The sequence below is a fragment of the Sphingomonas brevis genome (assembly GCF_023516505.1).
Taxonomy (GTDB): Bacteria; Pseudomonadota; Alphaproteobacteria; order Sphingomonadales; family Sphingomonadaceae; genus Sphingomicrobium; species Sphingomicrobium breve.
The window spans coordinates 2,269,396-2,324,537 of the sequence record NZ_JAMGBB010000001.1 but is presented as its reverse complement, the minus strand read 5'-3'; the positions used below and the strand labels follow the sequence as shown (position 1 = coordinate 2,324,537).

Here is a 55,142-nt window from a genome sequence, read left to right as displayed (position 1 = left end):
GCGCCCACGGTCCTGACGTTGCGGCTGTTGCAGGCATAGGCGAAGGCCGTGTCGGCCAGCGCATAGACCATCCCGCCATGCGCCTTGCCGTGGCCGTTCAGCATGTCGGCGGTAAGCTTCATGCGAATGCGCGAATAGCCTTCGCGCGCTTCCTCGATCTGGATGCCCCAGGCCTTGCCGGTGCCTTCAGCCGCCAGCATGGCGAAGGCCACGCGCTCGGCCAGCGCGTCGGCGCCAGTCTCGCTCATTCGGCTGGTCTCGCAGTCGGTCCGCGTCGCGTCGTCTCTCGCTCAAGCCGCACTCGCTTTGCTCCGCTTGGCTTGGCCTCGGCGACGCTCAAACCACCCCGCGGCGGATCTGGTCGAGCTCGATGCTCTCGAACAGCGCCTTGAAATTGCCCTCGCCGAAACCCTCGTTGCCCTTGCGCTGGATGATCTCGAAGAAGATCGGTCCGATCACATTCTGAGTGAAGATCTGAAGCAGCAGGCCCTGGCCCTCGGTCGGGGCTCCGTCGACCAGGATGCGGCGCTTTTCCAGCTCGGCAGTGGGTTCGCCATGGTCCTTCACCCGCTCGTCGACCAGCTCATAATAAGTGTCTGGCGTGTCCTGGAACGGAATTCCGCGCGATCGAAGGATGTCGACCGTCTGGTAGATGTCGTCCGACCCAAGCGCGATATGCTGGATGCCTTCGCCCTTATATTCGCGCAAAAACTCCTCGATCTGACTCTTGTCGTCCTGGCTCTCGTTCAGGGGAATGCGGATCTTTCCGCAGGGGCTGGTCATCGCCTTGGAGAACAGGCCGGTGACCTTTCCTTCAATGTCGAAATAGCGGATCTCGCGGAAGTTGAAGAGCCGCTCGTAAAATTCGGCCCAATGGTTCATCCGGCCGCGATTCACATTGTGGGTCAGGTGATCGAGATAGGTGAGGTGGGAAGCATGGCTCGCTTCCTGCTGGGCCGCGTCGGGTAAATAGTCGAAGTCGACGTCGTAGATGGTGCCGGTGCGGCCGTAACGGTCGACGAAGTAGAGCCGCGACCCGCCGATCCCCTCGATGCACGGTATGTCCAGCTCGCCCTCGGCGACGTCGCTTTTGACGTCGGTCGCGCCGAGGCTGAGCGCGCGGGCATGGGCGGCCCTGGCGTCCTTGACCCGGAACGCCATCGCGCAGGCGCAGGGGCCATGATCGACCGCGAACTGCTCGGCAAAACTATTGGCTTCCGCGTTGATGATGAAATTAATGTCGCCCTGCCGGTGCAGCGTCACATTCTTGCGCTTGTGCCGGGCGACGGCCGGAAAGCCCATCTTGGCGAACAGCGAGCGCAGAAGCTCGGGATCCGGTGCGGCATATTCGACGAACTCGAAGCCGTCAGTGCCCATCGGGTTCTCCAGTCCCAGCGGGCCGAGCTCGACGGAAGTGGCGGTGGCCATGATATTTTCTCCAGTCTTCGCGCCGCGAAACGTCACAAAGTTCACACTAGCAACGCGTGCGCGCACGAGTCACGCCCGTGAAACGGGCCCTTGCGACGGCTTGAGCGGCAAGCAAGTCATGTCGGCGCTCCCCTAGCTCCCGTATCGTCTGTAGGACAGGAAATAATTGGATGGCGGTGATAAGGGGTGCCGATGGATATTCCCCAAGGCTGGACACTGAGCGATGACGGCAAGGCCCTGGAGCGGAGCTTTCGCTTCAAGGATTTTTCGGAGGCATTCGGCCTGATTGCCCGCGTCGCGATGTACGCCGAGAAGGTCGATCATCACCCGGAATTCACCAACGTCTGGAACCGGGTCGACTTTCGCCTGACGACTCATGACACGGGCGGCGTGACCGACCGCGACATCGATCTGGCGAAGGCCATCAACGGGCTGGCCGGTGGCTGATCCTGCCGCGGTGGAGGTATCGCGCGGGTCGAAGGCGATCGCTGCCTTCTCTACCATCGTCGAATGGTATGATTTTACCCTCTATCTCTACTTCGCGACGGTCCTTTCCCGCGTGTTCTTCGGCGGCGGCCATGATTCGCTGCTCATTACCCTGGCCGGTTTCGCCATCGCCTATCTGATGCGTCCCCTCGGGGCCCTGTTCTTCGGCCATATCGGCGACCGGTTCGGCCGGCGTCAAACCTTGCTGTTGTCGGTCGCATTGATGACCGCAGCGATGCTGGCGATCGCCTTGCTGCCCACGCGCGCGGCAATCGGCCCCGCGGCCGGATGGGCGCTGATACTGCTGCGCTGCGTGATGGGCTTCGCGGTCGGCGGCGAATATACGGGAGTCGTTGCCTATCTGCTGGAAGGAGCAAGGGACGAGCGGCGCGGACTCGTCACTTCCTTCGCCGCGGCGGCCAGTGAAGTCGGCGCCCTGCTCGCGGTCGGCATTTCGGCTGTCACCGTCAGCCTGTTGAGCGGGCCCGACCTCGACAGCTGGGGCTGGCGGATACCCTTCCTGTTCGGCGCATTGCTGGCAGGAAGCGTTTGGATCGCCCGCCATGCAATGGCCGAATCTCCCGACTTCGAGCGGCAGCGAGTGGAAGGGACGGTGCCGGACAATCCGATCCGTCACACCCTGACCCGGCACCGAGGCGGCATCTTGCGGGCTTTTGCTATCTCCTCGCTGGGTTCGATCACCTATTATGTCGGCATTACCTATGTACCGGCGTTCCTGACCACGGCAGGCGCGATGGCCGAAGCGGATTCGTTGTGGCTGTCGACCCTGGCGGCGGTGATGGTGATCGCCGTGACGCCGCTCGTGGGCCTGCTGTCGGACCGCCATGGCCGCAAGCCGGTGCTCGCCGCCCTGTGCCTTGCCAGCGCCATCCTGCCGGCGACGATGTTCTCGCTGATGGCGGGCGCCAGCCAGGCCGGAGTGCTGCTCGGCGCCGTCGTCCTGGCTATGGTTGCGGGCGGAATCAGCGCGGTCGGCGCGGTCGCCACCGCCGAGCAGTTCGGGGGCGAGGGACGGCTCAGCGGGCTGGCGCTTGGCGCGACTTTCGCGACTGCACTCTTCGGTGGGCTGACGCCCTATGTCGCGCAGCGACTGCTGGAAACCACCGGCTGGCCGAGTGTGCCGGGCGTCATGATCGCGGTGGTCGCCCTAGCGGTGCTGCCGCTGTTCCTGACGATGGACGAAACCGCGCCGCGACGGGATCGTAACCGGCCATCTTCCGTTCAGGGTGATGATGCGATAAGGCGTCCCTGATGACCGCAACCGCCGTCCTTTTCCTTGTTGCGCCGACCGTGTGTCAGGCCGCGGCCCTCTATTATCTTGACGCGGTGGAGACCGGCTGAGGCGGGACGCGCCCAGCCCGGAACCACCGCCCCGCCAAGCCTCGCTTCGGCGGGGTTTTTTTGTTGCCTTCACGACCCAGGAGTCTTCGAATGTTCCAGCCCGATTTCGCCGAGATTGAGAAACCCCAGCCTGCGCGCTGGCAGGACTATCTCGCTGCGCAGGACTGGCATCATTTCACCGCCGAAGAGCACGGCGTGTGGGACACGCTGTTCGCGCGGCAACTGCCCTACCTCGGGTCGCGGATCGTCACGCCGTTTCTCGAAGGCATTCCCAAGCTGAGCCTCGACCGGCCGGGCATTCCCGAGTTGGGGCGCCTCAATGAACGGTTGGAGACGCTGACGGGCTGGCGCTGCGTTTCTGTTCCGGGGCTGGTTCCGGACGATGCCTTTTTCGCCATGCTGGCGGAGCGGCGCTTCCCGATCGGCAATTTCATCCGCTCGGCCGACAATCTCGACTATCTCGAGGAACCCGATTGCTTCCATGACATTTTCGGTCATGTGCCGCTGCTGGCGCATGAGCCGGTCGCGCGGCTGATGGAGGCAATGGGGCGCCTTGGCGTGGAGGCAGTCGCAAGCGGACAGGGTGAAACGATTTCGCGGCTCTACTGGCACACCGTCGAGTTTGGTCTTGCCCGCGAGCGCGGCGAGGTGAAGATCCTCGGCGCCGGCCTGGCGTCGAGCTTCGGCGAGGCGCATTTCGCCATCGAGGCTGACGTGCCGCGCCCCCGCTTCACGCTGCACGATGCTGCCAATGCCGCCTACCGCAGCGACGCCTTCCAACCACTCTATTTCGTGTCGGATTCGCTGGACTGCGCGGCCCATGCGCTGGAAGCGCTCCATCTCGACGGGTTGAAGCGACTGTCCCGATAGCCCCTCTCCCAACCCTCTCCCGTTGGGACAGGGCTTTGGCGGCGTGACATTGGCAGGCGGGGGCCGCTATGGCGGCGATGATGACCGACGCCCCCGTCACCAGAGAGTATCGAACCGGTTCGGATCCGCGTACCCTGCGTGACGCGCTCGGCTGTTTCGCGACCGGCGTTACGGTGGTTACCTGCCTGGATTCGGCAGGGGTTCCGATCGGTCTTACCGCCAATAGCTTTACCTCGCTCAGCCTCGACCCGCCGCTCCTCCTGGTCTGTGTCGCCAAGATGGCGGCCAGCGCCGAGCCGCTGAGCAAGGCCCGAAACTTCGCGGTCAATGTACTGCAGACCGAGCAGCAGCCGGCCTCGATCACCTTCTCAACCCGAGTTGAGGACCGGTTCGGCTGCACCGCCTGGAGCATGGGCGAGCATGGGGTCCCGGTACTGCTCGACTCGCTGTCGGTCTTCGAATGCGCGCGCCACGCAATCCATGATGGTGGCGACCATTTCATCCTGGTCGGCGAGGTTAAGAAGGCGACCTTCGAGCCAGGATTGGACCCCTTGCTCTATTTCCGCGGCAGCTATCGTCGGCTGCATTTCGATTAATCCAGGTTAAGGCAGACTTATCCACAGAAGAGATGACTTCGCAGGAGAATCGAGTCAGCTTGGCGCCATGGCGGGCCGGGGGAAAGCTGATTCGCCTGCGGGCGGCATCGCGGAAGTAGCGCGAGACTTGGCGGCGGCTGAAACCGCTGGCCGTGGCGCCATGCCCGATTTCGCGACAACCATTGATTTCGCCCAAATTCTCGCCGTCGCCGACGCATTGCCGATCATGATCGCGTTCATCGGCCGAGACGAGCGCTACAGTTTCGTCAATCGGGCGCTGGCCGACTGGTTCGAGCGGCCGCGCAAGGACATTCTCGGCCGCCGGATGTCGGACATGCTGGGCGAGGAGGATTACCGGGCGCGAAAACCTTTGTTCGACGCGGCGCTGGCGGGCGAACGCCAGTTCTTCGCGGCCGACTTCCACCATCCGACACGCGGACTGCTTGCGGTCCAGGCCGATTATGTCCCGCAGCGCGACGCCGAGGGAAATGTCATCGGCATGATCATCCTGGTGCAGGACATCACCGAGCAACGTGCCGCCGAGCGAGCTCTTAAGGAAAGCGAAGCACGTTTTCGGCGGATTGCGAATTCCGCTCCGGCGATGATGTGGGTTACCCACCTCGATCGGACCCGCGATTTCGTCAATGACGCTTATGCTGAGTTTGCCGGCATGTCGCGCGAGGAGGCCAGGGTCCTGGATTGGCGCGAGCGGATCCATCCCGACGATCAGGCTCGTCTGGTAGCGGAAAGCGTTGCCGGGGAAGCCAGCGGCAAGCCATTTACCCTGGAAGCGCGCTACAGGCGGCATGACGGCGAATGGCGTTGGCTCCGCTCGGTTTCACAGCCGCGGTTCGGCCCCGACGGCGAGCTGTCCGGCTTCATCGGCGCGGCCAGCGACATTAGCGAGGCCAAGGCGGCCGAGACAGAGCTGCAGCGGCAGGTCGCGGACCGCACCGCCGAGCTGGTCGAGGCGCAGGACCAGCTCCGCCAGGCGCAAAAGATGGAGGCGCTGGGGCAGCTGACTGGAGGCATCGCTCACGACTTCAACAATCTGCTCACTGTCGTCGTCGGCGGGCTCGACCTGATCGCCAAGCAGGTAACGGACGAGCGGCTCAATCGCTATGCCACCAATGCGCTGGCGGCGGCCGAGCGCGGCGCCCGACTGACCGCCCAGCTGCTCGCGTTCAGTCGCGTGCAGCGGCTGGAGGTCAAGCCGACCTATGTCGCTCCGCTGATCGAGGAAATGCGGCCCTTGCTCCGCAATGTGCTGGGGCCGGGTATCGAGAAAGTGTTCGACCTCGATCCGCATTTGACGCCGGTGCTGGCCGACCCGACCCAGCTGGAAGTCGCCGTGCTTAACCTGGCGATCAACGCCCGCGACGCAATGCCGGACGGAGGGACACTGACCTTAAGCACGCGCAAGCTGCGGATCGGCGACGATGCCGAGCTCGAACCTGGCACCTATGTTGAATTGTCGATCGCCGACACCGGCAGCGGGATGGACGCGGACACCCTTGCTCGGGCGTTCGAGCCATTTTTCACGACCAAGGAAGTTGGCAAGGGCACTGGCCTCGGGCTGTCGATGGTCTATGGCATGGCGCGTCAGTCGGGCGGCGCGGTCAAGATCGATAGCACGCCCGGCATCGGGACGACGGTCCGGCTGTTCTTCCGCCGGGCCGACCGCGACGCCGAGGTCCCGGCCAGCGGCGGCCGGACCGGCGACGAACTCCGGCGCGGCCGGGGTCAGGCGACGGTGCTGGTGATCGATGACGACGAAGAGGTGCGCCACTTCATTACCGCAAGCCTCGAGGAATATGGCCATGACGTGATCGAGGCCGCAGACGGCGTCGACGGGATCGAGCGGTTCGGCTCAAGCCGGCCCGATCTGGTAATCATCGACTATGTCATGCCTGGCCTGTCGGGCGCGGAAGTCGCGGCTCACATCATCGCCACCAACCCCGACCAGGCAATCCTGTTCGTGTCCGGCTACAGCGAGACCGATGAAATCCGCAAAGCGGCACCGAATGCCAATGTCCTGTTCAAGCCATTCCGTGCGGCAGCGCTGGAAGAAGCAGTCCGGGCGGCGCTGGAGCCGGCCTAGAAGTCGATCGACAAGGTGGCGTTGGCGCGGCGCGGAAAGGTACGCCGCAATGCTCCGCTGCCGGTCACATTCCACGCATAGTCGTTGAGCAGGTTGTTGACCTGCAGCCGCAAGGTCGCCGGCAGCTTGGCGAGCTCAAAGCGATAACGGCCGCCGACATTGACCTGCGTCCGGCCGGGAATGGTCAGCGTATTTTCGGTGTTGCCTTCTCGCATGCTGAGATGCTGGATGCCGAGATTGAGCGACAACCGCTCCTCCCAAGGCATTCGATAGTCGAGGTACAGGCTGGCGGTGCGTTCCGCGATTCCGACCGGCTTGTCGCCGATCAGCCCAAGCTCGACAGCTTCGCCTGACACTCGCGGCTTCATCAATATGGCTCCGGCGACGACGTTCAGCCCCTTGATCGGTTCACCGGCCAGCGAGATTTCGATGCCGCGATGCCGGACAGTTCCAAGCTGCTTGTAAACCAGGCCCGGATCCAGGTTGAAATAGGGCTTCCGAACATCGAATGCGCCAAGGACCAGCCGCATCGGGCCAAAGGCATAACGGATGCCGAAGTCGCGCTGATTGGTCAGTAGCGCCGGCGGCGCCTCGCTTCGGTTGACCGCGATTTCGGGAGCGATGCCGCTATCTTCGAGGCCCTTGGTATAGCCGGCGTAAGCGACCAGGCCCTTGGCCAGGTTGATCGCCAGCGTCGCGTTCCACAGCCATGGCTGGGCGCGGGTTACGATCGGCTCCTCTTCCGGCGCGTCGATGGACTTGCGGTATTTGACCTTTTGGATCCCGATGCTGAATTCGCCGACATCCTGCCAACGGCCGTGATAGGCCAACCCCACGCCCAGCTGGCGCGCCTTGTCGATCGTCTCTTCGCCAAATGTCACGTCGGGTTCCGGAAATTCCGGGGGACCTTCGCTTATGTTGATTTCGCCAAGGTCGACCACGGCTTCGCCGCCGAAGTCTCCTCGCCGGGTGCCGCCTCGGACATTGAGGTGAATGACGTGGCGCCGCGGCCCCTCTTCGAAGGATCGCGACAGCCGTACTTCCCCGGCGTTGGACTCGGTGGTTCGGGGCGGATGGATATTTACCAGGAAGTCGGCGGTGCCGTCCGCCTGCGTGTTGACGAACAACGTATTGAAGCTGCGCTTGCTGTCGATGATGTGGTGGAACAGGCCGCCGCTAAGCCGCCAATCGCCGAAGGTCGAGTGGCCGAACAGCCCCATGGTGCGGAAGTGGTTCTTCCATGCCGCCCATTTCTGGCCATGCAGATGATTGGGAAGGTGCGGCGGAAGCTCGGTCCCGTCGACGAAAGTGAATGGCGTGCTGACATCCTTGGGCGCGATCTGGATGCCGTAATAAGCCCGGACTTCGGTCCCTTCGCGAGGGCGCCAGGCCGGCGCAATTCCGAAATCGAAATAATTGCCGACATCGCCGCCGGGAAAATCCCTTAAACTGTTGAAGGCAATGCCGCCGGCGAAGCTTAGCGTGTCGCTGACCGGCATTTGCCCATCGAGATCGAAGCCGATCTGGCTTTGTCCGCCGTACAGGACGCCGGACAGGGCCGGCTCATCACCTGCCGGCCGCAGCGACAGCTCGACGATGCCGGTCGGCGCCGGAAAGGCATAGCCCTGCGCGGACAGGCCGACGCGAACGTCCGACCCCGACTGGATCCGCTGATTGCCGATGACAATCCCGCCCAAATAAAGTCCGTCGATGCGGATGTTGCCCGCCGCCGCGGGACTGAAGCCGCGCACCTCTTCGGTGCTGTAGAGCCCGATGGATTCGTTGCCGACGCTGGTGCCGAAGGCATCGTCGGCGGACGTCACCGCATTCTCGCCGGTTCGCTGAGCGATGGCCGGGGTCGCGAAGGCGCTGGCGGCGATCGACAGGGCGGCAAGGCGAGCTGGCAGGTGGCGGCTCAAGAAGTTCCCCTGGAAAGCGCCGGGTGGATATGCCCACAAGCGCCAGCCTTCATTGCCAGAAAGAGAACGAATGGGGAACCTTCGGCGGCACCCGCCGTCGCCAAAATTTGGCTGTTGGTAGAAAAGCTGGCCTTATGGCCGGCGGTGGATCAGCCGGCCATGCGCTTGGCGCCGAGGCCGAGCACCATCTGGTTGGCACGCTCATAGGAAAGGGGCCGGCCGAACAAATAGCCCTGGATGGTGTCGCAGCCGAGGTCGCGCATCCGCTCGAAGTCCTCGGCGGTCTCGACGCCCTCGGCGGTGACCGACATGCGGAAGCTCTTGGCCAGCTGGACGATCGACTGGATGATCGCGACATTCTCCTGGCGGGACCCGGCTTCGCGGACAAAGCTGCCGTCGATCTTGAGCTTGTGGAATACGGCTTTGTTCAAATAACCGATCGAAGAATAGCCCGTTCCGAAATCGTCGAGCGCGATGCCGACGCCGAGCGCACGCAGGCGCTTAAGCACGTCCAGGGTTGCACTCTCGCCGCCCAGGAACACGCCTTCGGTGACTTCGAGCTCCAGCCGGTTGGCCGGCAACTTGTAGCGGCCAAGGGCCTGGCTGACGACGTTGGGCAGCGACGGAAGGATTATCTGCTTGGGGCTGACGTTGAGCGCGACCGTAATCGGCTCGGGCCAGGTTGCCGCGGAGCGGACCGCTTCTTCGATGACCCATTCGCCGATCACCGGCATCAGGCCGCTCTCTTCCGCGACCGGGATGAACACGTTGGGCGGGACGAAGCCGCGCTGCGGATGGTTCCAGCGGATCAGCGCTTCGAAGCCGACCAGCTTCTGGGTCTTGGCATTGACCAGCGGCTGGTAGACCAGGTGGAATTGCTTGGCGGCAATGGCGCCGCGCAAGTCGTTCTCCAGCCGCACCCGGTCATCCTGTTCGGTTTGCAGCTCCGACGAGAAATATTTGGCGATGCCGCGTCCGGCGCCCTTGGCCTCGTACAGCGCAAGGTCGGCCTTCAGGATCAAATCGTCGACGGTGGCGCCATCGATCGGGCCGAAGGCGCAGCCGATCGAAACGCCGATGCGGATCTCGGTCTGGTCGATCATATATGGTTCTTTGATCGCACCGATGATGCCGTCGGCCATCTGCTCGATCTTCTTGCGCGACTGGGCATCGGTGATGACGATGGCGAATTCGTCGCCGCCCATCCGGCCAACATGGCCGTCGGGGCCGACCTGGTCGCACAGCCGCTTGGCGACGGCCTGCAACACAGCATCGCCCTTCGGATGCCCGAAGGTGTCGTTGACCGGCTTGAACCCGTCGAGGTCGAGGAACATGATCGCGCAAGGCACATTGCCGGCTGTCGCCATCCGCAGCGCCTCGCCGAGAAGCTGGCGAACCCGCCCGCGATTGGGGAGGCCCGACAGCACGTCCATATTGGCCAGGTGGGTCAGCCGTTCCTGGGTGTGGCGGATCTCGGTGATGTCGCTGCCCACTCCGCGGAACCCCTCGAAACGTCCGGCGGTATCCACGATCGGGTCGCCAGCGATCGAAATCCAGCGCGGGCCGCGCGCGGTCTGCAGCTCCATCTCCAGATTGCTGAACGGCTGCTTCTCCAGCAGCACCCGGCCGAGCTCGGCATGGCCGCCAAGCAAGGATGGCATGGAATGGCCGAGCAGCGCGCTGGCCGGGCGGCCGAGCAAGGCAGTCATTCGCGAGGAAATATAGGTGATGCGATTTTCGCCATCGACCTGCCACAGCCAGCCGACGCCGCGCTGCTCATATTCCTGCAGCAACAGGCTGGCGCTTTCCGACTGGGATCCGAAATCGGCATTGGTCTTCAACTGGCCGAATGCCCAGCGGGCCACGGTCAACACGCCGACCGTGGCGACGCCAAGCGTGAACAGGATCGCCATCATATTGTCGAGCGGAATGCTGTGCCGGCCGACCAGCAGCGAATAGCTGAGGCCGGCGGTGAAAATCGCCATCCAGGCGGTGACGCAGGTCGGGACGACGACCAGGCCCAGCGCGGCAATGCCAAGCCCGGCGATCAGGGTCGCGGCAACCATCTGGCTTTGCGCACCAAGCATCGAGAAGGACAATACCGGCAGCGACAGCCACAGCAGGGCGCGCATCACAATATCGCCGACCATTGCCAGCCTGGGCAATTTGCGCCCCGATCGGCCGACATGGGTGACGGCCTGGGTGCGGGCGAATTGCATGGTGATGAGGTTGACGCTGCCGACCGCGACGACCCAGCCGCCAAGGTAGGAGGCGGGCACATGACCGTAGAGCAGCATCGCCATCAGGACCGCGGCGATACTGTTGGCGGCGGCGAAGAAGGGAGCGAACTGGCCGCGGGCGATCAGCTGTGCATCGCGCAGCGGGCTGCTGCCGCCGTCGGTTTCGCGCGAGGTAACGCCCAGCGATTCGCCGTCCGGGAGGCGCGCTGAAATCATACGCTTGTAACGGTCTGGTGCCTCGTACATCCGGTCATCCGCGTGGCTTGGGGGCCAAGGGATAGGCCAAATTGGGTTACTTCGCGGTTAAAGAAGCCCATTATTTGGTCGCGATCAGCCGGCGATTTCCGACCATTTGTGCAAGGATATTCGTGGCCATTCGGCCCGCACAGACGGCGTTCGTCGCAACCCAACTGTAGTGCGGACGAGGGGAAGCGTAATGGCCTCGCATGGAGGCGAATTTCGCGATGAACATGGGCACGGCCGAGGGCAGTATGGCGCGCTATATCGGGGCATTCATCATTGCCGTGCTTGCATCCGGGTTGGCCGCCACCGCCGTCGGCAGCTTCTGGATCATTCGTGAAGGTGCGTTTCGCGCCAACCAGTTGTTCGGGCTCTGGTTCATGGTCACCTGTGTTGCCGCCTTTTGCGCGACGGCATTCGGCATTCCCATATTTTGTGGCCTGGCAGCGCTGAAGCGGGAGTTTGCGCTTGGCTATATCGTCGCCGGCTTCGCCGTCGGCCTGATACCCGGTTACGTGATGATCGGAAGGGAGCAGGGGACCGAGGCCCTGTTCATCTGCCTGTCCGGCGGGATTCCCGGCGCCGTATGCGGCCTTGTCTGGTGGCTGCTGGCACGGCGCCACACCGGCGCATGATCCCGAGTTGTTACCGGCGGGAAGAGAGGCCGCTTCCCAGGACGGCCGCTCCTTCAACGCGGGTCACCAGCCCATTCGAAATCCCACTTTCCCACCGGCCTTGCCGCTTTTCGGCGCGATGCCGACCCCGACCGACATGGATGCATGATCGGTGACGCGAAAACCCATCGCCGCCGCACCGGCAACGCGATCGTTCCAATAGCCAAGGCCTCCTGTCACCGCGATCCGCTCGCCTGGCAGCAGGACCGGGGTGTCCATTGCCATCGCCATCGCCACGCCTTCGTTGGCACGGCGAATACCCTTGTCCTGCTGCAGGTTGCGAAGCTCGATGCTGTCGAGACGCCCGCCAAGCAGGTCGAAACTGGATCCAAGCTGTTCGAGGGCGCTGATCCGGCTTTCATGGTCGCCGGTGACCGTCTGCAGCGTTGAAATTTGCCTGTCCTGGGTAGCAATCGCGCTCTTGTTGGCTGCAAGCTGGGCGGTATTCGACGCAATTTGCGATCCCTGTGCCGCCATCGCCTGGGTGGCGGTCTTGAGTTGGGACATGTTCACGGCATCGGTATCCGCGGTGCCGGCCGCGACGTTGACGATCCTGCGCTCACCGCCAACAGAACCGACGGAAACGGTGTTCGCCTGATCGGCGATCGAATCTGCACCCAATGCCACGCTACCTTGCGCATAGGCATCCGCATTTCTGCCGATCGCAATAGAATCGTCGGCAGAGACGTTGGCAAAAAGCCCGATTGCAACGCCAGCGTATCCGCCGCCCTTCGTTTCCATTGGATTGACGTTGGCGCGTAAACCAATTGCCACGCCGGAGTTATAGGCATGGCTGTATGCGCCCACCGCCGTCGAACTTCTAATTGCATCCGCCTTGGAGCCCACTGCGGTGGAAGCGAAATTGAGAGCATAAGCCGCATAGCCAAGCGCCGTGGAATCTTCCCCGGTTGTATGGGAAAAGGAACCGCACTCCAAAACGCCAACAGCTAGGGCATTAGTACAATCCACCGTCGGTCCGGCCAAGGCTGGCACCGAGTTGATGCCAAGAATGCCCGCCGAACAGGTCAGCGCAATTCTGCAAAAGCCAATCGCCATGTGCGACCTCCCACAAAGGAAGTCAAAGTCGTCCACATCCTGCGCGCGCACCAGTAAGGTTGCGTCGACTATCTCTGCCCCGCGATTAGTGGCGCGATACAGAGGCGAGTGGCAGAAATATTTGGATGAACGGGCGCGTTACTGCTTGCCGAGCTGCAATTTATCGAGGTCGCGGGTCGTCACCGGATGGTAGGAAGCCCGGGTCTTGGCGTAGATCCGCGCCGCGATCGGCCTTCCCCACTGCTCATCCTCGGCCAGGCCCACGATCAGCGGCTTCACAAATTTGCGCCGCCCTTGCACGGTCAGAAAGTCTTCCAGCGCTGGAACGGCAGGATCGAACCGGTTTTTGACCGCCAGGTCGAGGAAGGCGAAACGGATTTCGCTGTTTCCGGAGCGCGACAGGTTGAACGCCTGGTCGAGCGCGGACATTCGATCCGCCGATTGCTTCTTGTCGATCCGGTTGAGGAACCGCAGCCGCTCGTCGGTGGTCCAGCGGGCCCAGGCGTCCGCGGCAGGCTGATTACCCGCCTTGAACGCCGTCACCGCGGCGTCGACCTCGGCGAAGGCTTTCGGATCGGCGGGCGCGATATTGCCGGGTACACCGGGATCGCCCACCCATTTGTCGAGCTGCAGTCTGGCCTCCAGCGCCTGGTCGCCCTTGATCAAATGCTCGCGGATGTCCGCCAGGAACATGCTCGACGTCACCGGCTGGAACTTGTGGCGCTCGAACCAGCCCTTGAGCCACTCGTCGAACCGATCGCGCCCGACCGCGACCTCGATGGTGCGGAGGAAGGCTGCGCCCTTTTCATAGGCGATGTCGGTCAGGCCGTCGTCGGGGTGGCGCCCTTTGAGGTCGATGTGCAGGCGCGTGTCGGGTCCGGTCGGGCCGCCGTTCTCGGCGACCGCCTTGTTCATCGCATCGAGCCCGAGCGACACCTGCTGCGCGGCGACCTTCGGCCCGTAGACGGCTTCGACGATCCGCCGCTCGGCATAGGTGGTCATCCCCTCGTTGAGCCAGAAGTCGGCCCAGGTGGCGTTGGTGGCGAGGTTGCCGGACCAGCTGTGCGCCAGTTCGTGGGCGATCAGGCTGGTGAGGCTCTTGTCGCCGGCGATGAAAGTCGGCGTGAGGAAGGTCAGTGTCGGGTTTTCCATGCCGCCGAACGGAAAGCTGGGCGGCAGGACCAGCATGTCATAGCGGCCCCATTGGTAAGGTCCGTAAAGCTTCTCGGCGGCATCGACCATCTTCTCCGTGTCGCCGAGTTCGGCGGCGGCTCGGTCGAGCATCGCCGGCTCGGTCCACACCCCCGTGCGCCTGCCAAGGTCGCGGAACACGAGGTCGCCGGCGCCGATGGCGATCAGATAGGGCGCGACCGGATGGTCCATCCTGAAGCTGAAGGTTCGCGCATTGCCGGATTCGGTCGGGTCAGCGGCGCGTGGCGCGGACATCACCACAGTCAGCGGCTTGTCGACGCTGACCTTCGCTTCCCAGCTCTGGCGGATGCCCGGCGAATCCTGGGTCGGAATCCAGCTGCGGTTGAGGATCGATTCGCCCTGGCTGAACAGGAACGGATGTTTCTTGCCGGCGGTTTGCTCCGGCGTCAGCCACTGCAGCGCATCGGCATTGGCCGCCGACTTGTAATGGACCACAATCTGCTTCGTGTCCGGGCCGATCGCGATCGATAGCGGAGCGCCGAGGTTGGGATCGTTCGCGCCGACCTTCCAGGCCAGCGGCTTGCCGGCGCCATCGGCGACGCTTTCGATTTCCAGGCCCTTGTCATCGAGGATGATTTCCTTGGCGTCCGGCTTTGCCTGGATGTCGAGGGTTGCGGTGCCGCCAACCCGCTTGCTGTCAAAATCAACCGCCAGGTCGAGCGCCAAATGAGTCACCCGGGCCTCGAGCGGCCTGGCATAGCTGTGGATGTCGACCGCGTCGGGGGTGTCCAGCACCGGCGCCACCTCCGCCGCCCCGGCGGAGGGAGCGGCTTCATGGGCCTGGCAGGAAGCAAGCAGCAGGGCCGCGGCAGCGGCAGTCAGCGCACGAAACACTCAGATTCTCCGGAAAATGGACTCAGGCGGTTTCGCCGACGGACCGGTAAATTGTGTTGAGCGGACGCTCGAATACCCGCCGCACCATCGGCTCGAAAAATTCGAGCGGAGCGCTGTCATATGCGGGATCGAACGCGCTTTGGTCGTACAGCTCGCAGAAGCGGGCCGTGTCCTCGAAATGCTCATGACCACGAAACGCCTCGCGCATGTCGCGGTTCATTCCAAGGTAGTGGAAGAAATAATATCCCTGAAACACGCCATGATGTTCGGCGATCCAGTGCAGCTTTTCGTCGACGAACGGCTTCAGGATCGCGGCGGCGATTTCCGGATGATTGTAGGACCCAAGCGTGTCGCCGATGTCGTGGAGAAGCGCCATGACCACATAAGGCTCGCTCTCCCCGCCGCGATGCGCCCGGGTCGCGGTCTGCAAGCTGTGCTGCAGCCGGTCGATCGGAAAGCCGCCATAGTCGCCGTCGAGCAGCCTCAGATGCGCCAGCACGCGATCGGGAAGCGCCTGGGCGAACGGAAAGAAATGCGACCCGATGATCGCCCAATCCTCTTGCGTGCCCTCGTCCATCGACCGGAAGCCGGCGCGCTGCGCTTGCTCGTTCATCGTGCCTCTCCTAGTCGGGTCCCATCAAAGTAGTACTTTGATGGGGTCCCTTGGCTCATCTGCTCTCTAGACCGGTCGGGTTGCCGACGCCAAGCCTAGGCGGTTGCGAACCTCCGGCCTATATCGCCCTTATGGATCGCGTTGCGACGAACCAGGCGGAGATGGCCGGCGACAGTGTAAGAGCGCTGGCCGAGGCCGCCGCGCAAGATCATATCGTCCGTCCCCGGGGCAAGGGGCCCGCTCGGCCATTTTTGGCCGGGGTCGGTCTCGACCGGCCGTTTTTCGACGACAAGAATCGCGCCTTCTGGGTGCTCCAGTCGATCGGCTGGAGCGGCTATTTCATTCTCCGTTCGCTGTCCGGCCTCGCCAATTCGATGGGCGCGATGTTCGTCGTCCACACGCTGCTGCTGACTGCGACCGGTTATTCGCTGACCCTGCTGATGGCATCGCTTTACCGCCGGCTGATCGTCATGCGGGCGATCTGGACGGTGATCATCAGCCTGGCCACGGTGATCCTCGCGTCGGCCGCCTTCTCGTTCATCGAAACCTGGAGCTATGCCACCTTCCTCCGGCCCGACGCCAAGCCGGCCGGGGTCGAATATCTCGGCGCGATCATTCTCGATTTCTCGATCCTCGCCGCCTGGTCGGCGCTTTATTATGGGATCAACTATTATCTGCTGCTGGAAGAGGAAATCGATCAGCGCGCCCAGCTTGAGAGCCAGGCTTCGACCGCCCAGCTGGCAATGCTCCGCTACCAGTTAAATCCGCATTTCCTGTTCAACACGCTGAACAGCATTTCGACGCTGGTGCTGCTGAAACAGACCGAGCGCGCCAATGCGATGCTGTCGCGCCTGTCCTCATTCCTCCGCTACACGCTGGTCAATGAGCCGACCGCCAAGGTGACGCTGGTACAAGAGGTGGAGACGTTGAAGCTCTACCTCGAGATCGAAAAGATGCGGTTCGAGGATCGGTTGCGGCCGCATTTCAAGATCGATGGCGATACGATCGGGGCGAGGCTGCCGTCATTGCTGCTGCAGCCGCTGATCGAAAATGCGATCAAATATGCCGTGACCTCGTCCGAGCATGGCGCCGATATCTGGATCAATGCGCGGCGCGAAGGGCGCGCGGTCAGGATCGAGGTGGCCGATAGCGGGCCGGGGCCGGGAGGCGCTCCGATCGACGCCGAGGGAACCGGCGTCGGCCTGGCGAATATCCAGGACCGGCTGGCGCAGGCTTATGGCGCGGCACATGGTTATTCCACGCGAACGAACGAACATGGGGGGTTCAGCGTTATCATCGAAATTCCGCTCGAAACCGACCAGAAGGATCATTCATGACCATTCGTACCATCCTCGTTGACGATGAGCCTCTGGCGACGCAGGGACTGCGCCTGCGCCTGGAAGCTCATGACGATGTTGAAATCGTCGCCACCGCCGCCAACGGGCGAGAAGCGATCCGGGCGATCAAGACCCACAAGCCCGACCTGGTCTTCCTCGACATCCAGATGCCCGGGTTCGACGGATTTTCGGTGATTTCCGGGATGATGGAGGTCGAACCGCCGCTGTTCGTGATGGTCACCGCCTATAACGAACATGCCCTGCGCGCCTTCGAGGCCCAGGCAGTCGACTATCTGATGAAGCCGGTCGAGGAAGATCGGCTGGCGGCAACGCTGGACCGGGTCCGGCAGCGGCTTGCCGAGAAGCGCGGCGCCGAAGAAGCCGAGCGCCTCAAGGAGGCATTGGCCGAACATGCGCCGGAGGCAGCCGAGGAACTGGCCGACGCGATGCCCGAAGGTCCCGCTTCCTCACGGTTCGAAAAGATGATCAACATCCGCGACCAGGGGCAGATTTTCCGGGTCGATGTCGACACGATCGAGCGGATCGATGCCGCCGGCGACTATATGTGCATCCAGACCGGCGACAATACTCTGATCCTGCGCGAGACGATGAAGGATCTGGAAAAGCGGCTCGACCCGCGCCGCTTCCAGCGGGTGCACCGCTCGACGATCGTCAATCTCGACCTTGTCCGGCAGGTAAAGCCGCACACCAATGGCGAATGTTTCCTGGTGCTCGACAGCGGTGCCCAGGTGAAGGTGTCACGAAGCTATCGCGACGTGGTGGCAAGGTTCGTGCACTAGCGGAAATCGCGGCCTGTACAGGTGCAGGAGAGCATGACGATCAAGAAAGGGGGGCTCGATGGCGCGAATTACCGGCTTGGGCGGTGTTTTTCTCAAGATCGCCGATCAGGAAGCGACGAGTGCCTGGTACAAGGAAATCCTTGGCATCGGCGGAGATTGGGGCGCCATGTTCCCGTTCAAGAACGACGACCCGGAAGGCTTTTCCCTGCTTTCGGCGTTCAAGCCGGAGACGGACTATTTCGAACCAAGCAAAAGGGAATTCATGATCAACCTTCGGGTTGACGACCTCGACGGATTCATTGCCGAGCTTGAATCCAAGGGTGTCGAAATCCTTGGCCGCCAGGACGAGGATTACGGGCGCTTCGCCTGGATCGTCGACCTCAACGATGTGAAGATCGAGCTGTGGCAGCAGCTCGGCCCCGCCCCGGAATGATGGAGAAAGATCGACCGCTATGAGCAAGTTTGAAACCTTCGCCGCGCTCCACGTCCCGGGGAACCCGGTCATTCTCTATAATATCTGGGATGTCGGCAGTGCCTTGGCGGTGGTCACGGCGGGCGCCAGGGCACTCGCCACCGGTAGCCATCCGGTCGGCGACGCCAGCGGCTTTGGCGACGCCCACCAAGTTCCCCTGGACTATGTCTTCGCCAACGCGGCACGGATCGTCGAGGCGGTCGACCCGCTGCCGCTGACCGTCGACTTCGAAGGCGCCTATTCGACCGACCCGGAAGAAGGCGGACGCAATGTTGCGGACCTCAAGCGCTCCGGCGCTGTCGGCTGCAATTTCGAGGATCAAATCGTCGGCGGGGACGGTATCCACCCGATCGACGAACAAGTCCGGCGCATTGCCGCGATTCGCGCCGCCGTCGGCAGCGACTTTTTCATCAATGCCCGGACCGACCTGTTCATCAAGAACGATCAACGCGATGATTCCCTGGTCGACCAGGTGATCGAGCGCGGCAAGGCGTTCGCGGATGCCGGGGCGAGCGGCTTCTTTGTGCCGCGGCTGGCCGATTCAGGGCAGATTGAGCGGATCGTCCGCGAAGTGCCTCTGCCGCTCAATGTGATTGCTTTCCCTGGCGCTCCGCCCAAGGCCGAATGGGCCGCGGCCGGCGTCGCCCGCATCAGCCATGGGCCCTTCCCGCATCGCGCCCTTATGGCCCAGCTTACCCAGATGGCGAGCGCGGCCATCAATTAGGATCGCCGCCCAAATTTGTTGACCGCAAGATTTGGGTTGCCCAGTTCGATTGCGGACGGCATGACGAGAACTAAAGGAGAACATCGTCATGTCGAACTTCGCCCGATTTGCCGAGCTTCATGTGCCCGGCAATCCGCTCATCCTGTTCAATGTATGGGATGCCGGCAGCGCCCAGGCCGTAGCGAAGGCAGGCGCTTCGGCAATTGCCACCGGTAGCGCGTCGGTCGCCATGGCAAATGGCTTTGGCGACGGTCAGCAGGTGCCGCTGGAATTTGCGCTGGGGAATGCAAAGCGCATCGTCGGTTCAGTCGACCTGCCGGTCACGGTCGATTTCGAAGGGGCCTATTCGGATGATCCGCACGAAGGCGCGCGCAATATCGTGCGCCTGGCCGACACCGGCGCGGTCGGCTGCAATTTCGAGGATCAGATCGTCGGCGGCGAAGGGCTTCATCCGATCGACGTGCAGGCCGAACGGATTGCGGCCGCCCGTGCCGCGGTCGGCCCCGATTTCTTCATCAACGTTCGCACCGATCTGTTCCTCCAGGCGAAGCAGGAAACGCATGACGAGGCGATGCTGAGTGAGGCAGTCGATCGGGCCCATGCTTATGCCGAGGCCGGGGCGAGCGGCTATTTCGTGCCGATGCTCGGCAACCTCGATTATCTGCGGCGGCTATGCGACCAATCGCCAGTGCCGGTGAACTTCATGACCTATCCCGGTTGCCCGTCAAACGCCGAGGTGGCGGCCAACGGCGTAGCGCGGATCAGCCATGGCCCGTTCCCCTACATGTCGCTGATGAGCCAGCTGGAGGAGGCCGCCGGGCAGGCGCTGGCCTAGGCGGGCTTGCGCTGCCACCATCGGCGGCTGCTCTTGCCGGACTTGAGCACGCTGCGGCGGAATATGGCGGCAGCAAACTTAAGGATCAGCGCGACCCAGAGCGCCTGCCAGGCTACGGCGACCAAATGAGGCCATAGGGCCGGCAGTTCGGCCGCGCGCGCGATCATCGCAAAGGGCGACGACAGCGGGAAAATTGCGGCAGCGATTGCGGGTCCGCCCATCGGTGCGCCCACGCCGGCAGCTGCAAACCCGAACAGCAGCAATTGCCCCATCGTCACCGGCATCGAAAGAATCTGCACTTCGCGCGCGGTCGAAGCCTGGGCGCCGATTCCCAGGAGGGTCGCCCCGATCAGCAAGTAGCTCATCGAGAAATAGAGGAGTGCAAGGCCGAGGAAAGCGGGCCAGCCAACCGCGGGGGTAGCAAGGGCGGCCAGGCCGCCTTCGTTGACCAGGTCGATCAGGCTTGCCGCCGTAACCGACCAAAAGGCGATGCCGACCAGGGACGTGGCCAGCATGGCAAACAGCTTGCCCAGGAATATCGCATTGACCGGGACGGCCGCCGCCAGCACCTCGATCACCTTGCTCGATTTTTCCTCGATCAACTGGCTCAGTACCATGCCGGCCAACATGATCGTCAGCACGAACAGCAGGATCTGGCCGAAGCGGGCCGTCAGATTGCGGGTGAATGCCTTCAGTCCCGACGTGCTGGTGGTCGGCGTCAGGAGCAGCGGCGAGCCCAGGGCCGGCCGCTCGGTAGACATTCGTCGCGCCTCCTCGACGTACATGCGGACCTGTCGCGTCGTCCGCCCGCTGCTTGTCACCGCGCCGGTCAGGTGCGGGAAGATAAGGCCTCCATCGAGCACCGCGATGACCGGCTCACCATTGTCCGCGAGCAATTTCATTCGCTGCGCTGCCACGTTCGGCTCGGGAGCAACATGACGAAGCTCGACGGGCGCCATATCGCTCAAGGGCGCAAGCCGCTCTCGGGCGGCGGCAAGGCGCTCGAAATCCTGTTGCGACCCGATGACCGCGACTGGGGGCAGTTTGGAATTGCGGTCCACCTGCGCTCCGATCCCGACAAAGCCGAAGCCGATCGCCAGCGGGAACAGCGGGCCGATGAGGAAGAAGAGGAACGTCTTGCTGAGGACCGTCGCCGCGAAGTCGCGCCGGGCGATGACGAAGGCTGCGCGGATCGTTTCGGGAAGCTTCACGCAGCTTCCTCCGAAACCGGGACGTGACCCATTTGGCGCGCCGCCGCTTCACCGGCGATGGCAATGAAGGCGTCGTGCAGACCGGCGCGCTCAATGCTCAATGTCTCAATACCCGCGCTCCCCTCGATCAAGGCCTTGAGCAGCGGCTCGGGACCGCTCGCAGGAAGCTCGAACCGCCACTCGCCGCCCACCAGGCTGGCCGATCGCGGAAGCGCGTCGCGCCACGGGCCATCCTTGGCCCGGGTGCGTAGATGGACAATCGGCCGAAGGCGGCCGCGCGCCTCGTCGACATCTCCCTCGAACACGGCCTTGCCCTCGGCGATGATCGCGATGCGCTCGCACAGGCGTTCAGCATGAGCGATGACATGGGTCGAAAAGATTACCGTCACGCCCGCCGCGGCCTGGTCGCGGATCAGCTGCTCCAGCTTTTGCTGGTTGATCGCATCCAGTCCGGCAAATGGCTCGTCGAGCACGATCAGCCTAGGCTCGTGAATGATGGTGCCGAGCAGCTGGACCGTTTGCGCCATGCCCTTGCTCAGCGTTCGAATCGGCCGCTTCGCCCAATCGGCATGACCGCTTTGCTCAAGCAGCTTCAACGCCCGGCTCCGGCCCTCTTTCAGCGGCAACCCCCTGAGCGCGCCCATGAAGGCCAGCGCTTCCACCGTCGGCATCGCCGGGTAGAGCCCGCGTTCCTCCGGCAGATAGCCGATTTCATGCGCGATCTCGATCGGCCTGTCATGGCCGAGCAGCGAGCGGGTACCGGAGCTCGGATCGATGATTCCAAGCATTATCCTGAGGCAGGTCGTCTTGCCCGCGCCGTTGGGGCCCAGGATGCCGGTAATACTGCTTTCGGGGACGGTCAGGCTCACTCCGTCGACCGCTCGCTTGCCGTCAAAGTCCTTGACGAGGTCGGTTGCCCGCGCGGCGATTGGTCTTTCCCCCATGCCCTCAATGGGTAAAGGGTGGCCGCGCCATGGCAAGCCTCAAGGCACGGATTTTCGATAAAGCGGCAGAGCTGGGCTTTTGCGCCTGGGGGATCGCGAGTGCCAATGCCGTTCCGCAAGCGGGCGAGCGGCTGAAGGAGTGGATCGCCGCCGGCCATCATGGCGAAATGAGCTGGATCGAAGAGCGGGCCGAACAGCGTGCCAGCCCGCAGGGCCTGTGGCCGGAAGCAAGGTCAGTGATAGCGCTGGCGATGAGCTATGCGCCGGCGACCGACCCGCTTGCGCTGGCCGAGGCCAGGGATCGCGGCCGGATTTCGGTCTATGCGCAGGGCGCCGACTATCACAAGGTGGTCAAGAAGGCGCTGAAGGCGATGGGCCGCTGGCTCGCTGACGAATGCGGCTGCCAGCTCAAGGTCTTCGTCGACACCGCCCCGGTGATGGAAAAGCCGCTGTCGGCGGCGGCGGGGATCGGCTGGCAGGGCAAGCACAGCAACCTGCTCAATCGGGAGCATGGCAGCTGGCTATTCCTCGGTGTCATCTACACGACGCTTGAGCTTGAGCCCGACGCGCCGGCGGAGCCGCATTGCGGAAGCTGCACGCGCTGCATCGACGCCTGCCCGACCGGGGCAATCGTCGCTCCCAACCTGGTCGACGCGCGCAAATGCATTTCATATCTGACGATCGAGCATGCCGGACCTATCCCGCACGAATATCGCGAGGCGATCGGTAACCGGATCTACGGCTGCGACGACTGCCTGGCGGTCTGCCCTTGGAACCGGTTCGCCAGCGAGGCCCAGGCCAACCAGGCGTTTGCGCCGCGTCCCGAACTGGCCGCGCCGGCGCTGGCCGACCTGCTGGCCCTCGACGACAGCACGTTCCGCCAGCTCTTCTCCGGGTCGCCGATCAAGCGGATCGGCGTCAACCGGATGATCCGCAATTGCCTGATCGCCGTCGGAAATAGCGGCGATTCCTCCCTTCGACCCGCAGTCCTGCGTCACCTGGAAAGTCAGGACCCTGTCGTTGCCGACGCCGCCAAATGGGCGATCGAGCGGCTCAAGGACCCGAACCCAGCACCAGCGCGGTCGTGATGGTCCCACCCTTCGGGCATGGCCCTGCTGGTGCTGGGTTCGGGTCCTAACGATCCTGGATGGATGCAGCGCAGCTTTGCGCGTTGACGTCATTACCCTGGGCATTGCGCGCCTCGATCAGCGTCGCGCGCGGCGTTCCACCGCCCGATGGCGGGTAAAGATAGATGTCGAGCAGGCAATTGGGCCCGGCGAACTGCAGCTTGGTCCCATCTCCCTCGACGACTTGCAGCCGCGGGCGGCCATAGACCTGGATCAGCTCATGAGCGGTCATGCCGTTGATGCTGCGATGTTCGACCTGGCCGGACGTGGCGGGCGCGTGCGGAATCGCGGGCGTTGAAGCGGTTTCGGGCCGCGGGGCGCAGGCGGCGGCGAGCAGTAAGGTACAAAGGATTAGGCGACGCATCGGTCACTCTAAGCACAGTTCGCCATTCCCGCGAAAGCGGGGACCCAGAATCTCGTTTTGCTAGGTCCCCGCTTGCGCGGGAATGGCGACGGTTGTTCGACACGGGCGAAACGGCTAGGCGCGCCGCAACCCTTCCCCGCAGGACAAAAATTTCATGACCAAGCCTCGTTTCGACGTGCTGTGCATCGGCAACGCAATCGTCGATGTCATCGCCGACACCACCGACGGCTTCCTCTCCCACCAGGGGCTGCACAAGGGATCGATGCGCCTGATCGACGAAGCCGAGGCCGTTCGACTCTATGACGCGATGGGACCTGGGCGGGAGATTAGCGGCGGTTCCGCCGGCAACACCGCCGCCGGCCTGGCCGCACTAGGTTTGCAAGCCGCCTTCATCGGCCAGGTCGCCAACGACCAGCTGGGCGAAATCTACCGTCACGACATCGAAGCACAGGGAATCGGCTTCCTGGTCGAACCGCGCGGCGACGTTGGGGCGACCGCGCGCTCGCTGATCCTGGTCACTCCCGACGCCCAGCGGACGATGAACACCTTCCTTGGCGCGGCTCAGTTGCTCGCGAGAGAGTCGGTCGACCTGGCGGCCGTAGCGGACAGCGGCATCGTCTACCTTGAAGGTTATTTGTGGGATCCGGCCGAGCCGCGCGCGGCGATGGAAGCGGCGATCGAGGCGGCCCATGCCGCCGGCCGCAAGGTCGCCTTCACCCTTAGCGACACCTTCTGCGTCGATCGCCACCGCGACAGCTTCTGGCAGCTGCTGCGTGACGGCAAGGTCGACATCCTCTTCGCCAATGAGGCCGAGGCAACTTCAATGGCCATGGTCAATGACATCGAGGAGGCGATTCCGGCGCTGTCGGCCTACGTCCAGACCTTGGTCGTTACCCGATCGGAGGATGGCGCGACCGCGATTCGTGGCGGTGAGCGGGCCGACGTTCCGGCGGAGCCGATCGCACGGCTGGTCGACACCACCGGTGCCGGCGACCTGTTCGCGGCCGGCTTCCTTGCCGGAGAGGCGCGGAGTCTCGGACTGAAGGCGTCTCTCCGTCTCGGTGCAATCGCCGCCGCCGAGGTGATCCAGCATTATGGAGCGCGGCCGGAGCAGGACCTGAAGGCGCTGACCGAGGGCGTGCTGGCCTAATCGCCAAGCGGGCTCTTGAGCTCGATCTGGTTGCCAATGAAAAGGGCGGGCCCGTCGCCGGACCCGCCCTCGTTTTTTTCCATAATGCGCGGACTAGGGCCGGATAACCGGCTTGCCGCTTTCATCCCGAGGGGCATCCTCTGGGTAATATGGCGCGTCGACAGCCGCGACCGCCCCTTCGCCCCTGGCCAGCTTCGAATTGTGCATGCCGTAGACGAAGTACAGCACGATCATGACGCCGGTGTAACCGCCAAAAATGAGCAGCACATAATCGGGGACACTGGTGATCAGCCAGAGACAGGACAAGATTCCGAGTGCCGGCACGACCGGGTAGAGCGGCACGCGATAGCCGCGCGGAATCTCAGGGTGCGTCCGTCGCAACCAGATGACCGAGAGGCAGACGACCGCGAAAGCCGCGAGCGTGCCGACCGAGGTCATGTCGCCCAGGCTGTTGATGTCGAAAAAGCCCGCGGCAAAGGCCACGATCAGTCCGACCAGCAGGGTGTTGATCCATGGCGTACGGAATTTGGGGTGTACGGTCGAAAAGACCTTCGGCAGCAGGCCATCGCGGGCCATGGTGTAGAAGATACGGGTCTGGCCATACATCAGCACCAGGATAACCGAAGTCAGGCCGATGATCGCGCCGACCTTGATGGTCTTGGCGAACCAGCCCCATTGCGGACCGAAAGCATCGACCGCGACGGCCACCGGATCGGGAACGTTCAGCGACTTGTAGTTGACTACAAGGGTCAGGACGATCGACACCAGGATGTAAATGACCGTGCAGGCCACCAGCGACCCGATGATGCCGAACGGCATGTCCTTGCCCGGGTTTTTGGCTTCCTGTCCGGCAGTCGAGACCGCCTCGAAGCCGATGTAGGCGAAGAACACAATCGACGCCGAGCGGATGATGCCGCTCCAGCCAAACTCGCCGTCCACGCCGGTCGGCGGCGGGATGAACGGTTCCCAATTCGGCGTGTAGGCCGGCAGATTCTGCAGAATGATGAACCCGCCCACCAGGATGAAGGCGATCAGCACGGTCACCTTAATGGCCACGATGACGTTATTGAATTTGGCCGATTCCGAAACGCCGATCACCAGCAAAAGGGCAAGCGCGGCGCAGACGAGGAAAGCGGGCAAGTTAAATATGAAGGCGACGGGCGCGCCGTTGACGAGCACGTCGACGCCGTCCTTTTGCAAGTGGTGCCCGGTTGGACCGGTCAGGGCCACCGGGATGTTTATCCCAATGTCGCCCAACAGGCTGACCATATAGCCGGACCAGCCGACCGCCACGACCGAGGCGGCAAGCCCATATTCGAGCAGCAGCAACGCTCCCATGATCCATGCGATGAACTCGCCGAGGGTTGCATAGCTGTAGGTATAGGCGGAGCCGGACACCGGTAGGGTGGATGCCAGTTCCGCGTAACACAGGCCCGCAAAGGCGCAAATGACGCCTGCGATGGCATAGCCGATGAGCACCGCCGGACCGGCGTGCAACGCGGCCGCATTGCCCGTTCGAACGAAGATGCCGGCGCCAATGATGCAGCCAATGCCCAGGAAGACCAAATTCCATGGACCAAGCGATCGTTTCAGCTCGCTAGTCCGAGTTTCCTCTTGAATCTGGGCTACGCTCTTGCGCAGCATCATCCGCCCGAGAATCCCCCTCGGTGCTGCAGTTGCCATTCGATCTCCCCTTGAGATTGTTCCTTGATTTGCGCGGGACCCTAACGCCTTGGAGCGTGGGCGCAATCCCCTTGCCAGCGAATGAACGGACCTGTGGCCTTAACGTGCCAACATCGGGCCCAGCGGCTCGCCGCCGAACACGTGCACGTGAAGGTGCGGCACTTCCTGGCCGCTGCGCTTGCCGCTGTTGGAAAGCAGCCGATAGCCCTGCGTGTCGGCCCCCGTGGCTCGCGCCACCTCGCCGACGGTACGGACGAAATCGGCAATTTCCGTGTCCGAGGCCTTGGCGGTGAAATCGTCCCAGCTGACGTAAGGCCCCTTTGGAATCACCAGCACATGGATTGGGGCCAGCGGGTTGATATCGTGAAAGGCGAGACTGTGATCGGTCTCCATCACCGTCTTGTTCGGAATCTCGCCCCTTAGGATCCGGGCGAAGATGTTTTGCTCGTCATAGGGCTGCTTGGCATCGATGGGCATGTCGTTGACTTCCTAGCGGCGCTGGCCGGCGTCAAGCCAATTGTGCGGATCGGCGGCACCATATAAAGTCGAGGGCATGGCCAGCCGCGCCCCTCGCCTCAATCTCACCCCCTATTTTTTCGAGCCGCTTCGCCGCGGTCCGCTGCTGGCCGCCGGCATTGCGGTTTGGCTGCTCGGGGCCGCCTACTGTCATGGCTACCAGGCGCTGATGACAGGCGAGAGCGTCGGCCCCTGGTCGGGCAGCCTGACCTGGTCGGCGGTCGCCGTCGTCCCCTGGTTCGCGCTGTTCGAATGGTCGAAGCAGCCCCACGGCGCGGATACGGTCCGCCGCCCGGCGCTCCTGGCCGGCCTTGTCCTCGCCATTGCGGCCGCATCCATCGCGCTGGAATATCTGGTCGACTTCTGCCTGGGCGATGTGACCGATCATTTGGGCCTGCTGATGATGCGGCGCCTTCCGGCGATCGGCGTGACGATCTTGCTGATCGTGCTTACTCGCAAGGCAATGCTCCGCCGCCCGCCGGCCGCGGCGACAATCGGGCTGAAGGGGCTCGCCCCGTCGATCGACTGGATTGAAGCTGCCGACAATTATGTCGAAGCTCATGTCGGCTCCCGCACCATCCTGTTCAGGATGACCATGGCCGGGGCCGAACGGGACCTGGCCGGGCTCGGGTTCGTTCGAATCCATCGGCGGTTCCTGATCAACCGCGGCCGGGTCGACCGGATGCTCGGTTCCAACGGCGACCGGCGCATATTGATTGCCGGCAAGGAACTGCCCGTCGGCAGCCGCTACGCCGCCGGGCTTCGCCCCTGAGCGGGCGACTGCCCCCAAATCGAGCCCGGACGGCAAATCCATCTATTCCGCCAGTTGTTGGGCCGCCGCTATTCGCCGGGCCCGCGAGATTTTCTCGGCGCCGGCGCCTTCACCCTGGCCGGGCGGGCGGACTCCGCTTGACCCCATGGCCTCGCCCGCTACCACGAACTGGCAATGAGTGATGATGCACCTGAGTCCCTGATCCCCTACGATGAGATCGTCCAGGAAGCCCTGCGCGATGTGGTCGGCCGGGTGCTGCGTGAAGTCGAGCAGACCGGCGGGCTGCCCGGGGGGCACCATTTCTACATTACCTTCAAGACCCGCATGGCTGGGGTTTCCATCCCCAAGCATCTGGCCGAGCGCTTTCCGGACGAGATGACCATCGTCATCCAGCACCGCTTCTGGGACCTCAAGGTCGAAGACCAGCTGTTTTCGGTGGGCCTGAGCTTCGGCGGGGTGCCCTCGACCCTGGTCGTGCCGTTCGCGGCGGTGACCGATTTCGTCGACCCGGCTGTCGATTTCAGCCTCAAGTTCCAGGCCAATGGCGCAGTCGATTCGCCCGAGCAACATGACGAAGCCGAGAATGACGTCCCGGTCGCGGAGCCGGCCGAAGACGGCTCCAACGTCGTCAACGTCGATTTCACGCGTAAGAAGTGACGTCCCGCAGACGTCACCCCGGGCTTGACCCGGGGTCTGCCTGACTTGCTAGGTGACCGAAGAAAAAGCAGATGCCGGATCAAGTCCGGCATGACGAAACAAGGGACCAAGATGGTTAGCCATACTCGTACCGAAACTGACAGCTTCGGACCGATTGAAGTGCCGGGCGACAGCTATTGGGGCGCCCAGACCGAGCGCTCGATCGCCAATTTCCCGTTCGGCGAGCGTGAACGGATGCCGGCCGAGATCATCCACGCGCTCGGCTTTGTGAAGCAGGCCGCGGCCCGGGCGAACGCCCGGCTTGGCGGACTCGACGCGGAAATTGCCGAAGCGATCCAGCAGGCCGCGGGCGAAGTGGCGAGGGGCGACCTCGACGGGCAATTCCCGCTGGTAATCTGGCAGACTGGTTCGGGCACGCAGTCGAACATGAACGCCAACGAGGTGATCGCCGGTCGGGCAAATGAAGCTCTGACCGGAACGCGCGGCGGCAAGGAGCCGGTTCACCCGAACGACCATGTCAACAAGGGCCAATCCTCGAACGACAGCTTCCCGACCGCGATGCACGTTGCCGCCGGAATTGCCGTCAGTCGAAAGCTTTTGCCGGCGCTCGCCTTGATCCACGCCAAGCTTGCCGACCAGGCGAAGCGCTGGGATTCGATCGTCAAGATCGGCCGGACCCATCTCCAGGACGCGACCCCGCTGACCCTTGGGCAGGAATTCTCGGGCTATGCGGCGATGATCGCCGACAATATCGACCGGGTCGAGGGCGTCCTGCCGCGCGTCATGCGCCTGGCTCAGGGCGGTACGGCGGTCGGGACCGGCCTCAATGCCCCCAAGGGCTTCGCCGAATCCTTCGCCAAGGAAATCGCCAACCTCACGCAACTGCCGTTTACCTCGGCACCCAACAAGTTCGCGGAGCTTGCCGCTCACGATACGCTGGTCGAGCTGTCCGGCGTGCTCAATACGATCGCCGTCAGCCTGTCGAAGATTGCCAACGACATCCGGCTACTCGGCTCCGGCCCGCGCTGCGGCCTCGGCGAGCTGAAGCTGCCAGAAAATGAGCCGGGCAGTTCGATCATGCCGGGCAAGGTCAACCCGACCCAGTGCGAGATGCTGACCATGGTCGCTGCCCAGGTGATGGGCAACCATGTCGCAGTCACCGTTGGCGGACTTCAGGGCCATATGGAACTGAACGTGTTCAAGCCGCTGATCGGCGCCAACGTGATCCGCTCGATCAACCTGCTGACGACCGGCATGGAAAGCTTCACCGAGCGAACGCTCAACGGGCTGGAGCCGGACGAGACCCGCATTGCCGAGCTGATGAACCGCTCGCTGATGCTGGTCACCGCCCTCGCCCCTGAAATCGGTTACGACAATGCCGCGGCGATCGCCAAGCATGCGCACAAGAAAGGGCAGACGCTGAAGGAAGCCGGGCTCGAGCTGGGGCTGGTCGACGAAGCGACCTTCGATCGGGTGGTCAAACCGGAGAAGATGCTAGGTCGATAAATAACTGCTACACTTTGCCCAAGAGCGGCGGGAGTAAACTGATGCGGCGCATTGCATTATTGTCGGTCGCCTCCGTGCTGGCTCTGGTTGGCGGTTGTGGCGGAGGAGGCAGCGCCGGCGTCCAGTCGGCATCGGTATCTTCGGCAGCCATTGCCCCGGTTATCCTAAGCTCAGCCGCCTATTTCGCGATGGCTGCGTCGATCGATCTTTATCAGGTGAAGTCCGCCGAACTGGCGCTGGAGCGGGCCCATGACCCGGCCAACCGGGCTTTCGCCGAACGCGCATTGAGCGCCCATCAGGGCACCAGCGCGCAACTTTCGCTTGCTGGCCGCCGCCTGAATTTGTTGCCGTCTGCTTCGATGAATGCCGAGCATCAGCAGATGTACGACGCGCTGGCCGCGGCTGGCGATTTCGACACTGTCTATCGCGCCCAGCAGAATATTGTCCTGCAAGAGGGCGTACGGCTCCACGGAGGTTTCGCGAAATCGGGTGAAAGTCCGACCTTACGACCTGTTGCCGCCAATGCGGAAAGCGTCATGAGGGCAAACCTTCAAGCGTTGAGGAGGTCGCATTGAGGCTAAGACTGATATTGGCGATGACGCTGATCGCGTCCGGCTTGACCCCGGCAGCGGCGAAGCCTCCCTATCTGGAAGGCAAGTGGGGCGGCGAGCACGCCGCGATCGGATTCAATACCGGACTGGCCGACATCATGTTCGACTGCGCGTCCGGTTCGATCGATACCGCTGTGATTCCGGCGAAGGACGGTTCGTTCGCGGTTGAAGGCACCTATCGCGAAGGGTCGCCCGGGCCGGTCCGGGTGGGCCAAATCTTCCGTTCCCAGCCCGCAACCTATTCGGGTGTGGTGACCAAGGGGGCCATGACATTGAACGTCGAGCTGGAGGATGGTACCGTCGTCGGCCCGTTCAACCTGACCCAGGGCGTGCCGCCACAGATCACCCGCTGCCGCTAGGCTCCGGCCTGCCAGTTGAGTATCGCATCGCTGGGCGCAACCAGCATGATGACGTTGAGCGTCAGATTGTCGCGAATGACGAGCAGCGGAACCAATTCTAGCATCAGCAGGAACAAGATGCTGGCCCACACAGGCAATCGCCAGGCCGCCATGAAGCCAAGCGCCATCATCGCGACGTCGCTCGCCGAGTTGAGGATGGAATCGCCGGAATATCCAAGTGCGATGGTTGCTTCGCGATAGCGGTCGATCACCATCGGCGTGTTTTCGACGATTTCCCACGATGCCTCGATGACCAGCGAGACAAGGAAGCGCAGCTCGATGCTCGATTTGGGCCGCAGCCAGCGGAATGCTGCGTAAAACAGCAGGCCGTGCGCAATATGGCTCGGGCTATACCAGTCGGCCAGCATCTGGCTTTGGGTCGGGCCTACGCGTCCCCACAATGCAATCGTCCCGCAGGTGCAGATGGGCGGCCGATTCATTGCCCAGAGAATGGCGACGGTCAGCGCCAGCACGATGAAGATGGAGGCAAGCGGCTTCGGCCGCGGCAGGCTGGCCGGCATCAGGAGGGGGTAGGCAGCAACGGACCGCTTGCCAAGGGCTCTTTGCTGCCGCACCAAATGGCCATGCTGCGCCTGTTCGGACCCGGTTGTCCCTCATCCCCGGTCGACGCCGATGATGCGGCGCTTTGCCTTGAAAGCGCCGTTTGGCTCGATCTTCTCAATCCCACGAACGAGGAAGAAAGGCTGGCAGAAAAGGTCATCGGGACCAACATCCCGACGCGCGAGGAGATGCAGGAGATCGAGCCGTCGAGCCGGCTCTACGAGCGCAATGGCGCCGCCGTCATGACCATGGCGGTGCTCTACGGGATCGATCGCGGAAATCCTTCGACGGACCCGATCACCTTCATCCTGACAGAAGAGCATCTGGTCACCGTCCGCTATGTCGAACCAAGGCCGTTCGTTGCGTTCGTCCAGCACGCCCAGGCCGACGAACAGCTTACCGGCGATCCGGTCACCGTCCTGATCAGGTTGCTTGACGCGATCATCGATCGCCAGGCCGATGAACTGGAAAACGCAGGGCGAGAGCTGGACGCCATTTCGAACCATATTTTTGAGCAGCGGACGCGGCGAGAACGCCGTAACTCCGAGCTTCGCTACGAGGCTCTGATGCTGCGCATCGGCGAGGTCCAGCGCTTATTGTCCCGCGCGCGGGTCTCTTCGGTCAGCACCAGCCGGATGCTCAGCTTCCTTGGCGCCACCGAGAGGATGCGCAACGAAAAGCTGCATGCTCGCCATCTCCGTAGTCTGAGCGACGATGCTCGGGCGCTCGATGACCACAGCGACTTCCTGGCCGAAAATCTGAACTTCCTGCTCGACGCATCGCTCGGCATGATCACGCTTGAGCAAAATTTCGTCATGAAGATCTTCTCGGTGGTGGCGGTAGTGCTGATGCCGCCGACCCTCATTGCCGGCATTTACGGCATGAACTTCATCCACATGCCGGAGCTTGCGTGGATCGCCGGCTATCCATGGTCCCTCGCTTTGATGCTGGCCAGCGCCATCCTTCCCTATTGGATCGCTCGCCGGAGGGGCTGGCTCTAGGCGAGCAAGGCAAGAATGGCTCGTAAGGCGGCTCAATGATCAAGCATGACCAGATGGAAGTCGACCCCAAACCTGGCCCTGATCATGGCCGGAAGCCCAAATTGCGCGATATTGTCGGCCCCGGGCTAATCAGCGGGGCATCGGATGACGATCCGAGCGGGATCGCTACCTACAGCCAGGCCGGGGCACAGTTCGGCTACGCGCTCGGCTGGACGATGCTGTTCACCTATCCGCTGATGTCCTCAGTGCAGATGATCAGCGGCAGGATCGGGCGGGTCACGGGACATGGGATCGCAGGAAACCTTCGTCGCCACTATCCAATCTGGCTGACCTATTTGGCTGTGACGCTGCTGCTGATCGCCAACACGATCAACATCGGCGCTGACCTTGGTGCGATGGCCGACGCCACTGCGTTGGTCGCGGGCGTGCCGGCATGGCCGTTCCTAATCCTGTTCGCAGCATTCTGCGCACTGACCGAAGTCTTCGCCCGTTACGCTAGCTATGTAAGGCACCTTAAATGGCTGACCCTGACGCTACTGGCTTACGTCATCACTCTGTTCCTGGTCCACATCCCATGGGGCGAAGCGCTGCGCGGCGTGGCGGTGCCGCGGGTCACCTTCACCGCCGCAACGTTGACGATGATCGTTGCCATCTTCGGGACGACCATAAGCCCCTATGTTTTCTTCTGGGAAGCGGAGGGGGAGGCCGAGGAAGTGCATGTCATTCCCGATCGCCATCCGCTCAACCATGCCCCACGAGAAGGGCCGTCAGAGCTGAGGCGGATTGAGTTCGATACGTTGGCGGGGATGGGCGGAGCCAATCTGGTTGCACTGACGATCATCCTTACCGCCGCCGCGACGCTGCACGCCCATGGGATCACTGACATCGATACGTCAGCCGACGCTGCGGAGGCACTGCGGCCAATCGCCGGGTCCTATGCCTCGACGGTTTTTGCCCTGGGGATAGTCGGAACCGGTCTGCTGGCGGTGCCGGTGCTGGCCGGCTCGGCGGCATATGCTATTGGCGAAGCATTCCGCTGGCGAGTGGGGCTCGACCGCAAACCCCGGCGGGCCAAGGCCTTCTATGGGACAATCTTCGCAGCCACCGGAGTCGGCGCGCTGCTAAATTTCACCACGATTGATCCAATCGACGCCCTCTATATGGCGGCGGTTATCAACGGCGTCGTCTCCGTGCCCGTGCTGGCGATCATGATGCTGATCGGGCAGCGCCGTTCGGTCATGGGTCGATTCACGATCACTGGGCCGCTGCGCTTGATGGGCTGGCTGGCGACAGCGGTAATGGCCGCCGCGGTGATTGCGATGGGCCTGACCTCGCTCCCCTGACACCCTTTGTCTTGACCGGTGGTTCTTGCTAGGGGCGCGGCCAACCGCCGCACGTCGATTCCGAGCGGCCCCACACAGCGCGCTAAGGACCCCCGCATGATCCCGACCGGCCAGGATAGCTTGAAGACCCGCTCCACGCTGGAGGCCGGCGGCAAGAGTTACGCTTATTATTCGCTCGACAAGGTCGCGGCGGCGCTTGGCGACGTCAGCCGCCTGCCTTTCTCGATGAAGGTGCTGCTCGAGAACCTATTGAGGTTCGAGGACGGCGTTACCGTCACCCGCGAAGACCTGCAGTGCATGGTCGACTGGCAGAAGGAACGGCGGATCAACCGCGAGATTCAGTACCGTCCGGCACGCGTGCTGATGCAGGACTTTACCGGGGTTCCGGCGGTGGTCGACCTGGCGGCGATGCGCGATGCAATGAAGAATCTCGGCGGGGACCCGCAGAAAATCAATCCGCTGGTACCGGTCCACCTCGTCATCGACCATAGCGTGATGGTCGACGAATTCGGTACAGCGCGCTCCTTCGCGAAGAATGTCGAGCTGGAATATCAGCGTAATGCCGAGCGCTACGAGTTTCTCAAATGGGGCAGCCAGGCGTTCGACAATTTCAAGGTCGTGCCACCGGGAACCGGCATCTGCCACCAGGTCAATCTCGAACATATCGCCCAAGCGATCTGGTCGGGCATCGACCAGACCGGCGAGGAAGTCGCCTATCCCGATACGCTGGTAGGGACCGACAGCCATACTACCATGGTCAATGGTCTCGGCGTGCTCGGCTGGGGCGTCGGCGGGATCGAGGCCGAGGCGGCGATGCTTGGCCAGCCGGTCTCCATGCTCATCCCCGAAGTGGTCGGCTTCCGCCTGTCGGGCGAGCTTCGCGAAGGAATTACCGCGACCGACCTGGTGCTGACCGTTACCCAGATGCTCCGCGCCAAGGGCGTGGTCGGCCGCTTCGTCGAATTCTTCGGGCCGGGCCTCGACGCGCTGTCGCTCGCCGACCGTGCGACCATCGCCAACATGGCGCCCGAATATGGCGCGACTTGCGGCTTCTTCCCGATCGACGAGCGGACCATCGACTATATGGTCCTGACCGGCCGCGACACCGACCGGATCGAGCTGGTTCGTGCCTATGCCAAGGCGCAGGGCATGTGGCGCGACGCCTCGATTCCCGATCCGGTGTTCACCGATACGCTGGAGCTCGACATGGACACGGTCGAGCCCTCGCTCGCCGGCCCCAAGCGCCCGCAGGACCGGGTCCGCCTCAGCGAGGTCGACGAGCTGTTCAATGCCGAGCTCGAGGGAACCTACAAGAAGAGCAACGATAATCGGGTGGCGGTCGACGGCGAGAGCTACCAGGTCGGCAATGGCGACGTGATGATCGCTGCGATCACCAGCTGCACCAACACCTCCAACCCGTCGGTGCTGGTCGCCGCCGGCCTCGTCGCCCGCAAGGCGCGGGCGCATGGCCTGCATCCCAAGCCTTGGGTCAAGACGAGCCTCGCGCCGGGCAGCCAGGTCGTGACCGACTATCTCAATGCCAGCGGCCTCAGCGAGGATCTCGACGCGATCGGTTTCAACCTGGTCGGCTATGGCTGCACGACCTGCATCGGCAACTCGGGCCCGCTGGCCGAGCCGATCAGCAAGGCGATCAACGACAATGACCTGGTCGCCGCCTCGGTGCTTTCGGGTAACCGCAATTTCGAAGGGCGAGTGTCGCCGGACTGCCGCGCCAACTATCTCGCCTCGCCGCCGCTGGTGGTTGCCTACTCGCTGTTTGGTACAGTGACCCAGGACATCACCAAGTCGCCGATCGGCCAGGGCAAGAATGGCGAGGACGTGTTCCTCGCCGACATTTGGCCGTCGAACGACGAGGTCCGCCAGCTGATCGACCTCCACGTCAATTCGGACATGTTCCGCTCGCGCTATGCCGACGTGTTCCGGGGCGATGAGCGCTGGCGCGCGATCGACGTGACCGGCGGCGACACATACAATTGGCCGGCCGGCTCCACCTACATTCAGAACCCGCCCTATTTCCAGGGCATGACGATGACGCCGAAGCCGCTGACCGACATTCAGGGAGCACGGGCGTTGTCGGTGTTCGGCGATTCGATCACCACCGATCACATTTCGCCGGCCGGATCGATCAAGCTCGACAGCCCGGCCGGCGCCTATCTCACCGAACATCAGGTGCCGCGAGCCGAGTTCAACAGCTACGGCGCCCGCCGCGGCAACCACCAGGTGATGATGCGCGGGACCTTCGCCAACATCCGCATCCGCAACAAGATGCTCGACAATGTCGAGGGCGGCATGACGCGCTATGCCCCGACCGGCGAGATCATGCCGATTTACGATGCGGCGATGAAATACCAGGCCGACGGCACACCGTTGGTGGTCATCGCCGGCAAGGAATATGGCACTGGCTCGTCGCGCGACTGGGCGGCAAAGGGCACCATCCTGCTTGGTGTCCGCGCGGTTCTGGCGGAGAGCTTCGAGCGTATCCACCGCTCCAATCTTGTCGGCATGGGCGTGCTGCCGCTGCAGTTCGCCGAGGGTGAAAATGCCGCGACCTACGGCCTCGACGGCAGCGAAACCTATTCGATCGACGGCATCGCCTCGATCGAACCGCGCCAGGAAGTGGCGGTCCAGGTGACCCGCGCCGACGGCTCGACGCTGATGATCACGGCGCGCTGCCGGATCGATACCTATAACGAGCTGGAATATTACCGCTCGGGCGGCATCCTCCAGTACGTGCTCAGGAACCTCGCCAGCTGACCGGGCTCAATCTCTTTATCGAGGTCGCCGGCTGGATCGGCGCCGTGCTGATCCTGCTTGCCTATCTGTTCCTGTCGATGGGCAAGCTGACCGGCCGGTCAGCGGTTTATCAATGGATGAACGTGGTCGGCGCGGCCGGCTTCACGCTAAACGGCTGGTGGCATGGCGCCTTGCCCTCGGCAGCGCTCAACGTCATCTGGATGCTGATTGGAGGAGTAGCGCTTTGGCGGATCGCGCAGCGGAAAGGCTCATCGACCTCAGCCATGTGATCGAGGAGGGCATGACCACCTACAAGGGTCTGCCCGGGCCGCATTTGTGCGACTTTTGGACCCGCGAGGCGTCCGCCGCCAATTTCGACGATGGCTCCAGCTTCCAGATCGGGCGGATCGACATGGTCGCCAACACCGGCACCTATGTCGACAGCCCGTTCCACCGCTACGAAAGTGGGGAAGACCTCTCAGAACTGCCGCTGGAATCGCTCGCTGACCTCGACGGGTTTGTGGTGCGGCGGCCGTTCGAGCAGGGCCTCGCCGTCGATGCCGATGTCTTCGCCGGACTCGACTTGCGCGGCAAGGCGGTGCTGGTCGCGACCGGCTGGGACCGGCATTGGCGGACGGATGCCTATCTTACCGACCACCCCTATTTGACCGAGGCGGCCGCGCGTTGGCTGGTTGACTCGGCAGTCGCCTTTGTCGGGATCGACAGCCATAACATTGACGATACGCGAGTGCGCGCCCGGCCGGTCCATTCACTGTTGCTGGGGGCAGGCATCCCCATTGGCGAGCATTTGACCGGTCTCGACCGGTTGCCCGACAGCGGTTTTCGCTTTTCGGCCGTTCCGCCCAAGATCAAGGGCATGGGCACCTTTCCGGTCCGTGCCTTCGCGGTGATCAGCTAGGCGCAGGCCCAAGCCAGGCGGGGACGATTGCATTGTCGGGAACGGCATCGGCACGGGCATGGACCACGGCCAGGCCCAGTTCCGGATAGGCGATGCGCGCGCGGTCGCCGCCGTCGCCCCCCGGTTGATTCATGGCGACCACTACCAGCCGCCGGTTGACCTTCTGCCGCCAGTTCATCCGGGCAGTATTCTCCTGGCCGACGAAGCAGCCCTTGGTGAAGCTGACACCGTTCAATTCCGCCGCATTGCATTCGAGCCAGAGCAGGTCGCCAAGCTCGGCGCGGCCTTCGCAGACGCCAAGGCGGAGGCGATGCTCGAGCCAGCCTTCGACAGGCCCATCGGCGGGTCCCAGCCATCGCCGGCCAAGTAAGTGCAATCTGGGATCGTCCGCGCCCTCAGCACCGTCCAACGACCAATGCACGGCCAGGCTGTCATCCCGTTCGATCTTGATTGGCTTGCGCAGCCGGTAGATCGCCAGCCGCTTGATAAGATCGTCCGCCGCCTCTGCTTCGCAATCGAGCAGCAGCTCGTCTCCGTCGCCGTTCGGATCTGGCCAGATCAGGAAATCGAACATGCATTTGCCTTGCGCGGTCAGCAGCCCGGCCCAGACAGGCAGCGGGCCCGTCACATCCTGCGTCACCAGCCCTTGCAGGAAGTCACGCACGCCGTCGCCGCTCAGCCGAACGAGGCTTCTATCTGCAAGGGTCGTTGCCGTTGGGCTGTTCTGGGGCATGGGCCTTAGCTAAGGAGCGCTCGTGACTTTGCAATCGCTGACCATCCGCCGCCCCGACGACTGGCACGTCCATCTCCGCGACGACGAGATGCTGACGACGGTCGCTCCTTGCACCGCTCGGCAGTTCGGCCGGGCGATTATCATGCCCAATCTGGTTCCGCCGATTACGACAGTCGAAGCCGCAGCCTCATATCGCGATCGCATCGTGGCGGCCGCCGGGCCAGGCTTCACTCCGCTGATGACCTGCTATCTGACCGACAGCATCGATCCGGACGAGCTAGAGCGCGGTCACGCAGAGGGAGTCTGGGTCGCGGCCAAACTCTATCCGGCCGGCGCTACGACCAACAGCGCCTCGGGCGTTACCGACATCCGCAACATCTATCCGGCGCTGGAGCGGATGCAGCGGATCGGCATGGTCTTCTGCGTCCATGGCGAAGTGACCGACCCGGACGTCGACATGTTCGATCGTGAGGCGGTGTTCATCGACCGCATCCTTACCCCGCTGGTCCGCGATTTCCCGGCGCTCAGGATCGTGCTGGAGCATATCACGACCCGACAGGCAGCGGAGTTCGTCGCCAGCGCTCCGGCCAATCTGGCTGCGACGGTCACGCCGCAGCATTTGATGCTCAACCGCAATGCGCTCTTCCAGGGCGGCCTTCGCCCCCACGCCTATTGCCTGCCGGTGGTCAAACGGGAGGAGCATCGACTGGCGGTGCGCCGAGCGGCGGTCGGCGGATCTCCGAAATTCTTCCTCGGTACCGATAGCGCTCCACACGCGCGCGGAGCCAAGGAGTCGGCCTGCGGCTGCGCAGGTATTTTCAACGCGCCATATGCGCTTGAAGCCTATGCCCAGGTGTTCGACGAAGAGGAGGCCCTCGACAGGTTCGAGTCGTTCGCCAGCCTTAACGGCCCCGCCTTCTATGGCCTGCCGGTCAATGAAGGATCAGTGACGCTTGAGCGCGCGGTCAGCCCGGTTCCAGACCAGATCGGCGACCTGGTGCCGTTCGGGGCGGGCAGCAGCTTCGGCTGGCGGTTCTCCGGCTAGGCCGGCCCGGCCCCCTTCGGTCCGACGATATCGCCAAAGAAACGCTCGACCCGGTCGTAACATTCGCAAGCCCGGCGCTGCAGGCCTTCGCGATCATGGACTTCGATGATTCCCCGGCGAGTGGTAATCAGCCCTTCGTCCTGAAGCTCGCGGGCAACGGCATTGACGGTCGTCCGTTGGACGCCAAGCAGGCCGGCCAACGATTCCTGGGTCAGTTCGAGCCTGCTTCCGGCCCGATCATGGGCAGTCAGCAACCAGCGGGCGGCGCGCGCCTCGATGGCATGGAAGCTGTTGCACGCCACCGTCTGCATGATCTGGGCGAGCAGGTAATCGGAATAGCGGCAGTATAGATTGCGGAGGTGCGCCGATTTGCCCTTGGCCTCCTCGATCGCCGCCATTCGGACGCGAGCGGCCGGTCCGGCAACCATCACTTCCGCACGAGTGAAAGCCGGCACATGGCCGCAGCTGATAATCCCGCCGACCGCGCCTTCGCGACCGACAGAGGCCACCTCGACCGAGCGGCCGTCGTCCAGGTCGACGACCAGGGAGATCATGGTCGGACCGAACGGGAACAGGGAATAGGCGACGTCCGTCCCGCGGCGGAGCACGGTCGTGCCCTGATCCAGTTCGACCATCTCCAATTGGCCCTCGACCAGGCCGCGCAACTCATCGGGAAATGTGGTCAGCAGCCGGTTGCCGGCATAGGCATCGGCGATAGATATGGGCGCGTAGCTGGTGTGGGGCATGGCGAAGGCCTGTTTATAGGTTTCGCCTAACCAATGTTCGGGGCGCCAATTCGTTGCCGCTGAGCAGTTGAACGCGGCTCAAGGGTTCGCTACAGGCCGCGGACCGCCGTGCCCGGAGACGTGGGTGAGTGGCTGAAACCAACGCTTTGCTAAAGCGTCATACGGGCAACCGTATCGAGGGTTCGAATCCCTCCGTCTCCGCCATTATACATTGAAATATAATGATAAATTGGCGCTTAGATTAATCGCCATACAAATCACCACACAAATGACCGGGCGAGCCTTAGGCCCTGGCCGTCGAATCAGACAACACAATAGCCAGCGACCGATAATTGTTGCTCGGGCCAGCTTTGCGTCGTCAATCACCGGTCAAGGATCATCATTTACGGAAAGACCGGGGGCGCCGGCGGGGTGGGACCGCGATCGTTTGAATGCGTGTCTATTGCCATCAACAGCCGTTTCAGGCGGCTACTCAAAAAATTGGGCGGGGTCTGAAAAATTCGAATGGGCGCCCTTTGGGGCAAATCCGACCAAAGGTTTCCCATACGGCCCAATGTCAGCTTTTTGCCCATTCTTGCGGCTGGGAGCTAATGGCAGCTTTCGACCCATTGCGGTCATTAGCTTCCACGGTCACGATGCAGGGATGGAAAGCTATTCGAGAGGCTTCACGGCACCCAGTACGCCGTTTCCTGGTGCAACAATCTCATTGGAGTGCGTGCGCTACTTTGAGGGGCAGCGTTATGTCGACGGAGAGTGGCGCACCAACGTCTTGGGACAAGACGGTAGCTGGGTTGGTTATCAGGGAGCCGACAACGTGCAAGACACTTTGGAGGCAATGGTCACGATGTTGGCCCCTTTCTACGATGGTAGTTCCCTCTGGCTTGATGACGAAACCGGCGAAAGCCTTACGTTCTGGGAAATGATTGTCCGCTCGACACCGACAAACCTCGGTCCTCCGCCCGAGGCCTAACGACCCGCTTTCCACCTATTGCCCTCAGTGTGCGGACATGGGATTTCCCTCGCATGATTAGATCAAACCGTATCGGTGCGCTCGACATTGCGGGTGCCATTTCCGAACGCATTGGCTCCTATGTCGACATGAACTTCATCGAGTTCTTGGCGGTAGAGGGCGAGCGCATCCAGTGCTGGTATCATAACGCTGGAGGCGAAGGACCAACATTTGAAATTGAGATGACCCGCAGCGGACAATACTGGGCGCTGACCCTTGCCGAACACCCGGCGGGGACCGAGCAGCAGGTCGAAGTTCCCTAGGAACCGCCTTCCCCCCATTGCAGAAGTTTTGCTGGGGCGACAATCTGCCCCGATGAAGAACATCCAGATCGTCGACGGCGCGGCCAATGCTACCTTCAGCGTGTTTCAAGCAACCGAGGACGAGTTCGCCGCAATATTTCCCGATGGCCGCGACATCGAAATCGCCGACGAGCTTACCGACCGTCTGGGGCTTACCGAGGCCGAGCGCATCTTGTCGCAGGTATGGGAACGGCCAGTCCTAAAACGGGAGGCGAACGGCATCCATGGAACGCTGTTCTACGATGCAGATAACAGGCGCGAGTTCCTGCCTCAGTCGCGTCGCGAGGTCGATTGGGACGAGCGGTTCGTCAATGAGGCGCAGCGGGCGCTCTTCCGACAGCATCGCTAATGGCAGCTTTCCACCCGTTGCGGTCATTAGCCACCAATGACAGACTTAGCCCATGCTGATTGAGCAAGAGCATCTGCGAAGCAAACTATCTTGGTTTGACCGATACTCCGTTTGGGCTTTGGAGAGCTTCCGTGGAGGCGGCGTGGTTGGTCCACCGGCCCTCCTCCTATTGGGGGCGCTCTGGCTAAGGGACGCCACCGGTAAGTATGCCGTTGGAACGGCACTGCTCTGGGCTTCGGTTGTTGCTTGCGTTGTCTGGGTTGCCTTGGTTTGGGTGCGCGGCGTTGGCGTTTGGCGCAAGGAGATGAGCCATAGGAAGCATGTTGATGCTTTCTGGGCACGAAAAGCAGACAAGGGCTTCTCGGCTTCCCAATGGCTGTTGATGGGATTGCAGGTCGCGATTGTCGCCGGTGGGTTCGTCGCAATCTGGTATTTCAGCCGCTGACCCTAGCGTCCGCTTTCCACCCGTTCCGGTCATTGGGTTAATGTCTTCCAGCTCATTCCGGCTGTGCCTGATCCAATCTTCGTGCAGCGAAATCCGCGATGAGAACAAATAACAGGGCTAGGACCTGGCCCATCGTAAGTAGCTCGTAGTTCACGAGCGATGGCGGTGACGCCAAAACATAGAGTTCTGATGCGATAACGCCTACACCTCCGGTAATGAGAGCGATCATGGCACTACGTGGCGGGTTCGTTCTCAAACACAGAAATGCCAGCGCGATGGTTGCAGCGCAGATTAAAGCAATAGCAAGCATCTGAACCGGTCGGGATTGCGATAGCTGCCATTGCCACGTCACTACGCTCGCAAGGGCCAACAGAAAGAGGAGAGTGTAAGGCGCTCTTTTCATCAGCCCGGACAGTAGCCTCTCAACGCGAGGTATCCAATGTCCGCTTTCGACCCAAAGCGGACATTGGGCGATCCCTAAATTATTGCCTCGGTTGGCCGCGCCGAACCTCCACGCGCGTGCCGGGATTTGCGTCAATTACCGCCACGGTCGCATCGAGTTGCTTGGCCAGGGCCTCGACGATCCCTGTACCAAGACCCGCCTTTGCCTGCTTCTTGCCGACTGGCATACCGGATCCATTATCCGTAACGGACAGGAGCCAGGCTCCCTCGTCTGAATTAAACGACACGATGATCTTGCCGCCAGTGGTCTGATGCAGGAAGGCATGCTTGATCGCGTTGATCACCAACTCCGTGACGATCAACCCCATGCTGACCGACACGTCGGAGTTGGTAGATGTGCTGTCAACGACTGCCTCTAGCGTGATGCGATTTGGATCGTCGATCATGGAAGCCGCGATGCTTCGACACAAGTCCGAGAAGTACGTCTTTAGTTCAACAGATTTCAGCTGGGTAACCGCCAGTTGCTTTTGAAGCATCGCAATCGACATGACCCGGCTGTGGGCGTCCTGAAGATGTAGGCGTGTTTCGTCAGACTGAACGCGCTTGGCGCTCTGCATCAAAACGCTTGCTATGATCTGCAGGCTGTTGGCAACGCGGTGCTGGAGCTCCTGTAGCAGGACCTGCTTCTCACGAACCAGGTCGTCTTTTTGCTTTTCGGCCAGGCGTGTCGGCGTGATGTCCGTCGCCGCGAGCACGACGCGCACCTTCTCCGTGTCGAAATAATCAAGCTTATGTGCGCTCAAGATAAGACGGCAGGTCGCCTTGCCTTCGCGGACAAGGTCCATCTCATAGGCGTCAATCTCCGCTGCCCCCCCAATAGTCGCCCGCAGGAGAGAGTTAAGCTGCGGAACGTCCCATTCGCCCGCGCCGAGATCGGCCAGCCTGCGATTGGCAATGGTCGCTGGATCGAGATTGAAGGTGTTGCAGAATGAGGCACTTGCACCAACGACGACCACATCGTCATCCAGCAGGAGGAGCGGCGCCTTCGACGACTCAACGAGGGCCATGGCCAGACTTGTCACTGTCTCGTTCGGGAGTGGCGTGGTCTCAACCATCTCTGTTGTCCAAGACCACCTTGATCGCTTCCATAATATGATCTTCCTCGAATGGCTTCTCGACCAAAGTATGTCCCGGCATCCTTATCCTGACCTCACCGGGACTTCCCGTAATGAAGAGGACAGGTATCTGCTGTGCCGAACAAATCGACTGAACGGCAGTGATTCCGCAACCCGGTCTTAGTTCGACATCGGCGGTAATAGGGTCGGGACACTTACGTGCGGCCGCCGCAACCGCCTCCTCAGTTGAGACAGCAACGTCGAACGAAGTGAAGCCGCAAGCGCGCAGCGCCTCCTCTATCGCCATGGCGATCAGGGACTCGTCTTCAATGATGAGTGCATGCATTGCGGCGCTCCGTGAGCGGGGAGCGTGCCAAGTCTCTCCAGCACCAAGGCTCAACTGGGTGACTGGTGATACTGCACTAACGGATTGAAGTAGCGTTCGTTGCGTGGCGTGCCTTGCTGTACGCCATTCAGGCGGGTTGAGCGTCCGATAGCCCCTCCCAATCGAGCTGAAAGGTCGTTTGCCCGTTAGCCATCGTCGCCAGGGTTTCATATTTTTCAGCAAGGTCGAGATGGATGTTGGCGATGCTCTGGTCGTCACAATCGGCGGCCCGTGCGCGCTCCTCGATGGCGCGCGCTCGAAAGTATTCGGAATCCTCGGTGGACATCTTATGTCTCCCACGAAGCAAGCGGGAGCGCAGTAGTCTCTCAGCCGGGCGGATGCTCATTAGACGGCGTCGCCCGATAACTCCCTATACCACCGTAACGATCGCCATCCTAATCAAGCAGTAATGTCCGCTTTCCACCCATTGCGGTCATAAGCTGCGCTTCATTGGGTCGGGAAATTCAGTTTCCACGCCCAACCGCCAGTAGGACGCCAACGGCGCGTCGGGGATGTAAAACCACCCCGAGGTCCCATTTTCATCGCCTCCGCGCGCCTGGCGAATGCGACCTGCCTGTGTCCAATCGCTAGTGTCTGCTATGGCTGGCGGGCTCGAGTTCTCATTGGGAGGTTGAGATGGAGTGGGTAATCCTTCTCGCTGTCCTCGTCGTTCTTTGGTGGATTTACTCAACCGCGAAGAAGACAGCACCGGTCGCCGATGTTTCAATGGTGCCGAAGCGCTTCATTGTCTTCGACCTGGAGACCACCGGCCTCGACGCAGGACGCCACGAAATAATTGAGATCGGTGCCATCCGCGTGAACCGAGACTCCGACATGCACGAGACGTTTCAGACGCTGGTGAAGCCGGGCAAGCGGGTTCCAAAAAGGATTACCGAGATCACTGGCATCACGGACGATATGGTGCGGGCGGACGGATTGGCGCTTGCGGAGGCTTTGTCGGAGTTTCGCGACTTTGTCGGCGATCTCCCCCTAGTGGCCTTCAATGCCGAGTTCGATGATGCGTTTCTGCGTGCAGCATGCGCGTCAACTTCGTCAGTCCCATTTGCGAACGAAGTCTGTTGCGCCCTTCAACTTTCAAGGCGCGCTTGGCCCTGGCGGAAGAGCTTTCGGCTGGCCGACATTGCCCGGGATGGGAACCTCTCAATGGATGACTCGCATCGCGCCCTTGGGGACTGTCGGCGAACGATGATCGTCTACATCTCTGCTGCCAGAGAGGTCGGGACATATCGGTGACCGCCGACCTAAATGTGGGCTCAGTTGTCAAACGCGAAGGAGTGGGGGTAGGACGACGCACGATGGGTTCATCCAACGTCATTGGCGCCTTCAGCGAAGTTCAGGTCGAGAGACTGACGGGCTTGTCGAAGTCCCAGCTTCGCCGGTGGCGCCGGGATGGCTTCATCAAGCCGTCTTATGATGACGGCGGGAAGTCGGCTTTCAGCCACGTCTATTCGTTCAAGGACCTGGTCAATCTTCGAGTGCTGAATGCGCTCCGCAACAGCCACAAGGTGAGCCTGTCCGAACTCAAGAAGGTTGGCCGCGAGCTAAGCCACTTGGGCGAAGACCGCTGGACGGCGACCACGCTCTACGTGCTCAATCGGCGCGTCGTTTTCACCGAGCCCGAGACCGACCGTAAGCGGGAAATCACGACCAAGCAGTACGTCGTGGACATTCCTTTGAAAGTCGCCATTCAGAGCGCCAGGCACGCGGTGCAGGAGTTCAATGAGGAACACCGGAAGGCGGGCCAGGTCGTCCGCAACCGCTATGTCTCGCAGAACTTCCTAGTCTTTGCGGGCACCCGAGTTCCTGTGGCAGCGGTGAGGGAATTTGCCGATGCGGGATACACGCCCGAACAGATCATCAGCGAGTATCCCGATCTGACACAAGCCGATGTTGAATTGGCGGTCAGCCAAGGCGCTAACCTCGCTGCTTAATGGCAACGGCAGCCATCAAGCTCCTGCTGTTCCTCGACAATAATGTGCCGGATTCGATTGGCCGCTATCTGCAGGGCCGAGGTCACAGCGTGCTTCGGCAGAGGTTTCATATCCCGGCAGACTCTCCGGATCACCTCGTGGCCATGACCGCAATGAAAGCGGGCCGCATCCTCGTCACCATCGACAAGGACTTCAACGCCCAGAGGTTTCAGCAGGGCAAGTTCGCCACGTTAAGCCGCATCGCGCTCAGTGGTCCGTCGCACACGCTTCTCGACGCAGTAAAGGAACACGCCCATCTGATCGAATATCAGTGGAGCCATATCCAAAAGACAGGTGGGGTGCGGATGGTAGCACACGTGAAGGCGGGAGATTTCCGCTTCCGGGCTTAGGACCGATCCCCGAAGATTAGCGGTTGTGGACGGGAACGCCGAGGCGAGCCGCAAGTGCTCGCGCCTGGTCGGGGGTCAGCCATGTCGGCGGCACATAGGCGCCCGGATTGTCCCGGCACGTTTGGATCAGTTCTTTGGCCTTCCGAAGATAGGCGTCCTCGCGCAGCAGCTTCGGTTTCGAGATGCTCCAGGAGACCCGAAGCTCGACCATGCTCATCAAATCAATCGGGGCCTCGGATACCCACGAACGATCGGGGTCGTCACCAGCCTCTCGGGCAGTCTCGTTGAGTTCCTGCCCCTCGCCAGTGCTGTAGCCGGGATGATCCAGCCAACGGATCGCACCAATGTCGGCCGCGACGAAGCCGAACGAGACACGATTGAGCGCGACGGCGTTGGCCACACCTTCATTGATGTCGAGGCCAGCCACCTCTTTGCCGGTGTCCTTGCTTGTAAAGCGTACGCGCGTTGAGATCAGGCACTTCGGCACGTCGATCTCTTCAGTCAGCCACACCACAGGCGGGAAGTCCTTCATCGGCCGGCGAAAGAAGGCGTCGGTATGAATTTGTCCTAGCTGTGGGTGGAACGCTGGCGGCATTTTGCCTTCAGGCAGCACTTGGCCGCTCATCCAAAGTTGGTTGGTGCGCAGCGTGCTCGTGTGGTGGTGGATGATCTGTGGCCCTGCCTGCCGCCTCTTCGCCTCGCCCATTCCTTCGACTCCTACACGTGGACACCCATACGGCACCCAGCCAATTTTGAGTGTCCAACCGACACACAAGAAATCGGCTGAAAACGACGATAAACTGGCGCGCCCGGCAGGATTCGAACATGCGACCTCATGCTTTGGTGGCTCTAGGCCTTGCAAGTAGTTTCTCGACTGTGGAGGGGTGCCACAGGGCGCCACACGCGGTCACAATACTCCGACTGCTCCATCTCGTACGCAATGGCCGATAAAGGTTGAAAGCTGCCATTAGCGGACGGCACGATCGCAGGGCTATCGGGGCTTTAGCAGTTGCCAGCCGTCGATCTTGAGCGCCACGGCCAACCGCTCCAAATTGTCCAACGATATGTTGGTCTCGCTGCGCTCAACCGCGCCGATGAAGGTCCGGTGCAGGCCGGCCTCGTCGCCTAGAACCTCCTGGCTCAGGCCCAGTTCAGCGCGTCGGCGCCGCATGTTGGTGGCAAGCACATTCCGCAGATTATTCGTTGCGCCCGCCGCCATGGCGCAAACGCTCGGGGATTGATGCGTTTACGTCGACAGCATATACCTAGCAATGTGCTAGCTGCTCGGCGCGACGTCGAAATGGGGATGATGGGGTGCGTCGACACAAGCTCGCCCTTTGGGCCATTGTCGGAGCCGTAGCGCTGGCCGTGGCGTGGGTCGCGTGGCCAGGTGTCATGGCCTGGCGCACGCGTTCCGAGGTCTACACCGCCGCCATGCGTCAATGTCTGGCCGACATGAAGGACTACGCCGCAGACGAGGCGCGGCGGATCTGCAATGCGGAAGTTCGGCCATGACCCGAGGGGATCTAGCCGCTTTGACCCTTTGGATAGGCGGATGGATCGCATTCGCCAGTTACGGCCATCATAAGGCGCACAGCCCTGCCGCCTTAGCGCAGCGTGCGGAGCAAGACAGGGCCGTCGGCCAGACACTGGCGCGATCCGGATGCACCAGCGACATGGAAAGCCGAGATGATGGTACGGCACCAGCGGAGGCCGTCGCCAAAGCGATCATCGCGAAGTGTGGAGCTGTCATGCAATTCCCCAAGGGGACCTGTAGCGCCAGCTGCATGCGGGAAATGCCGCGGATCGCCCTGCAAGTGGAGACCCAAAGCGTGCTTGAGAAGCGCTATCAGCGGGCACAGGATCGAGCCGACGATGCTAAGGCCGCCTGGGAACGGGCCCGGCCGCACTAGGCTGCATGACCCCAAAAGAATCGCTCGCAGCGGGCATGACAGCCGCCCGCTATCGAGCAAATTCCGTGGCTCCGCCTCCAACACCGACTTCTGGTACCAGAATTATTAAAACTTTTAAGGTCGGCATATTCGACAGAAAATGAAGGAAATCTTTAACTTTAGAGGTTGGAATTGGATCAAATCCCGCCCAAAAATCTTAATCTGGAAAGTTGTGATTTTAGCTGCTGTTGTCGATGTTGTTCAGCGCGCGCCCAGGTGCAAGCATTAAGGAGAGAGAGGCTTTCTCTCTTCTTACCTTCTTCGTACGCAGGAACAACATTGACAACGTTGGCCCTCTGAAAATGAGAGCGGCTGCAATTTAATTATTCCCGATCGTAGCGGCCATACCGACTTGTCTGCCTCGGGGACGCCGGCGGCAGTACGCGATCGCCGCGCCGCAATGCATTCATCCTTGCGTCAGTCTCCTTGTTGATGGCCGCCAGTTCGGCCATCCGATACTTCATGATCGTGCGAGCGTGGGGAGCCGCGAACCACTTCTTGTGAATGAAATCATTGTCGGCAGCCACAAGATAGCCGAGGCCGATCAAGCGGTCTATCCAGTCGACTTGATCACGCGGCTTCAGGCTACGAAGGAACTTGTGGCGCTGGGTGAAGTCACGCATCGTGTATTCCAGCTTGTCGTCCGCCAGTACATGCCGGCCCAGCCTCTGAAGATATTCCTGATCGTCAGCTGAAGCGCTTCCGTCTAGGAAATTGTACAGCGCTTCCGCATGACACAGGGCGAACCGCTCTATGATGTCCGATGCTGCGACGGCCGTTGTTCTGCTCAGGGGCTCATTGACCCTGTGGCCTCCCGCCAGGTGCAGCACGATCATCAACGCGCCGTGGACTCCACGCATCTTGCCGACGAAGCCGACGAAACCCTTCCGCTGAAATGGCAGACGGCTGACGTTTCGGAGGAACTGCTGAAGCCGCCTCGTCTCGGTATAGGCTTCGTCCGAAAGAGTGAGGGTGGCCGGCGCGACCTTTAGCAAGGCATCGATCAATTGCGCGTAGCGATCGCGCGCCCCGTTGTCAGGTAGGTCTTCGGCTTCGGGGCCGTCGCCCATCATGCACACAAGGTGGCGCTGCAACAGGCCGTCGCTTTCGATGCTGCCGAGTTCGGCCAGGCGGTCCTCCTGGACGCCGGCCAGCAGGCTCACGCTGGCATCGCCGCGGGAGTTGCCGACCGTCTTCCGGTTGGTCTTCGACATGGCGCGGCTGTTGAGCGACAGCCACACACTGCGGGCGTCCGAGGCCGCTCCCTTTTTGCCATAGGTGGCCATGCCGCCGAGCCAGCCCGCCCACTCGTCAGCGAATACCAGGCCGCCGCGGGGCTGTTTCTGCTCGTCGAGCTTGTCGAGCAGCGCCTCCGCCGTGATCCGATGAAAGACGTACTGCTGCGGTTCCGGCGGCGCAGGGATTTCTTTCCTGTCGGCAGGAGCGATCGCTGCCCAGCTCCGGCGTCGCGCGTCGTACTCCTCGAAGAGCTTCGCCTCGGCCGCCTCCAGCGGTTTCAGGGCGCGTCGGCAAACCGGGCTCTTATCTTTCGAAGGGTCGCCTACGACCAATCCCCAAAGGACGGGGTGAGCGCGCCATTCGTCGCTGTTGCGTTCCATCTGTAGCGACATGCGCTGATCGATCGCGCCAGAGCACACGATCAGGACTGCGAGGGCGACGGCTGAGGGGTCAACGCCAAGGTTGCGGCTGGTGAAGGTCACGAAGGCCTGCAAGGTCGGCGGTAGGGCCTCGATAGGGAATGGCGGGACCGGGAACTTTTCCCATAGGTCGACCACGGCACCGCTACCGGCCTCGTCGAAGGCGCGAAACCGCCTGGAGGGCTCGTCTGTCGCCTTGCAGCCGACATCGTTTTGTCGAGAGGCGTAAGCGCTCTCGACCTTTTTCCAGAGCGCCTCGGGCTCCCAAGGCGGCTGGCATCGCTCGTTCCAGCTGAGGTCTGACTTGGGGTCTTTAGCGTTCAGCAGTAGATCGAAAGCGCCCTCTGCGCTCAGGCCGAGATCGCCCAGGCAATTGATCGTCAAGACGGTGAAGCTGTCGCCGTCCTTTCCGTCGGGATTGACGCCGTGCTTATGATCGAATGCCGGTTTGAAGTTGTGCAACCGCTTGGCCGCTTCCCTCAGGTGCCATTCGTCATCCAGCACAAAGTCAGGGCGCACCCTCAACGCTGGTCCGCCGGAGCCGTCATCATTATTCAGCTCGGGAAGGCCGGCTGTTACCTGCTCAACCGATTTTCGGCTGAGTTCCCATTCCTCCGCCCCATTCGTGAAGTCGACAAGTACCCGCTCCCTTGGCCCCTCCTTCAAGTGCTTGAAGCCGGGGACACGCATGACGCGCGACGGGTTGCTCACGACTGGATCCGAGCCGTAGCGCCGTGCCAGGCGCTTCACAGTCGATGTGATGCGTCCAATCGGGAAGTCAGCGGCGACCAGCCAATATGCATGCCAATGGAAGTGGTCGGCCGGGTCGATCACCAGGAAGTCCGGCTGCATATGCCACCGGACGTCCTGCCACCGCTGGGCGGGGCCATGGTTGTCGCCGTCTTTGTCGACCTGCACCGCGCGCGCCATGGAAATCTGGCGATCCCTGTGGCCCCCGCCATTGACCACGGCGTACACGCCATAGTCGAGCTTTTGCAGGCGGTGCATATCAAACTGCACCGCATCCAGTGTTCCCTCTACTGCAGATGCGGGCCAGGTGGCGGAACCGTCCGGCTCACGCGCATTGCGCTTGTCTTCCGGGTCCGGGAAGGCGCGCCAGCACATGGAAGTACCGGGCAAGCCCGTCAGAAGTTCGACGTACCGTTCGGCGGCGGCGCGGCCGGACAGTATCTTGGCGAGATCGTTTGGGCCGGCCGCGTCACTCTGATCGGGCAAGCTAGGCACTCTGCGGGCCTTCACACTCGCGGCGCGCGGCGTCGATGAAAGCCTGGGTAACTTGAGCAGCGGTGCGCCCGTGGGTGAACCCAGCTGGCAACAAGCGCAGCGCAGCGAGCACCGCGTCCGCCAGAAGGGCCATATTGACCCACCCTTTTGTCTGCATGTGGCGCACCAAGTCGTGTTTATCGCCGAGTCTCGCGAAGAGATCGGCAGCCTTCAATTGATAGATTCCCTCCTGGCGACCGTAGTGAGCGGTCGTCTCGATCCAGCCGGATCGCGTCACCTGCCAATGACTGTTGCTGTAGATGCAGAACTTCGGAGCCGTGGTCACGTGACCGATTCCTTTTGAATTGGGTCCGGAGTGCCCGTGCTATAGGACTCGCCGTCCGCTTGAGTGTTGGGCGAAACGATCTGCTCTGGCGCGGCGTCGAGCTGAAGTGCCGCGAGAGTCGCCCAAGGGGAGGTTGCACCACTATCCGGGGCCGCAGCTAATTGCGCTCGGGCAGACTGTTGAACCAACGTTCCGCTTCCGCGGCGCTGATCAAGACCTTGCCGCCGAAACGCTTCGCTTGAAGTTCGCGGCTGGCGAGCAATTCAAAGACCTTCGAGCGGCCAACGTCGTAGAGTTTGCAAAAGGAACGCACGTCGAGTGCGCCCGAGTGAACTGGGAAAGGCATGGGTGTCTTCCGTGTATTGGGGAGACCTGCATGCCCAAAAAGGGGCGTCCATTCTTGCCCCAGAAGGGGTTCCGTCTGCCCCCGAGGGGGTCCATCTGCCCGTTCGGTCATACGGGGTCGTCAGCAGTATAGAACCGATAGGAGCCTTGTCCAGAGGGGGCTATTTGTGATCATGGCAAACCTCTGGCGATCGCTAAGTCGGTGACATTGCTGTTGGAAACCGGCGAAGCAATGAAGGCCGCCCAAGCGTCCATGAGGGCGCGACGTTTTTCGAACAGATCGCCACGACGGTAGGCCGCCTCAACCTTGTTGCTGACAGTGTGCGCCAGCGCCATTTCCAGCATTTCGCTCGGGAAATTGGTTCGCTCCGACCCCCAATCCCTAAATGTGCTTCGGGCGATCCCATGCGGCACTGCGTCGACTTTCATCCGACGCAAGACGGCTGAAAGCGTCGTATCGGACAGCATGCCGCCCTTGGGCGCCAAGAATACAAGATCATTGGCCTCGCCGCGCGGCAGAGTTTGCAAGAGAGTCACAGCGGCCGACGATAGCGGGACACGATGATCCCGGCCGGCTTTCATGCGCGAACCCGGCACATTCCAAACCTTGGCCTTCAGATCGATCTCTGCCCATCGCGCGCCCCGAACCTCGCCGGACCTAGCGGCCGTGAGAATGGCGAATTCCAGCGCACGAGCTCCCATGCCCTCAGCCTCGCGCAGTCGCGGCATGAATTCAGGCATGGCGTCGATGGGCAGCGCTGCATGGTGTTTGACCCTGCCCCTTGGCAGCTTGGTCTTGGCGGGGAGCTGATGCTTGAGGATGTCCCAGCGGGCGCAATTTTCAGCAGTGCGGCGGCCCCCGGCAATAGCCCAGCCTAGGACCGCTTCCAGCCTACCACGCAAACGGCTGGCGGTCTCTGGCTTGGCGGTCCACAGGCGCTCAGTCGACTTCCCGTCGGTAGCCGTCACGTCCTGCTGCAGGACCCGGAGCACGGCGGCATTGTCGATATCGGCAATCGATACGTCGCCGATGATTGGGTAAGCATAGGCCTTAAGCGTCGATGGCCATTGCTCGGCGTGCTTGGCGTTCTTCCACTCGTCCTGCTTGGACGCAATGTAGACTTCAGCCGCCTCTCGAAACGTCATCGCCGTGGCCCGCGCCAGCTGCTTCGACGCGCGTGCGGCGTTTCGCAGGTCCAGTGGATCATGCCCATCGGATAGAGCCTCTCTGGCTTCGGTCGCCTTCCTGCGGGCCTTGGCGAGGCCGACGGTCGGATAGGCCCCAAGGCCCATCGTGCGGGCATTGCCGTCAATCATGTAGCGGAACATCCAGCTTGCAGAACCCGCGCGACGCTGCCCGTCTGGTCCAACACCGCCCCGCTTATCGACGCAAAGGTAGAGGCCACCCCCGTCGCAGTAGAGGCGCGTCTTGTCACCTGGCAGCTTCGCAAGGCGGTCCACTTCAATAGGTGATAGGCGTGCGAGGGGCCGTACCATTGTCGTTCTCCATACAATCCACCATACAAAAATACAGCGGATCGGGATGGATTGCAATGGATCGATATGCACTCATCGCAGGCCAGCGCGCTGTCAGTCACTGCAGTAACCATTTGAAATAGTGTCGATATGTTGTGCAGCTTCGGGCTGCTATGGATCATTACGGACGCGACGGAAACTAAGCCCATTGCGGACTCCGTCTCCGCCAGAAACGATCCTTCGAATCCCGGATTTCTCCGGGATTTTTATTGTCCGCCAAAGAGATAACCTCGTTCATGTTCCGCCAGGGACTGCCAGCGCATGCCCACAACCGCCTCTGGAACCGATGTCAGATAGTGGGGTGGTGAGTGGGGTAGAGAAGTCCCAACCCCACTGAAGATGGTCACGCATGAATCACCATTAGCTCATCGTTGATGTGCGTGCGCCCATTCTCGTGACAATGCTTCCTGGCCAGGCGCCGCGATACTAAGCGCGCGGTCGGTCAATGGCGTAATTGCGGACCGCGGCGGAAGGTTGTGGGGAACGTGTATGTTCCATGCCAACCCAAACCACTCCAGAAACTGGACGAACCGAAACCCGGGATCGGCTTGACCGGGGTAGAGGCCGTGCCGGGCTTTTGCCGGTGCTTGATGAAGCATCGCTTCGAACCGCGACGGTGCGTCGGCCTGCCCCGGGCCGTACGAGAAGAGCAGCTCGCGTCATGCTGCGAGCTCCATTTCCACGAATTCGAACTCGCCGTTCGGCTTCTTTGGCTTGCCGATCCAGTTCCGGATCGCGGCATAGATGGTTGTCCCGCCACGATAGGCAGACACCCCCGCACGCGGCAGGATAACGGAAATGGCGACGACGAACATCTTCAATGCCGGAGATGCCGCCAGATCGAAGCCCTTTGAAATGATCGTCCCGGCGATTTCAGTTGCCGCCGGCGACCAACCGGCGCCCTTGGCGGCAAGCTTGAACCTGACGGCCACGAACCCGCCCATGCTTGCAGGCAATCCAGCCGCATTTCTCTTCTCAATGTAGCGGAGCGCCGCGGTGGCAGTTTCACCGCCGGCCTGGGTTGCGATCGAGCCTAGATCGGGCAGGACAGCAAGCACGGGATTGACCCTGATCAGGCCGGTAATCGTCGCGCTCAGGTCCGCGGCCAGCTTTTGTTTCGCGCGGTCCATCGCCTGCCGCTGCCGGGCAGTATATTGCACCGTCGACTGAAGGTTCCGCTGCTCTACCTGGCGAACCATGCGCATCGAGCGCCGAATGTCATTCAGCTGCTTTGCCTTGTTTGGCCGGACCGGCCAGGCCATTGGATCCGCTTCGCTGACAAGGTGCGGAATTCGAACATTGCACTTGGTCAGAGCTTCCGTGAAGTCGAGCTTGCGGACCGCTTCTCCGAGCGTCCGTTCAGCGTGGTCGAGGGCCGCTTGCACTGCAGGGCCTTCCGCCGGCTTTGCACTTCTGCGCTGCCCGACCAGGATTAGCTCGTCCACAACCCTGGCTCTCAGGCGCATGCAGTCGCGGATCAGACGTTCACGTTTGGCGATCGGCAGCGGGAAGCGCAGGCGGCTGGCTTGGGCTGAAACTGTCGACGCCAGCCGCTTCAGCTCGTCTGCCTTGGCAATTATGTTGGCTGGTCGGGACATGATCCCTCGCCCTGATTGGCCCTCCGGCGGGCGCACGCGTCGGACGTCCGCCGGCGGGGTTTCGATCCTACATAAAGCGCTCTGCGCGAGCGACGGCCGCGCGATTGATCTGGCCGCGCTTGCGCGCATTGTTGGCAAGGGCGCGCCCCAGGTTCTGCGAGTTGCCGAGCACCCGGTTTGCCTGCGTGCGCATTACGCGAACCGCGGTTTGCGGTGTGATCGGGCGACCCCTGCGCGCCTTTGCCGCCAACGTCGCGAGCGTGCGCTTCTGGATCGTCGGAATGGTGCGCAGCAA

General features: G+C 62.3%; 58 protein-coding genes and 1 tRNA gene (2 of these 59 only partly in view). 33 read left to right on the top strand and 26 right to left on the bottom strand.

Going from position 1 to position 55,142, the window contains the following annotated elements; genetic code table 11:
• Positions 1-248 carry the 5' portion of a hydroxyphenylacetyl-CoA thioesterase PaaI gene (gene paaI / locus LZ518_RS12005; protein ID WP_249916214.1) on the bottom strand. Its footprint begins 199 nt before the window's first position, so only the first 248 of its 447 coding nucleotides appear in the window; it begins with the start codon at positions 246-248; the stop codon falls past the left edge of the window.
• Positions 249-336: 88 nt separating this feature from the next.
• Complete coding sequence (gene hppD, locus LZ518_RS12000) at positions 337-1,428, bottom strand: 4-hydroxyphenylpyruvate dioxygenase (RefSeq protein ID WP_249916213.1); 1,092 nt, start codon at positions 1,426-1,428, stop codon at positions 337-339.
• Between the two features lie 192 nt (positions 1,429-1,620).
• Between hppD and LZ518_RS11995 the strand changes: the two genes are divergently transcribed.
• The 5 genes from LZ518_RS11995 to LZ518_RS11975 all read left to right on the top strand — a co-directional run bounded on the left by LZ518_RS11995 (position 1,621) and on the right by LZ518_RS11975 (position 6,843).
• A complete protein-coding gene (locus LZ518_RS11995; RefSeq protein WP_249916212.1) occupies positions 1,621-1,875 on the top strand; it encodes a 4a-hydroxytetrahydrobiopterin dehydratase in 255 nt (84 codons plus the stop codon).
• Positions 1,868-3,187 (top strand): MFS transporter, encoded by a 1,320-nt coding sequence (locus LZ518_RS11990; protein WP_249916211.1) that lies wholly within the window; start codon positions 1,868-1,870, stop codon positions 3,185-3,187. Before LZ518_RS11995 ends, LZ518_RS11990 begins: the two co-directional genes overlap by 8 nt.
• Before the next feature lie 179 nt (positions 3,188-3,366).
• Complete coding sequence (locus LZ518_RS11985; RefSeq protein WP_249916210.1) at positions 3,367-4,146, top strand: phenylalanine 4-monooxygenase; 780 nt, start codon at positions 3,367-3,369, stop codon at positions 4,144-4,146.
• An 80-nt stretch (positions 4,147-4,226) separates the two neighbouring features.
• Positions 4,227-4,742, top strand: coding sequence for a flavin reductase family protein (locus tag LZ518_RS11980; RefSeq protein ID WP_249916209.1), 516 nt, complete (start codon positions 4,227-4,229; stop codon positions 4,740-4,742).
• A 160-nt stretch (positions 4,743-4,902) separates the two neighbouring features.
• Positions 4,903-6,843: a hybrid sensor histidine kinase/response regulator gene (locus tag LZ518_RS11975; RefSeq protein WP_249916208.1), complete on the top strand. Its 1,941-nt coding sequence runs from the start codon at positions 4,903-4,905 to the stop codon at positions 6,841-6,843.
• On the opposite strand, the gene LZ518_RS11970 is transcribed toward LZ518_RS11975, so the two are convergent.
• Together LZ518_RS11970 and LZ518_RS11965 are read right to left on the bottom strand one after the other, a co-directional pair.
• Complete coding sequence (locus tag LZ518_RS11970; protein WP_249916207.1) at positions 6,840-8,762, bottom strand: TonB-dependent siderophore receptor; 1,923 nt, start codon at positions 8,760-8,762, stop codon at positions 6,840-6,842. The genes LZ518_RS11975 and LZ518_RS11970 overlap by 4 nt on opposite strands.
• Positions 8,763-8,911: 149 nt before the next feature.
• Positions 8,912-11,248: a putative bifunctional diguanylate cyclase/phosphodiesterase gene (locus tag LZ518_RS11965; protein WP_249916206.1), complete on the bottom strand. Its 2,337-nt coding sequence runs from the start codon at positions 11,246-11,248 to the stop codon at positions 8,912-8,914.
• Between the two features lie 218 nt (positions 11,249-11,466).
• On the opposite strand from LZ518_RS11965, the gene LZ518_RS11960 reads away from it, so the two are divergent.
• Positions 11,467-11,877 (top strand): hypothetical protein, encoded by a 411-nt coding sequence (locus LZ518_RS11960; protein WP_249916205.1) that lies wholly within the window; start codon positions 11,467-11,469, stop codon positions 11,875-11,877.
• Positions 11,878-11,940: 63 nt separating this feature from the next.
• Here the strand turns inward: LZ518_RS11960 and LZ518_RS11955 are convergent, their stop codons facing one another.
• The 3 genes from LZ518_RS11955 to LZ518_RS11940 form a co-directional block, all read right to left on the bottom strand.
• Positions 11,941-13,023: a YadA family autotransporter adhesin gene (locus tag LZ518_RS11955; protein ID WP_348538685.1), complete on the bottom strand. Its 1,083-nt coding sequence runs from the start codon at positions 13,021-13,023 to the stop codon at positions 11,941-11,943.
• Between the two features lie 87 nt (positions 13,024-13,110).
• Entirely contained in the window at positions 13,111-15,018 is a 1,908-nt protein-coding gene (locus LZ518_RS11945; RefSeq protein WP_249916204.1) for a M1 family metallopeptidase, read from the bottom strand.
• A gap of 22 nt (positions 15,019-15,040) precedes the next feature.
• Positions 15,041-15,631 (bottom strand): HD domain-containing protein, encoded by a 591-nt coding sequence (locus LZ518_RS11940; protein WP_249916203.1) that lies wholly within the window; start codon positions 15,629-15,631, stop codon positions 15,041-15,043.
• A 131-nt stretch (positions 15,632-15,762) separates the two neighbouring features.
• Here LZ518_RS11940 and LZ518_RS11935 point away from each other — a divergent pair, with 131 nt between their 5' ends.
• The 5 genes from LZ518_RS11935 to LZ518_RS11915 all read left to right on the top strand — a co-directional run bounded on the left by LZ518_RS11935 (position 15,763) and on the right by LZ518_RS11915 (position 19,799).
• Positions 15,763-16,968, top strand: a complete 1,206-nt coding sequence (locus LZ518_RS11935; protein WP_249916202.1) for a sensor histidine kinase — start codon at positions 15,763-15,765, stop codon at positions 16,966-16,968.
• The gene (locus tag LZ518_RS11930; protein WP_249916201.1) at positions 16,965-17,768 is read left to right on the top strand and encodes a LytR/AlgR family response regulator transcription factor; all 804 of its coding nucleotides are present in this window, start codon (positions 16,965-16,967) and stop codon (positions 17,766-17,768) included. The genes LZ518_RS11935 and LZ518_RS11930 overlap by 4 nt, the downstream gene beginning before the upstream one ends.
• 58 nt (positions 17,769-17,826) lie before the next feature.
• On the top strand, positions 17,827-18,201 hold the full coding sequence (locus tag LZ518_RS11925; protein WP_249916200.1) for a VOC family protein: 375 nt from the start codon (positions 17,827-17,829) through the stop codon (positions 18,199-18,201).
• 19 nt (positions 18,202-18,220) lie between these two features.
• Entirely contained in the window at positions 18,221-18,964 is a 744-nt protein-coding gene (locus LZ518_RS11920) for an isocitrate lyase/PEP mutase family protein (protein ID WP_249916199.1), read from the top strand.
• 88 nt (positions 18,965-19,052) lie between these two features.
• Positions 19,053-19,799: an isocitrate lyase/PEP mutase family protein gene (locus LZ518_RS11915; RefSeq protein WP_249916198.1), complete on the top strand. Its 747-nt coding sequence runs from the start codon at positions 19,053-19,055 to the stop codon at positions 19,797-19,799.
• Here the strand turns inward: LZ518_RS11915 and LZ518_RS13575 are convergent.
• Together LZ518_RS13575 and LZ518_RS11905 are read right to left on the bottom strand one after the other, a co-directional pair.
• A complete protein-coding gene (locus tag LZ518_RS13575) occupies positions 19,796-21,010 on the bottom strand; it encodes an ABC transporter permease (protein WP_249916197.1) in 1,215 nt (404 codons plus the stop codon). The two genes, LZ518_RS11915 and LZ518_RS13575, sit on opposite strands and share 4 nt — an antisense overlap.
• A complete protein-coding gene (locus LZ518_RS11905; protein WP_249916196.1) occupies positions 21,007-21,954 on the bottom strand; it encodes an ABC transporter ATP-binding protein in 948 nt (315 codons plus the stop codon). The genes LZ518_RS13575 and LZ518_RS11905 overlap by 4 nt, the downstream gene beginning before the upstream one ends.
• Before the next feature lie 29 nt (positions 21,955-21,983).
• On the opposite strand from LZ518_RS11905, the gene queG reads away from it, so the two are divergent.
• A complete protein-coding gene (gene queG, locus LZ518_RS11900) occupies positions 21,984-23,042 on the top strand; it encodes a tRNA epoxyqueuosine(34) reductase QueG (protein ID WP_249916195.1) in 1,059 nt (352 codons plus the stop codon).
• Between the two features lie 46 nt (positions 23,043-23,088).
• Here the strand turns inward: queG and LZ518_RS11895 are convergent, their stop codons facing one another.
• A complete protein-coding gene (locus tag LZ518_RS11895; RefSeq protein ID WP_249916194.1) occupies positions 23,089-23,445 on the bottom strand; it encodes a hypothetical protein in 357 nt (118 codons plus the stop codon).
• Between the two features lie 154 nt (positions 23,446-23,599).
• On the opposite strand from LZ518_RS11895, the gene LZ518_RS11890 reads away from it, so the two are divergent.
• Entirely contained in the window at positions 23,600-24,595 is a 996-nt protein-coding gene (locus LZ518_RS11890) for an adenosine kinase (RefSeq protein WP_249916193.1), read from the top strand.
• Positions 24,596-24,688: 93 nt separating this feature from the next.
• Here the strand turns inward: LZ518_RS11890 and LZ518_RS11885 are convergent, their stop codons facing one another.
• Positions 24,689-26,278: an amino acid permease gene (locus LZ518_RS11885; protein ID WP_249916192.1), complete on the bottom strand. Its 1,590-nt coding sequence runs from the start codon at positions 26,276-26,278 to the stop codon at positions 24,689-24,691.
• 99 nt (positions 26,279-26,377) lie between these two features.
• A complete protein-coding gene (locus LZ518_RS11880) occupies positions 26,378-26,755 on the bottom strand; it encodes a histidine triad nucleotide-binding protein (RefSeq protein WP_249916191.1) in 378 nt (125 codons plus the stop codon).
• A gap of 76 nt (positions 26,756-26,831) precedes the next feature.
• Here LZ518_RS11880 and LZ518_RS11875 point away from each other — a divergent pair, with 76 nt between their 5' ends.
• The 5 genes from LZ518_RS11875 to LZ518_RS11855 all read left to right on the top strand — a co-directional run bounded on the left by LZ518_RS11875 (position 26,832) and on the right by LZ518_RS11855 (position 30,699).
• On the top strand, positions 26,832-27,566 hold the full coding sequence (locus LZ518_RS11875) for a LytTR family DNA-binding domain-containing protein (protein ID WP_249916190.1): 735 nt from the start codon (positions 26,832-26,834) through the stop codon (positions 27,564-27,566).
• A gap of 174 nt (positions 27,567-27,740) precedes the next feature.
• Positions 27,741-28,223: an SspB family protein gene (locus tag LZ518_RS11870; protein WP_249916189.1), complete on the top strand. Its 483-nt coding sequence runs from the start codon at positions 27,741-27,743 to the stop codon at positions 28,221-28,223.
• A 111-nt stretch (positions 28,224-28,334) separates the two neighbouring features.
• The gene (gene fumC, locus LZ518_RS11865; RefSeq protein WP_249916188.1) at positions 28,335-29,729 is read left to right on the top strand and encodes a class II fumarate hydratase; all 1,395 of its coding nucleotides are present in this window, start codon (positions 28,335-28,337) and stop codon (positions 29,727-29,729) included.
• Positions 29,730-29,770: 41 nt separating this feature from the next.
• On the top strand, positions 29,771-30,304 hold the full coding sequence (locus tag LZ518_RS11860; RefSeq protein ID WP_249916187.1) for a DUF4142 domain-containing protein: 534 nt from the start codon (positions 29,771-29,773) through the stop codon (positions 30,302-30,304).
• Positions 30,301-30,699: a hypothetical protein gene (locus LZ518_RS11855; protein WP_249916186.1), complete on the top strand. Its 399-nt coding sequence runs from the start codon at positions 30,301-30,303 to the stop codon at positions 30,697-30,699. Before LZ518_RS11860 ends, LZ518_RS11855 begins: the two co-directional genes overlap by 4 nt.
• Here LZ518_RS11855 and LZ518_RS11850 read toward each other — a convergent pair.
• Positions 30,696-31,259 carry a DUF2585 family protein gene (locus LZ518_RS11850; RefSeq protein WP_249916185.1) on the bottom strand — a complete coding sequence of 188 codons (564 nt, stop codon included), beginning with the start codon at positions 31,257-31,259 and terminating at the stop codon, positions 30,696-30,698. The two genes, LZ518_RS11855 and LZ518_RS11850, sit on opposite strands and share 4 nt — an antisense overlap.
• 63 nt (positions 31,260-31,322) lie before the next feature.
• Between LZ518_RS11850 and LZ518_RS11845 the strand changes: the two genes are divergently transcribed.
• The 5 genes from LZ518_RS11845 to LZ518_RS11825 all read left to right on the top strand — a co-directional run bounded on the left by LZ518_RS11845 (position 31,323) and on the right by LZ518_RS11825 (position 37,316).
• On the top strand, positions 31,323-32,300 hold the full coding sequence (locus LZ518_RS11845; RefSeq protein WP_249916184.1) for a magnesium transporter CorA family protein: 978 nt from the start codon (positions 31,323-31,325) through the stop codon (positions 32,298-32,300).
• A 35-nt stretch (positions 32,301-32,335) separates the two neighbouring features.
• On the top strand, positions 32,336-33,643 hold the full coding sequence (locus LZ518_RS11840) for an NRAMP family divalent metal transporter (protein WP_249916183.1): 1,308 nt from the start codon (positions 32,336-32,338) through the stop codon (positions 33,641-33,643).
• 96 nt (positions 33,644-33,739) lie between these two features.
• Positions 33,740-36,418, top strand: a complete 2,679-nt coding sequence (gene acnA / locus LZ518_RS11835; protein WP_249916182.1) for an aconitate hydratase AcnA — start codon at positions 33,740-33,742, stop codon at positions 36,416-36,418.
• A gap of 44 nt (positions 36,419-36,462) precedes the next feature.
• Positions 36,463-36,687, top strand: coding sequence for a CBU_0592 family membrane protein (locus LZ518_RS11830; RefSeq protein WP_348538684.1), 225 nt, complete (start codon positions 36,463-36,465; stop codon positions 36,685-36,687).
• On the top strand, positions 36,642-37,316 hold the full coding sequence (locus tag LZ518_RS11825) for a cyclase family protein (protein ID WP_249916181.1): 675 nt from the start codon (positions 36,642-36,644) through the stop codon (positions 37,314-37,316). Before LZ518_RS11830 ends, LZ518_RS11825 begins: the two co-directional genes overlap by 46 nt.
• On the opposite strand, the gene ygfZ is transcribed toward LZ518_RS11825, so the two are convergent.
• Entirely contained in the window at positions 37,309-38,049 is a 741-nt protein-coding gene (gene ygfZ / locus LZ518_RS11820; protein ID WP_249916180.1) for a CAF17-like 4Fe-4S cluster assembly/insertion protein YgfZ, read from the bottom strand. The genes LZ518_RS11825 and ygfZ overlap by 8 nt on opposite strands.
• Positions 38,050-38,071: 22 nt before the next feature.
• Here ygfZ and pyrC point away from each other — a divergent pair, with 22 nt between their 5' ends.
• Positions 38,072-39,094, top strand: coding sequence for a dihydroorotase (pyrC, locus tag LZ518_RS11815; RefSeq protein WP_249916179.1), 1,023 nt, complete (start codon positions 38,072-38,074; stop codon positions 39,092-39,094).
• Here pyrC and LZ518_RS11810 read toward each other — a convergent pair.
• The gene (locus LZ518_RS11810; RefSeq protein ID WP_249916178.1) at positions 39,091-39,840 is read right to left on the bottom strand and encodes a Crp/Fnr family transcriptional regulator; all 750 of its coding nucleotides are present in this window, start codon (positions 39,838-39,840) and stop codon (positions 39,091-39,093) included. The genes pyrC and LZ518_RS11810 overlap by 4 nt on opposite strands.
• A 114-nt stretch (positions 39,841-39,954) precedes the next feature.
• Here LZ518_RS11810 and LZ518_RS11805 point away from each other — a divergent pair.
• The 5 genes from LZ518_RS11805 (at position 39,955) to LZ518_RS11785 (ending at position 41,945) form a co-directional block, all read left to right on the top strand.
• Positions 39,955-40,044, top strand: a tRNA-Ser gene (locus LZ518_RS11805).
• Between the two features lie 439 nt (positions 40,045-40,483).
• The gene (locus tag LZ518_RS11800; protein WP_249916177.1) at positions 40,484-40,810 is read left to right on the top strand and encodes a hypothetical protein; all 327 of its coding nucleotides are present in this window, start codon (positions 40,484-40,486) and stop codon (positions 40,808-40,810) included.
• A gap of 53 nt (positions 40,811-40,863) precedes the next feature.
• Entirely contained in the window at positions 40,864-41,112 is a 249-nt protein-coding gene (locus LZ518_RS11795; protein WP_249916176.1) for a hypothetical protein, read from the top strand.
• 52 nt (positions 41,113-41,164) lie between these two features.
• Positions 41,165-41,500, top strand: a complete 336-nt coding sequence (locus LZ518_RS11790) for a hypothetical protein (RefSeq protein ID WP_249916175.1) — start codon at positions 41,165-41,167, stop codon at positions 41,498-41,500.
• Positions 41,501-41,552: 52 nt separating this feature from the next.
• Positions 41,553-41,945, top strand: a complete 393-nt coding sequence (locus tag LZ518_RS11785; protein ID WP_249916174.1) for a hypothetical protein — start codon at positions 41,553-41,555, stop codon at positions 41,943-41,945.
• 482 nt (positions 41,946-42,427) lie between these two features.
• Here the strand turns inward: LZ518_RS11785 and LZ518_RS11780 are convergent, their stop codons facing one another.
• The 3 genes from LZ518_RS11780 to LZ518_RS11770 form a co-directional block, all read right to left on the bottom strand.
• Positions 42,428-43,414 carry a sensor histidine kinase gene (locus LZ518_RS11780; RefSeq protein ID WP_249916173.1) on the bottom strand — a complete coding sequence of 329 codons (987 nt, stop codon included), beginning with the start codon at positions 43,412-43,414 and terminating at the stop codon, positions 42,428-42,430.
• 40 nt (positions 43,415-43,454) lie between these two features.
• Entirely contained in the window at positions 43,455-43,808 is a 354-nt protein-coding gene (locus LZ518_RS11775) for a response regulator (RefSeq protein WP_249916172.1), read from the bottom strand.
• Positions 43,809-43,935: 127 nt separating this feature from the next.
• Entirely contained in the window at positions 43,936-44,133 is a 198-nt protein-coding gene (locus LZ518_RS11770; RefSeq protein ID WP_249916171.1) for a hypothetical protein, read from the bottom strand.
• A gap of 350 nt (positions 44,134-44,483) precedes the next feature.
• Between LZ518_RS11770 and LZ518_RS11765 the strand changes: the two genes are divergently transcribed.
• From LZ518_RS11765 to LZ518_RS11755, 3 genes are read left to right on the top strand one after another with little or no spacing between them, the layout of a single operon-like run.
• Entirely contained in the window at positions 44,484-45,101 is a 618-nt protein-coding gene (locus tag LZ518_RS11765) for a 3'-5' exonuclease (RefSeq protein WP_249916170.1), read from the top strand.
• Positions 45,098-45,799: a DUF433 domain-containing protein gene (locus tag LZ518_RS11760; RefSeq protein WP_249916169.1), complete on the top strand. Its 702-nt coding sequence runs from the start codon at positions 45,098-45,100 to the stop codon at positions 45,797-45,799. Before LZ518_RS11765 ends, LZ518_RS11760 begins: the two co-directional genes overlap by 4 nt.
• Complete coding sequence (locus LZ518_RS11755) at positions 45,799-46,188, top strand: DUF5615 family PIN-like protein (protein WP_249916168.1); 390 nt, start codon at positions 45,799-45,801, stop codon at positions 46,186-46,188. Before LZ518_RS11760 ends, LZ518_RS11755 begins: the two co-directional genes overlap by 1 nt.
• A 16-nt stretch (positions 46,189-46,204) precedes the next feature.
• Here the strand turns inward: LZ518_RS11755 and LZ518_RS11750 are convergent, their stop codons facing one another.
• Complete coding sequence (locus tag LZ518_RS11750; protein WP_249916167.1) at positions 46,205-46,894, bottom strand: hypothetical protein; 690 nt, start codon at positions 46,892-46,894, stop codon at positions 46,205-46,207.
• 285 nt (positions 46,895-47,179) lie between these two features.
• Complete coding sequence (locus tag LZ518_RS11745; RefSeq protein WP_249916166.1) at positions 47,180-47,359, bottom strand: helix-turn-helix domain-containing protein; 180 nt, start codon at positions 47,357-47,359, stop codon at positions 47,180-47,182.
• 143 nt (positions 47,360-47,502) lie between these two features.
• Here LZ518_RS11745 and LZ518_RS11740 point away from each other — a divergent pair, with 143 nt between their 5' ends.
• The gene (locus LZ518_RS11740; RefSeq protein ID WP_249916165.1) at positions 47,503-47,703 is read left to right on the top strand and encodes a hypothetical protein; all 201 of its coding nucleotides are present in this window, start codon (positions 47,503-47,505) and stop codon (positions 47,701-47,703) included.
• Positions 47,704-48,463: 760 nt separating this feature from the next.
• Here the strand turns inward: LZ518_RS11740 and LZ518_RS11735 are convergent.
• From LZ518_RS11735 to LZ518_RS11710, 6 genes are all read right to left on the bottom strand, one after another.
• Positions 48,464-51,034, bottom strand: coding sequence for a DUF3987 domain-containing protein (locus LZ518_RS11735; protein WP_249916164.1), 2,571 nt, complete (start codon positions 51,032-51,034; stop codon positions 48,464-48,466).
• A 1-nt stretch (position 51,035) separates the two neighbouring features.
• Positions 51,036-51,368 (bottom strand): hypothetical protein, encoded by a 333-nt coding sequence (locus tag LZ518_RS11730; RefSeq protein WP_249916163.1) that lies wholly within the window; start codon positions 51,366-51,368, stop codon positions 51,036-51,038.
• 157 nt (positions 51,369-51,525) lie between these two features.
• Positions 51,526-51,714 (bottom strand): hypothetical protein, encoded by a 189-nt coding sequence (locus LZ518_RS11725; protein ID WP_249916162.1) that lies wholly within the window; start codon positions 51,712-51,714, stop codon positions 51,526-51,528.
• 170 nt (positions 51,715-51,884) lie between these two features.
• Positions 51,885-53,174, bottom strand: a complete 1,290-nt coding sequence (locus tag LZ518_RS11720) for a tyrosine-type recombinase/integrase (protein ID WP_249916161.1) — start codon at positions 53,172-53,174, stop codon at positions 51,885-51,887.
• A gap of 734 nt (positions 53,175-53,908) precedes the next feature.
• Positions 53,909-54,847, bottom strand: a complete 939-nt coding sequence (locus LZ518_RS11715) for a hypothetical protein (protein ID WP_249916160.1) — start codon at positions 54,845-54,847, stop codon at positions 53,909-53,911.
• 67 nt (positions 54,848-54,914) lie between these two features.
• A protein-coding gene (locus LZ518_RS11710) for a hypothetical protein (RefSeq protein ID WP_249916159.1) crosses the window boundary here: on the bottom strand, positions 54,915-55,142 show its end. The gene runs 645 nt beyond the window's last position; 228 of the gene's 873 nt are visible here — the last part of the coding sequence; the start codon falls outside the window, past its right edge; the stop codon is at positions 54,915-54,917.

Excerpts from the sequence above, each read along its gene's own strand:
- hppD (WP_249916213.1), bottom strand. The coding sequence starts at position 1,428 with ATGGCCACCGCCACTTCCGTCGAGCTCGGCCCGCTGGGACTGGAGAAC.
- LZ518_RS11995 (WP_249916212.1), top strand. The coding sequence starts at position 1,621 with ATGGATATTCCCCAAGGCTGGACACTGAGCGATGACGGCAAGGCCCTG.
- LZ518_RS11985 (WP_249916210.1), top strand. The coding sequence starts at position 3,367 with ATGTTCCAGCCCGATTTCGCCGAGATTGAGAAACCCCAGCCTGCGCGC.
- LZ518_RS11980 (WP_249916209.1), top strand. The coding sequence starts at position 4,227 with ATGACCGACGCCCCCGTCACCAGAGAGTATCGAACCGGTTCGGATCCG.
- LZ518_RS11975 (WP_249916208.1), top strand. The coding sequence starts at position 4,903 with ATGCCCGATTTCGCGACAACCATTGATTTCGCCCAAATTCTCGCCGTC.
- LZ518_RS11965 (WP_249916206.1), bottom strand. The coding sequence starts at position 11,248 with ATGTACGAGGCACCAGACCGTTACAAGCGTATGATTTCAGCGCGCCTC.
- LZ518_RS11960 (WP_249916205.1), top strand. The coding sequence starts at position 11,467 with ATGAACATGGGCACGGCCGAGGGCAGTATGGCGCGCTATATCGGGGCA.
- LZ518_RS11940 (WP_249916203.1), bottom strand. The coding sequence starts at position 15,631 with ATGAACGAGCAAGCGCAGCGCGCCGGCTTCCGGTCGATGGACGAGGGC.
- LZ518_RS11935 (WP_249916202.1), top strand. The coding sequence starts at position 15,763 with ATGGATCGCGTTGCGACGAACCAGGCGGAGATGGCCGGCGACAGTGTA.
- LZ518_RS11930 (WP_249916201.1), top strand. The coding sequence starts at position 16,965 with ATGACCATTCGTACCATCCTCGTTGACGATGAGCCTCTGGCGACGCAG.
- LZ518_RS11925 (WP_249916200.1), top strand. The coding sequence starts at position 17,827 with ATGGCGCGAATTACCGGCTTGGGCGGTGTTTTTCTCAAGATCGCCGAT.
- LZ518_RS11920 (WP_249916199.1), top strand. The coding sequence starts at position 18,221 with ATGAGCAAGTTTGAAACCTTCGCCGCGCTCCACGTCCCGGGGAACCCG.
- LZ518_RS11915 (WP_249916198.1), top strand. The coding sequence starts at position 19,053 with ATGTCGAACTTCGCCCGATTTGCCGAGCTTCATGTGCCCGGCAATCCG.
- LZ518_RS11905 (WP_249916196.1), bottom strand. The coding sequence starts at position 21,954 with ATGGGGGAAAGACCAATCGCCGCGCGGGCAACCGACCTCGTCAAGGAC.
- queG (WP_249916195.1), top strand. The coding sequence starts at position 21,984 with ATGGCAAGCCTCAAGGCACGGATTTTCGATAAAGCGGCAGAGCTGGGC.
- LZ518_RS11895 (WP_249916194.1), bottom strand. The coding sequence starts at position 23,445 with ATGCGTCGCCTAATCCTTTGTACCTTACTGCTCGCCGCCGCCTGCGCC.
- LZ518_RS11890 (WP_249916193.1), top strand. The coding sequence starts at position 23,600 with ATGACCAAGCCTCGTTTCGACGTGCTGTGCATCGGCAACGCAATCGTC.
- LZ518_RS11885 (WP_249916192.1), bottom strand. The coding sequence starts at position 26,278 with ATGGCAACTGCAGCACCGAGGGGGATTCTCGGGCGGATGATGCTGCGC.
- LZ518_RS11880 (WP_249916191.1), bottom strand. The coding sequence starts at position 26,755 with ATGCCCATCGATGCCAAGCAGCCCTATGACGAGCAAAACATCTTCGCC.
- LZ518_RS11875 (WP_249916190.1), top strand. The coding sequence starts at position 26,832 with ATGGCCAGCCGCGCCCCTCGCCTCAATCTCACCCCCTATTTTTTCGAG.
- LZ518_RS11870 (WP_249916189.1), top strand. The coding sequence starts at position 27,741 with ATGAGTGATGATGCACCTGAGTCCCTGATCCCCTACGATGAGATCGTC.
- fumC (WP_249916188.1), top strand. The coding sequence starts at position 28,335 with ATGGTTAGCCATACTCGTACCGAAACTGACAGCTTCGGACCGATTGAA.
- LZ518_RS11860 (WP_249916187.1), top strand. The coding sequence starts at position 29,771 with ATGCGGCGCATTGCATTATTGTCGGTCGCCTCCGTGCTGGCTCTGGTT.
- LZ518_RS11850 (WP_249916185.1), bottom strand. The coding sequence starts at position 31,259 with ATGCCGGCCAGCCTGCCGCGGCCGAAGCCGCTTGCCTCCATCTTCATC.
- LZ518_RS11845 (WP_249916184.1), top strand. The coding sequence starts at position 31,323 with ATGCTGCGCCTGTTCGGACCCGGTTGTCCCTCATCCCCGGTCGACGCC.
- LZ518_RS11840 (WP_249916183.1), top strand. The coding sequence starts at position 32,336 with ATGATCAAGCATGACCAGATGGAAGTCGACCCCAAACCTGGCCCTGAT.
- acnA (WP_249916182.1), top strand. The coding sequence starts at position 33,740 with ATGATCCCGACCGGCCAGGATAGCTTGAAGACCCGCTCCACGCTGGAG.
- ygfZ (WP_249916180.1), bottom strand. The coding sequence starts at position 38,049 with ATGCCCCAGAACAGCCCAACGGCAACGACCCTTGCAGATAGAAGCCTC.
- LZ518_RS11810 (WP_249916178.1), bottom strand. The coding sequence starts at position 39,840 with ATGCCCCACACCAGCTACGCGCCCATATCTATCGCCGATGCCTATGCC.
- LZ518_RS11800 (WP_249916177.1), top strand. The coding sequence starts at position 40,484 with ATGGAAAGCTATTCGAGAGGCTTCACGGCACCCAGTACGCCGTTTCCT.
- LZ518_RS11795 (WP_249916176.1), top strand. The coding sequence starts at position 40,864 with ATGATTAGATCAAACCGTATCGGTGCGCTCGACATTGCGGGTGCCATT.
- LZ518_RS11790 (WP_249916175.1), top strand. The coding sequence starts at position 41,165 with ATGAAGAACATCCAGATCGTCGACGGCGCGGCCAATGCTACCTTCAGC.
- LZ518_RS11785 (WP_249916174.1), top strand. The coding sequence starts at position 41,553 with ATGCTGATTGAGCAAGAGCATCTGCGAAGCAAACTATCTTGGTTTGAC.
- LZ518_RS11780 (WP_249916173.1), bottom strand. The coding sequence starts at position 43,414 with ATGGCCCTCGTTGAGTCGTCGAAGGCGCCGCTCCTCCTGCTGGATGAC.
- LZ518_RS11775 (WP_249916172.1), bottom strand. The coding sequence starts at position 43,808 with ATGCATGCACTCATCATTGAAGACGAGTCCCTGATCGCCATGGCGATA.
- LZ518_RS11770 (WP_249916171.1), bottom strand. The coding sequence starts at position 44,133 with ATGTCCACCGAGGATTCCGAATACTTTCGAGCGCGCGCCATCGAGGAG.
- LZ518_RS11765 (WP_249916170.1), top strand. The coding sequence starts at position 44,484 with ATGGAGTGGGTAATCCTTCTCGCTGTCCTCGTCGTTCTTTGGTGGATT.
- LZ518_RS11755 (WP_249916168.1), top strand. The coding sequence starts at position 45,799 with ATGGCAACGGCAGCCATCAAGCTCCTGCTGTTCCTCGACAATAATGTG.
- LZ518_RS11750 (WP_249916167.1), bottom strand. The coding sequence starts at position 46,894 with ATGGGCGAGGCGAAGAGGCGGCAGGCAGGGCCACAGATCATCCACCAC.
- LZ518_RS11745 (WP_249916166.1), bottom strand. The coding sequence starts at position 47,359 with ATGCGGCGCCGACGCGCTGAACTGGGCCTGAGCCAGGAGGTTCTAGGC.
- LZ518_RS11725 (WP_249916162.1), bottom strand. The coding sequence starts at position 51,714 with ATGCCTTTCCCAGTTCACTCGGGCGCACTCGACGTGCGTTCCTTTTGC.
- LZ518_RS11715 (WP_249916160.1), bottom strand. The coding sequence starts at position 54,847 with ATGTCCCGACCAGCCAACATAATTGCCAAGGCAGACGAGCTGAAGCGG.